The 55,586-nt window shown below is 65.9% G+C and carries 60 protein-coding genes, 1 tRNA gene and 3 rRNA genes (1 of these 64 running past the window's edge); 60 read left to right on the forward strand and 4 right to left on the reverse strand.

The features are described from left to right. The 38 genes from tuf to IM776_RS03745 form a co-directional block, all read left to right on the forward strand. A protein-coding gene (gene tuf / locus IM776_RS03560; protein ID WP_194421673.1) for an elongation factor Tu crosses the window boundary here: on the forward strand, positions 1 to 364 show its end. 827 nt of this gene lie to the left of the window's left edge; only the last 364 of its 1,191 coding nucleotides appear in the window; its start codon lies off the left edge, out of view; it ends in the stop codon at positions 362 to 364. An 85-nt stretch (positions 365 to 449) separates the two neighbouring features. Continuing rightward, positions 450 to 719, forward strand: coding sequence for a hypothetical protein (locus tag IM776_RS03565; protein ID WP_323741050.1), 270 nt, complete (start codon positions 450 to 452; stop codon positions 717 to 719). A 389-nt stretch (positions 720 to 1,108) separates the two neighbouring features. Then, positions 1,109 to 1,417: a 30S ribosomal protein S10 gene (gene rpsJ, locus IM776_RS03570; RefSeq protein WP_017201594.1), complete on the forward strand. Its 309-nt coding sequence runs from the start codon at positions 1,109 to 1,111 to the stop codon at positions 1,415 to 1,417. An 8-nt stretch (positions 1,418 to 1,425) separates the two neighbouring features. Next, on the forward strand, positions 1,426 to 2,085 hold the full coding sequence (gene rplC, locus IM776_RS03575; RefSeq protein WP_144792563.1) for a 50S ribosomal protein L3: 660 nt from the start codon (positions 1,426 to 1,428) through the stop codon (positions 2,083 to 2,085). Between the two features lie 3 nt (positions 2,086 to 2,088). Then, a complete protein-coding gene (rplD, locus tag IM776_RS03580; protein WP_194421674.1) occupies positions 2,089 to 2,751 on the forward strand; it encodes a 50S ribosomal protein L4 in 663 nt (220 codons plus the stop codon). Beyond that, entirely contained in the window at positions 2,748 to 3,071 is a 324-nt protein-coding gene (gene rplW / locus IM776_RS03585; protein ID WP_194421675.1) for a 50S ribosomal protein L23, read from the forward strand. Before rplD ends, rplW begins: the two co-directional genes overlap by 4 nt. 21 nt (positions 3,072 to 3,092) lie before the next feature. Further along, a complete protein-coding gene (gene rplB / locus IM776_RS03590) occupies positions 3,093 to 3,932 on the forward strand; it encodes a 50S ribosomal protein L2 (RefSeq protein ID WP_194421676.1) in 840 nt (279 codons plus the stop codon). A 12-nt stretch (positions 3,933 to 3,944) separates the two neighbouring features. After that, positions 3,945 to 4,226 carry a 30S ribosomal protein S19 gene (gene rpsS / locus IM776_RS03595; protein ID WP_120229702.1) on the forward strand — a complete coding sequence of 94 codons (282 nt, stop codon included), beginning with the start codon at positions 3,945 to 3,947 and terminating at the stop codon, positions 4,224 to 4,226. A gap of 25 nt (positions 4,227 to 4,251) precedes the next feature. Beyond that, positions 4,252 to 4,650, forward strand: a complete 399-nt coding sequence (gene rplV / locus IM776_RS03600) for a 50S ribosomal protein L22 (protein ID WP_194421677.1) — start codon at positions 4,252 to 4,254, stop codon at positions 4,648 to 4,650. Beyond that, positions 4,650 to 5,399, forward strand: coding sequence for a 30S ribosomal protein S3 (rpsC, locus tag IM776_RS03605; protein WP_194421678.1), 750 nt, complete (start codon positions 4,650 to 4,652; stop codon positions 5,397 to 5,399). The genes rplV and rpsC overlap by 1 nt, the downstream gene beginning before the upstream one ends. After that, positions 5,399 to 5,818 carry a 50S ribosomal protein L16 gene (gene rplP / locus IM776_RS03610; RefSeq protein WP_144792547.1) on the forward strand — a complete coding sequence of 140 codons (420 nt, stop codon included), beginning with the start codon at positions 5,399 to 5,401 and terminating at the stop codon, positions 5,816 to 5,818. Before rpsC ends, rplP begins: the two co-directional genes overlap by 1 nt. Next, positions 5,818 to 6,135 (forward strand): 50S ribosomal protein L29, encoded by a 318-nt coding sequence (gene rpmC, locus IM776_RS03615; RefSeq protein ID WP_194421679.1) that lies wholly within the window; start codon positions 5,818 to 5,820, stop codon positions 6,133 to 6,135. Before rplP ends, rpmC begins: the two co-directional genes overlap by 1 nt. Next, on the forward strand, positions 6,135 to 6,443 hold the full coding sequence (gene rpsQ / locus IM776_RS03620) for a 30S ribosomal protein S17 (RefSeq protein ID WP_036324786.1): 309 nt from the start codon (positions 6,135 to 6,137) through the stop codon (positions 6,441 to 6,443). Before rpmC ends, rpsQ begins: the two co-directional genes overlap by 1 nt. Positions 6,444 to 6,470: 27 nt before the next feature. Then, a complete protein-coding gene (rplN, locus tag IM776_RS03625) occupies positions 6,471 to 6,839 on the forward strand; it encodes a 50S ribosomal protein L14 (protein WP_147037970.1) in 369 nt (122 codons plus the stop codon). A gap of 2 nt (positions 6,840 to 6,841) precedes the next feature. Beyond that, positions 6,842 to 7,201: a 50S ribosomal protein L24 gene (rplX, locus tag IM776_RS03630; protein ID WP_147037969.1), complete on the forward strand. Its 360-nt coding sequence runs from the start codon at positions 6,842 to 6,844 to the stop codon at positions 7,199 to 7,201. Continuing rightward, a complete protein-coding gene (rplE, locus tag IM776_RS03635; RefSeq protein WP_194421680.1) occupies positions 7,201 to 7,791 on the forward strand; it encodes a 50S ribosomal protein L5 in 591 nt (196 codons plus the stop codon). Before rplX ends, rplE begins: the two co-directional genes overlap by 1 nt. 123 nt (positions 7,792 to 7,914) lie before the next feature. After that, positions 7,915 to 8,313, forward strand: coding sequence for a 30S ribosomal protein S8 (gene rpsH / locus IM776_RS03640; protein WP_147037967.1), 399 nt, complete (start codon positions 7,915 to 7,917; stop codon positions 8,311 to 8,313). A gap of 5 nt (positions 8,314 to 8,318) precedes the next feature. Next, positions 8,319 to 8,855, forward strand: a complete 537-nt coding sequence (gene rplF / locus IM776_RS03645) for a 50S ribosomal protein L6 (protein WP_194421681.1) — start codon at positions 8,319 to 8,321, stop codon at positions 8,853 to 8,855. Between the two features lie 2 nt (positions 8,856 to 8,857). Continuing rightward, the gene (gene rplR, locus IM776_RS03650) at positions 8,858 to 9,217 is read left to right on the forward strand and encodes a 50S ribosomal protein L18 (RefSeq protein WP_147037965.1); all 360 of its coding nucleotides are present in this window, start codon (positions 8,858 to 8,860) and stop codon (positions 9,215 to 9,217) included. After that, positions 9,214 to 9,930 (forward strand): 30S ribosomal protein S5, encoded by a 717-nt coding sequence (rpsE, locus tag IM776_RS03655; RefSeq protein ID WP_194421682.1) that lies wholly within the window; start codon positions 9,214 to 9,216, stop codon positions 9,928 to 9,930. Before rplR ends, rpsE begins: the two co-directional genes overlap by 4 nt. Beyond that, positions 9,930 to 10,115: a 50S ribosomal protein L30 gene (rpmD, locus tag IM776_RS03660; protein WP_017201575.1), complete on the forward strand. Its 186-nt coding sequence runs from the start codon at positions 9,930 to 9,932 to the stop codon at positions 10,113 to 10,115. Before rpsE ends, rpmD begins: the two co-directional genes overlap by 1 nt. After that, entirely contained in the window at positions 10,115 to 10,765 is a 651-nt protein-coding gene (rplO, locus tag IM776_RS03665; protein ID WP_194421683.1) for a 50S ribosomal protein L15, read from the forward strand. Before rpmD ends, rplO begins: the two co-directional genes overlap by 1 nt. A gap of 102 nt (positions 10,766 to 10,867) precedes the next feature. Next, entirely contained in the window at positions 10,868 to 12,190 is a 1,323-nt protein-coding gene (gene secY / locus IM776_RS03670) for a preprotein translocase subunit SecY (RefSeq protein ID WP_194421684.1), read from the forward strand. After that, positions 12,187 to 12,783 carry an adenylate kinase gene (locus tag IM776_RS03675; protein WP_194421685.1) on the forward strand — a complete coding sequence of 199 codons (597 nt, stop codon included), beginning with the start codon at positions 12,187 to 12,189 and terminating at the stop codon, positions 12,781 to 12,783. Before secY ends, IM776_RS03675 begins: the two co-directional genes overlap by 4 nt. A gap of 3 nt (positions 12,784 to 12,786) precedes the next feature. After that, entirely contained in the window at positions 12,787 to 13,629 is an 843-nt protein-coding gene (gene map, locus IM776_RS03680; protein ID WP_194421686.1) for a type I methionyl aminopeptidase, read from the forward strand. A 182-nt stretch (positions 13,630 to 13,811) separates the two neighbouring features. Continuing rightward, complete coding sequence (locus IM776_RS03685) at positions 13,812 to 14,801, forward strand: hypothetical protein (RefSeq protein WP_194421687.1); 990 nt, start codon at positions 13,812 to 13,814, stop codon at positions 14,799 to 14,801. Positions 14,802 to 14,981: 180 nt separating this feature from the next. Then, a complete protein-coding gene (locus IM776_RS03690) occupies positions 14,982 to 15,644 on the forward strand; it encodes a DsbA family protein (RefSeq protein ID WP_194421688.1) in 663 nt (220 codons plus the stop codon). A 195-nt stretch (positions 15,645 to 15,839) separates the two neighbouring features. Next, positions 15,840 to 16,061, forward strand: coding sequence for a translation initiation factor IF-1 (infA, locus tag IM776_RS03695; RefSeq protein ID WP_028496510.1), 222 nt, complete (start codon positions 15,840 to 15,842; stop codon positions 16,059 to 16,061). Between the two features lie 65 nt (positions 16,062 to 16,126). Further along, on the forward strand, positions 16,127 to 16,243 hold the full coding sequence (rpmJ, locus tag IM776_RS03700; protein ID WP_005050492.1) for a 50S ribosomal protein L36: 117 nt from the start codon (positions 16,127 to 16,129) through the stop codon (positions 16,241 to 16,243). Positions 16,244 to 16,423: 180 nt separating this feature from the next. Beyond that, a complete protein-coding gene (rpsM, locus tag IM776_RS03705; protein WP_194421689.1) occupies positions 16,424 to 16,798 on the forward strand; it encodes a 30S ribosomal protein S13 in 375 nt (124 codons plus the stop codon). A 30-nt stretch (positions 16,799 to 16,828) separates the two neighbouring features. Then, positions 16,829 to 17,227 (forward strand): 30S ribosomal protein S11, encoded by a 399-nt coding sequence (gene rpsK, locus IM776_RS03710; protein ID WP_033106075.1) that lies wholly within the window; start codon positions 16,829 to 16,831, stop codon positions 17,225 to 17,227. Between the two features lie 124 nt (positions 17,228 to 17,351). Next, complete coding sequence (locus IM776_RS03715) at positions 17,352 to 18,341, forward strand: DNA-directed RNA polymerase subunit alpha (protein WP_194421690.1); 990 nt, start codon at positions 17,352 to 17,354, stop codon at positions 18,339 to 18,341. 34 nt (positions 18,342 to 18,375) lie between these two features. After that, complete coding sequence (gene rplQ, locus IM776_RS03720) at positions 18,376 to 18,933, forward strand: 50S ribosomal protein L17 (RefSeq protein ID WP_194421691.1); 558 nt, start codon at positions 18,376 to 18,378, stop codon at positions 18,931 to 18,933. 94 nt (positions 18,934 to 19,027) lie between these two features. Next, entirely contained in the window at positions 19,028 to 19,825 is a 798-nt protein-coding gene (locus IM776_RS03725) for a sulfite exporter TauE/SafE family protein (RefSeq protein WP_228479904.1), read from the forward strand. An 88-nt stretch (positions 19,826 to 19,913) separates the two neighbouring features. Beyond that, complete coding sequence (locus tag IM776_RS03730; RefSeq protein ID WP_194421693.1) at positions 19,914 to 20,372, forward strand: FAS1-like dehydratase domain-containing protein; 459 nt, start codon at positions 19,914 to 19,916, stop codon at positions 20,370 to 20,372. Further along, complete coding sequence (locus IM776_RS03735) at positions 20,369 to 20,770, forward strand: MaoC/PaaZ C-terminal domain-containing protein (RefSeq protein ID WP_194421694.1); 402 nt, start codon at positions 20,369 to 20,371, stop codon at positions 20,768 to 20,770. Before IM776_RS03730 ends, IM776_RS03735 begins: the two co-directional genes overlap by 4 nt. Beyond that, entirely contained in the window at positions 20,767 to 21,903 is a 1,137-nt protein-coding gene (locus tag IM776_RS03740) for a UDP-N-acetylmuramate dehydrogenase (protein ID WP_194421695.1), read from the forward strand. Before IM776_RS03735 ends, IM776_RS03740 begins: the two co-directional genes overlap by 4 nt. Before the next feature lie 18 nt (positions 21,904 to 21,921). Beyond that, positions 21,922 to 22,320, forward strand: coding sequence for a VOC family protein (locus tag IM776_RS03745; RefSeq protein WP_194421696.1), 399 nt, complete (start codon positions 21,922 to 21,924; stop codon positions 22,318 to 22,320). Positions 22,321 to 22,429: 109 nt separating this feature from the next. On the opposite strand, the gene IM776_RS03750 is transcribed toward IM776_RS03745, so the two are convergent. Continuing rightward, positions 22,430 to 23,629: a pyridoxal phosphate-dependent aminotransferase gene (locus tag IM776_RS03750; RefSeq protein WP_194421697.1), complete on the reverse strand. Its 1,200-nt coding sequence runs from the start codon at positions 23,627 to 23,629 to the stop codon at positions 22,430 to 22,432. A 180-nt stretch (positions 23,630 to 23,809) separates the two neighbouring features. Here IM776_RS03750 and IM776_RS03755 point away from each other — a divergent pair, with 180 nt between their 5' ends. Then, a complete protein-coding gene (locus IM776_RS03755) occupies positions 23,810 to 25,522 on the forward strand; it encodes an acyl-CoA dehydrogenase family protein (protein ID WP_194421698.1) in 1,713 nt (570 codons plus the stop codon). Positions 25,523 to 25,682: 160 nt separating this feature from the next. Here the strand turns inward: IM776_RS03755 and aceB are convergent, their stop codons facing one another. After that, positions 25,683 to 27,338 carry a malate synthase A gene (gene aceB / locus IM776_RS03760; RefSeq protein ID WP_194421699.1) on the reverse strand — a complete coding sequence of 552 codons (1,656 nt, stop codon included), beginning with the start codon at positions 27,336 to 27,338 and terminating at the stop codon, positions 25,683 to 25,685. A 174-nt stretch (positions 27,339 to 27,512) separates the two neighbouring features. Between aceB and IM776_RS03765 the strand changes: the two genes are divergently transcribed. Continuing rightward, complete coding sequence (locus tag IM776_RS03765) at positions 27,513 to 28,964, forward strand: helix-turn-helix domain-containing protein (RefSeq protein WP_194421700.1); 1,452 nt, start codon at positions 27,513 to 27,515, stop codon at positions 28,962 to 28,964. 3 nt (positions 28,965 to 28,967) lie between these two features. Here the strand turns inward: IM776_RS03765 and IM776_RS03770 are convergent, their stop codons facing one another. After that, on the reverse strand, positions 28,968 to 30,491 hold the full coding sequence (locus tag IM776_RS03770; protein WP_194421701.1) for a PucR family transcriptional regulator: 1,524 nt from the start codon (positions 30,489 to 30,491) through the stop codon (positions 28,968 to 28,970). Between the two features lie 100 nt (positions 30,492 to 30,591). Here IM776_RS03770 and gabT point away from each other — a divergent pair, with 100 nt between their 5' ends. From gabT to nusG, 14 genes are all read left to right on the forward strand, one after another. Next, positions 30,592 to 31,953, forward strand: coding sequence for a 4-aminobutyrate--2-oxoglutarate transaminase (gabT, locus tag IM776_RS03775; protein ID WP_194421702.1), 1,362 nt, complete (start codon positions 30,592 to 30,594; stop codon positions 31,951 to 31,953). Between the two features lie 70 nt (positions 31,954 to 32,023). Beyond that, a complete protein-coding gene (locus IM776_RS03780; RefSeq protein WP_194421703.1) occupies positions 32,024 to 33,406 on the forward strand; it encodes a flavin monoamine oxidase family protein in 1,383 nt (460 codons plus the stop codon). Then, positions 33,403 to 34,299 (forward strand): universal stress protein, encoded by an 897-nt coding sequence (locus IM776_RS03785; protein ID WP_194421704.1) that lies wholly within the window; start codon positions 33,403 to 33,405, stop codon positions 34,297 to 34,299. The genes IM776_RS03780 and IM776_RS03785 overlap by 4 nt, the downstream gene beginning before the upstream one ends. Continuing rightward, positions 34,296 to 35,846 carry an APC family permease gene (locus IM776_RS03790; RefSeq protein WP_194421705.1) on the forward strand — a complete coding sequence of 517 codons (1,551 nt, stop codon included), beginning with the start codon at positions 34,296 to 34,298 and terminating at the stop codon, positions 35,844 to 35,846. Before IM776_RS03785 ends, IM776_RS03790 begins: the two co-directional genes overlap by 4 nt. A 32-nt stretch (positions 35,847 to 35,878) precedes the next feature. Beyond that, positions 35,879 to 37,354, forward strand: a complete 1,476-nt coding sequence (locus IM776_RS03795; protein WP_194421706.1) for an NAD-dependent succinate-semialdehyde dehydrogenase — start codon at positions 35,879 to 35,881, stop codon at positions 37,352 to 37,354. Between the two features lie 10 nt (positions 37,355 to 37,364). Next, complete coding sequence (locus IM776_RS03800) at positions 37,365 to 38,726, forward strand: NAD-dependent succinate-semialdehyde dehydrogenase (protein ID WP_194421707.1); 1,362 nt, start codon at positions 37,365 to 37,367, stop codon at positions 38,724 to 38,726. 148 nt (positions 38,727 to 38,874) lie between these two features. Then, a complete protein-coding gene (locus IM776_RS03805) occupies positions 38,875 to 39,582 on the forward strand; it encodes a FadR/GntR family transcriptional regulator (RefSeq protein ID WP_194421708.1) in 708 nt (235 codons plus the stop codon). 106 nt (positions 39,583 to 39,688) lie between these two features. Continuing rightward, the gene (locus IM776_RS03810) at positions 39,689 to 41,092 is read left to right on the forward strand and encodes a four-carbon acid sugar kinase family protein (RefSeq protein ID WP_194421709.1); all 1,404 of its coding nucleotides are present in this window, start codon (positions 39,689 to 39,691) and stop codon (positions 41,090 to 41,092) included. A gap of 17 nt (positions 41,093 to 41,109) precedes the next feature. Beyond that, complete coding sequence (locus IM776_RS03815) at positions 41,110 to 42,000, forward strand: NAD(P)-dependent oxidoreductase (RefSeq protein WP_194421710.1); 891 nt, start codon at positions 41,110 to 41,112, stop codon at positions 41,998 to 42,000. A gap of 57 nt (positions 42,001 to 42,057) precedes the next feature. Beyond that, positions 42,058 to 43,479 (forward strand): GntP family transporter, encoded by a 1,422-nt coding sequence (locus IM776_RS03820; RefSeq protein ID WP_194421711.1) that lies wholly within the window; start codon positions 42,058 to 42,060, stop codon positions 43,477 to 43,479. An 87-nt stretch (positions 43,480 to 43,566) separates the two neighbouring features. After that, positions 43,567 to 45,291 (forward strand): ubiquinone-dependent pyruvate dehydrogenase, encoded by a 1,725-nt coding sequence (poxB, locus tag IM776_RS03825; RefSeq protein ID WP_194421712.1) that lies wholly within the window; start codon positions 43,567 to 43,569, stop codon positions 45,289 to 45,291. 149 nt (positions 45,292 to 45,440) lie between these two features. Next, a tRNA-Trp gene (locus tag IM776_RS03830) sits at positions 45,441 to 45,513 on the forward strand. 40 nt (positions 45,514 to 45,553) lie between these two features. Then, positions 45,554 to 45,817: a preprotein translocase subunit SecE gene (gene secE / locus IM776_RS03835; protein WP_194421713.1), complete on the forward strand. Its 264-nt coding sequence runs from the start codon at positions 45,554 to 45,556 to the stop codon at positions 45,815 to 45,817. 44 nt (positions 45,818 to 45,861) lie between these two features. Continuing rightward, the gene (gene nusG, locus IM776_RS03840; RefSeq protein ID WP_194421714.1) at positions 45,862 to 46,914 is read left to right on the forward strand and encodes a transcription termination/antitermination protein NusG; all 1,053 of its coding nucleotides are present in this window, start codon (positions 45,862 to 45,864) and stop codon (positions 46,912 to 46,914) included. Between the two features lie 54 nt (positions 46,915 to 46,968). On the opposite strand, the gene IM776_RS03845 is transcribed toward nusG, so the two are convergent. After that, a complete protein-coding gene (locus IM776_RS03845) occupies positions 46,969 to 47,367 on the reverse strand; it encodes a VOC family protein (RefSeq protein WP_194421715.1) in 399 nt (132 codons plus the stop codon). 95 nt (positions 47,368 to 47,462) lie between these two features. On the opposite strand from IM776_RS03845, the gene IM776_RS03850 reads away from it, so the two are divergent. The 6 genes from IM776_RS03850 to rrf all read left to right on the forward strand — a co-directional run bounded on the left by IM776_RS03850 (position 47,463) and on the right by rrf (position 55,568). Continuing rightward, the gene (locus IM776_RS03850) at positions 47,463 to 48,443 is read left to right on the forward strand and encodes a helix-turn-helix transcriptional regulator (RefSeq protein WP_194421716.1); all 981 of its coding nucleotides are present in this window, start codon (positions 47,463 to 47,465) and stop codon (positions 48,441 to 48,443) included. 142 nt (positions 48,444 to 48,585) lie between these two features. Next, positions 48,586 to 49,017: a 50S ribosomal protein L11 gene (gene rplK, locus IM776_RS03855; RefSeq protein WP_144792427.1), complete on the forward strand. Its 432-nt coding sequence runs from the start codon at positions 48,586 to 48,588 to the stop codon at positions 49,015 to 49,017. A gap of 11 nt (positions 49,018 to 49,028) precedes the next feature. Beyond that, entirely contained in the window at positions 49,029 to 49,715 is a 687-nt protein-coding gene (gene rplA / locus IM776_RS03860; protein WP_194421717.1) for a 50S ribosomal protein L1, read from the forward strand. 599 nt (positions 49,716 to 50,314) lie between these two features. Continuing rightward, a 16S ribosomal RNA gene (locus IM776_RS03865) occupies positions 50,315 to 51,833 on the forward strand. A gap of 392 nt (positions 51,834 to 52,225) precedes the next feature. Then, positions 52,226 to 55,332 (forward strand): 23S ribosomal RNA (locus tag IM776_RS03870). A gap of 119 nt (positions 55,333 to 55,451) precedes the next feature. Beyond that, positions 55,452 to 55,568: ribosomal RNA gene (gene rrf / locus IM776_RS03875) — 5S ribosomal RNA — on the forward strand. Together the 16S, 23S and 5S rRNA genes form the textbook arrangement of a ribosomal RNA operon. The last annotated feature ends 18 nt before the right edge of the window (positions 55,569 to 55,586 follow it).

Here is a 55,586-nt window from a genome sequence, read left to right on the forward strand (position 1 = left end):
CTGTGGTCTGCTGCTTCGCGGTCTCAAGCGTGAGGACGTCGAGCGCGGCCAGGTCGTCGTGAAGCCGGGTTCGGTTACCCCGCACACGAACTTCGAGGGCACCGCGTACATCCTGTCCAAGGACGAGGGTGGCCGCCACAACCCGTTCTACACGAACTACCGCCCGCAGTTCTACTTCCGCACCACCGACGTCACCGGCGTCATCTCGCTGCCCGAGGGCACCGAGATGGTCATGCCCGGCGACACCACCGACATGACGGTCGAGCTGATCCAGCCGATCGCCATGGAGGAGGGCCTCGGCTTCGCCATCCGTGAGGGTGGACGCACCGTCGGCGCCGGTACGGTCACGAAGATCATCAAGTAAGTTCGCTTACTCCTCAGCGGGGTCGGGCCTTCGGGTCCGGCCCCGCTGTCGTCGTCCGTGGACTCTTCCATCCCGTGGCATCCGCATGCACAATGAGAGGGCTGCGGGGATTCCCGCCGGCATCGGCTTCGAAGGGATTCTCATGGGTATGGACGACATGGTGAACAAGGGCAAGGACCTGTACGAGCAGAACAAGGACAAGCTCGCCGAGGCCGTCAAGAGCGAACAGGCCGAGGACGTCAGCGACAAGGTGCTCGACGGCGTCGCGGACTTCGCGAAGAAGATCGCCCCCGGAGCGTCCGAGAAGATCGACGAGATCCGCGAGGCGGCCGACAAGTCGATCGGCAACGAGTAACGATTCAGCTTCCAGGCGGTGCACCTCCGGGTGCGCCGCCTTGGTTGTGTTCGCGCGGGATCGAGGCGCGACACGCCCGGGTTTGCGTAAGTGAAATCCGGCATGGCAGAATAGACAGGTTCCACATTCCGGCGGTGCGCTGAGCGTCCACCGGATCACTGCCAGGGCAGTGCATAGACGGCATCCATTCTCCCGAAGAAGCGGATGCAGGGTTCTAGGCCGCGGGCAGCAGAACATCACCACCTCCACCAGGAGGTTCTGCCGTGCGCTGAGAGGCGTGCGGGCTGACAGATGAAGAGTGCCTGGCGTGAACAGCGCCGACGTGCGTCCAATGCCCCTGGGTCACCCGATCCAGGACGGTAAGACGCCTTAAAGAGAGTGAGCAGACAATGGCGGGACAGAAGATCCGCATTCGCCTGAAGTCGTATGACCACGAGGTCATCGACACGTCGGCGCGCAAGATCGTCGACACCGTGACCCGTGCGGGCGCGACTGTCGTCGGACCCGTGCCGCTTCCGACCGAGAAGAACGTCGTGTGCGTCATCCGGTCGCCCCACAAGTACAAGGACAGCCGCGAGCACTTCGAGATGCGCACCCACAAGCGTCTGATCGACATCGTCGACCCGACGCCGAAGGCCGTCGACTCGCTGATGCGTCTCGACCTCCCGGCCGACGTCAACATCGAGATCAAGCTCTGAGGATCGAAATGGCTGACATCAACGCAAAGATTTCCAAGGGAATGCTGGGCACCAAGCTCGGCATGACCCAGGTGTGGAACGCGGACGGCAAGCTCGTCCCCGTCACCGTCATCGAGCTGGCACCCAACGTGGTCACTCAGGTCCGCACGCCCGAGAAGGACGGCTACAACGCCGTTCAGATCGCGGCCGGCCAGATCGACCCCCGCAAGGTGAACAAGCCCCTCACCGCCCACTTCGAGGCAGCCGGCGTCACGCCGCGCCGTCACGTCACCGAGATCCGCACCGCGGATGCTGCTGACTACTCACTCGGTCAGGAGATCACGGTGGACGGCCTCTTCGAGGCGGGGCAGCTGGTCGACGTCGTCGGCACCAGCAAGGGCAAGGGCACCGCGGGTGTCATGAAGCGCCACAACTTCAAGGGCGTTTCGGCATCGCACGGTGCACACCGCAACCACCGCAAGCCCGGTTCGATCGGCGCATCGTCGACCCCGAGCCGCGTCTTCAAGGGCATGCGCATGGCCGGCCGTATGGGTGGCGAGCGCGTGACCGTCCTCAACCTGACGGTGCACGGCATCGACGCCGAGAAGGGTCTGCTGCTCGTCAAGGGCGCCGTCCCCGGTGCTCGTGGCCGCGTCGTCTACGTCCGCAACGCAGTGAAGGGGGCCTAGTCCATGGCTGACTCGACTCTCGCGCTCGACGTCCTCAAGGCCGACGGCAAGAAGGCAGGCTCCATCGAGCTGCCCGCCGCGCTCTTCGACGTCAAGACGAACATTCCGCTCATCCACCAGGTCGTCGTCGCGCAGCGCGCGGCGGCACGCCAGGGCACGCACTCGACCAAGCGTCGTGGCGAGGTCTCCGGTGCCGGCCGCAAGCCTTTCAAGCAGAAGGGCACGGGTAACGCCCGTCAGGGCTCGATCCGCGCGCCGCACATGACCGGCGGTGGCATCGTCCACGGCCCGAAGCCGCGTGACTACTCGCAGCGCACCCCCAAGAAGATGATCGCCGCCGCCCTCCTGGGTTCGCTGAGCGACCGCTTCCGCGGTGACCGTCTGCACGCCATCGAGTCCTTCGGCATCGACGGAGCGCCCTCGACGAAGGCCGCCGCGAAGTTCCTCGCGACCGTCGCCACGTCGAAGAACGTTCTGGTCGTGACCGAGCGCAACGACGAGCTGACCACCAAGAGCATTCGTAACCTCTCGAACCTCCACGTGATCAGCTTCGACCAGCTCAACGCCTACGACGTGCTCGTCTCCGACGACATCGTCTTCACCAAGGCCGCTCTCGAGGGCTTCATCGCCTCCAAGACCGGCGCAACCGAGGAGGTCTCGGCATGACCGAGCAGAACGGCGCCCTCCAGACGGCGTTCAACAAGGACCCCCGCGACGTCATCCTGAAGCCGGTCGTCTCTGAGAAGAGCTACTCGCTGATCGACGAAGGCAAGTACACCTTCCTCGTCGACCCGCGCGCTTCGAAGACCGAGATCAAGCTCGCCATCGAGAAGATCTTCGATGTCAAGGTCGCGTCGGTCAACACGATCAACCGCGTCGGCAAGGCCCGTCGCACCCGCTTCGGCACGGGAAAGCGCAAGGACACCAAGCGCGCCATCGTGACCCTGAAGTCGGGCACCATCGACATCTTCACGGCAATCGGCTGATCCGGGGGATAAAGGACAATCATGGCTATTCGCAAGTACAAGCCCACGACCCCGGGTCGCCGTGGCTCGTCGGTGGCTGACTTCGCCGAGATCACTCGATCGACGCCGGAGAAGTCGCTGCTGCGCCCGCTCTCGAAGACCGGTGGTCGCAACAACCAGGGCCGCATCACGACCCGTCACATCGGTGGTGGCCACAAGCGCCAGTACCGCGTCATCGACTTCCGTCGCAATGACAAGGACGGCGTCAACGCCAAGGTCGCTCACATCGAGTACGACCCCAACCGCACCGCGCGCATCGCGCTGCTGCACTACTTCGACGGCGAGAAGCGCTACATCCTCGCCCCGAACAAGCTGAAGCAGGGCGACGTCATCGAGAACGGTGCGTCGGCTGACATCAAGCCCGGCAACAACCTGCCGCTGAAGAACATCCCCACCGGTACGGTGATCCACGCGATCGAGCTCCGTCCCGGCGGCGGTGCCAAGCTGGCTCGCTCTGCCGGAGCATCCGTTCGTCTCGTCGCCAAGGACGGCCCCTACGCGCAGCTCCGTCTGCCCTCGGGTGAGATCCGCAACGTCGACGCACGCTGCCGCGCCACGATCGGCGAGGTCGGCAACGCCGAGCAGTCGAACATCAACTGGGGCAAGGCCGGCCGCAACCGCTGGAAGGGCATCCGCCCGACCGTCCGCGGTGTCGCGATGAACCCGGTCGACCACCCGCACGGTGGTGGTGAGGGCAAGACGTCCGGTGGTCGTCACCCCGTCACCCCCTGGGGCCAGGCTGAGGGTCGTACCCGTCACGCCAACAAGGAAAGCGACAAGTACATCGTGCGTCGTCGCACCGCCGGCAAGAAGCGCAAGTAGGAGTAGAAGAAGATGCCACGGAGTCTCAAGAAGGGCCCCTTCGTCGACGAGCACCTGCTTCGCAAGGTCGTCGTGCAGAACGAAGCCGGTACCAAGAACGTCATCAAGACCTGGTCCCGTCGGTCCATGATCATCCCGGCCATGCTGGGTCACACGATCGCGGTCCACGACGGTCGCAAGCACATCCCTGTGTTTGTCACCGAGACCATGGTCGGTCACAAGCTGGGCGAGTTCGCGCCCACCCGCACCTTCCGCGGCCACGAGAAGGACGACAAGAAGGGCCGTCGCCGCTGACGCGGGGACGATAGAGGAGAGAGAAATGGTGGAGTCCATCGCACGCGTGCGACACATCCGCGTGACCCCTCAGAAGGCTCGTCGTGTCGTCGCGCTCATCAAGGGCAAGCAGGCCCAGGAAGCTCTGGCGATCCTCAAGTTCGCCCCGCAGAGCGCCAGTGAGCCGATCTACAAGCTTGTCGCGTCGGCCATCGCCAACGCGCAGGTGAAGGCGGATCGCGACGGCGAGTACCTCGACGAGCAGGACCTGTACGTGGCCAACGCGTACGTCGACGAGGGCACGACGCTCAAGCGTTTCCGCCCCCGCGCTCAGGGTCGCGCTTTCCAGATCAAGAAGCGCACGAGCCACATCACGGTCGTGCTCTCGACGCCGGAGGTCGCTGCCGCGGCCGAGGGCGACAGCAAGAAGAAGGCGAGCAAGTAATGGGCCAGAAAGTAAACCCGTACGGCTTCCGCCTCGGAATCACCACGGACCACGTGTCCCGTTGGTTCTCGGACTCGACGAAGCCGGGCCAGCGTTACGCCGACTACGTGGCCGAGGACGTCAAGATCCGCAACCTGCTGAAGACGCAGCTCGACCGCGCCGGTGTATCGAACATCGAGATCGAGCGCACCCGTGACCGCGTCCGCGTCGACATCCACACCGCCCGTCCGGGCATCGTGATCGGTCGTCGTGGTGCCGAGGCCGAGCGCATCCGCGGCGACCTCGAGAAGCTCACCGGCAAGCAGATCCAGCTGAACATCCTCGAGGTCAAGAACCCCGAGGCCGACGCTCAGCTCGTCGCGCAGGGCATCGCCGAGCAGCTCTCTGCTCGTGTGGCGTTCCGCCGTGCGATGCGCAAGGGTCTGCAGGGCGCACAGCGCGCCGGCGCCAAGGGCATCCGCATTCAGGTCTCCGGCCGCCTCGGCGGCGCGGAGATGAGCCGCTCGGAGTTCTACCGCGAGGGTCGTGTGCCGCTGCACACGCTGCGCGCGAACATCGACTACGGCTTCTACGAGGCGAAGACCACCTTCGGCCGCATCGGCGTGAAGGTCTGGATCTACAAGGGCGACCTCACCAACAAGGAGCTCGCTCGCGAGCAGGCCAACCAGAAGCCTTCGCGCGACCGTGGCGGCGACCGCCGTCGTGGCCCGCGCAACGAGGCACCTGTTGCAGAAGGAGCGTCGGCATAATGCTCATCCCCCGTAAGGTCAAGTTCCGCAAGCAGCACCACCCGGGTCGCTCGGGTCAGGCTACCGGCGGCACGAAGGTCTCCTTCGGCGAGTACGGCATCCAGGCCCTCACCCCCGCTTACGTGACCAACCGTCAGATCGAGGCAGCTCGTATCGCGATGACGCGTCACATCAAGCGCGGCGGAAAGGTGTGGATCAACATCTACCCCGACCGTCCGCTCACGAAGAAGCCTGCCGAGACCCGCATGGGTTCCGGTAAGGGTTCCCCCGAGTGGTGGGTCGCAAACGTCAAGCCGGGTCGCGTCCTCTTCGAGGTCGCAGGTGTCAGCGAGGAACTCGCTCGCGAAGCACTGACCCGAGCCATTCACAAGCTGCCTCTCAAGGCACGCATCATCAAGCGCGAGGAGGGCGACGCGTAATGGCGATCGGCACCAAGGAGCTCGCTCCGGCAGAGCTCGACACGTTCGAAGACCAGCGCCTCGTTGAGGAGCTGCGCAAGGCCAAGGAGGAGCTGTTCAACCTCCGTTTCCAGTCGGCCACCGGCCAGCTGGAGAGCCACGGCCGCATCCGCGCCGTCAAGCGCGACATCGCTCGCCTCTACACGGTGATCCGCGAGCGCGAGCTGGGCATCCGTGCGACGCCGGCTCCGGTCGAGGCGCCGGCGAAGAAGGCGACCAAGTCGAAGGCGAAGAAGACCGAGGACTCCTCGTCTGACGCCGAAGGGAAGGCTGAGTAATGGCCACCAAGAAGGAAGCGGAAGCTCCCGTCTCGCACGACGTGCGTGACGAGAACGCTCGCGGTTACCGCAAGACGCAGCGTGGTTACGTCGTCAGCGACAAGATGGACAAGACCATCGTCGTCGAGGTCGAGGACCGCGTGAAGCACCCCCTGTACGGCAAGGTCATCCGCCGCACGGAGAAGCGCAAGGTGCACGACGAGACGAACTCGGCGGGCATCGGCGACCTCGTCGTCATCAGTGAGACTCGCCCGCTGAGCGCCACCAAGCGCTGGCGTCTGGTCGAGATCGTCGAGAAGGCCAAGTAAGCCTCCGGCTTACTTCAAGGAGTAATAGTGATTCAGCAGGAATCCCGCCTCAAGGTCGCCGACAACACCGGCGCGAAGGAGCTGCTCACGATCCGCGTTCTCGGTGGTTCCCGCCGTCGTTACGCAGGTCTGGGTGACACCATCGTCGCCACCGTCAAGGACGCGATCCCCGGCGGCAACGTGAAGAAGGGCGATGTCGTCAAGGCGGTCATCGTCCGCACGAAGAAGTCCGTCCGTCGTCCGGACGGCTCGTACATCAAGTTCGACGAGAACGCCGCCGTCATCCTGAAGAACGACGGGGAGCCCCGCGGCACCCGCATCTTCGGACCGGTCGGTCGTGAGCTTCGTGACAAGAAGTTCATGAAGATCGTCTCGCTCGCCCCGGAGGTTATCTGATCATGGCGAACATCAAGAAGGGTGACCTGGTTCAGGTCATCTCGGGCGCCAAGCCCGAGCGTGGCGGCGACCGCGGCAAGCAGGGCAAGGTCCTCGAGGTCCTTTCCGAGCAGAACCGCGTCATCGTCGAGGGCGTGAACTACATCACCAAGCACACCCGCGTCGGCCAGACGCAGCGTGGCACCAAGACGGGCGGCATCGAGACTCTCGAGGCTCCCATCCACATCTCGAACGTCGCACTCGTCGACCCCGAGACCAAGAAGCCGACCCGCGTCGGCCGCCGGGTCGAGGAGCAGACCAAGGACGGCGTCAAGCGCACCGTCCGCGTGCGTTACGCGAAGAAGTCAGGTAAGGACCTCTGATGAGCACCGACACTGCCGCGCCGGCTGGCAAGATCCAGCCGCGCCTGAAGCAGAAGTACAAGGCCGAGATCCAGCAGAAGCTGCGGGACGAGTTCGGCTACGAGAACGTGATGCAGATCCCCGGCCTCGTCAAGGTCGTCGTCAACACCGGTGTCGGTGAGGCGGCTCGCGACAGCAAGGTGATCGATGGCGCGGTCGACGACCTCACCAAGATCACCGGCCAGAAGCCGATCGTCACCAAGGCCCGCAAGTCCATCGCGCAGTTCAAGCTGCGCGAGGGTCAGGCCATCGGTGCGCACGTCACCCTCCGCGGTGACCGCGCGTGGGAGTTCGTCGACCGTCTGGTCTCGCTCGCCCTGCCCCGCATCCGCGACTTCCGCGGCCTGTCGGCCAAGCAGTTCGACGGCCACGGCAACTACACCTTCGGTCTCCAGGAGCAGAGCGTGTTCCACGAGATCGATCAGGACAAGATCGACCGCGTTCGCGGCTTCGACATCACCGTCGTCACCTCGGCGAAGACGGACGACGAGGGCCGGGCTCTGCTCCGCCACCTCGGCTTCCCGTTCCAGTCGGAGGACGCCAAGGCGTGACACCCAGGACCCCTGCCCGTCGGGCGGGGGTCCCGTGTGCGCTTACAATTGAAGATTGCGACTCATCGAAGGTCGTCTGTCGTGTAACGGCAGCCGAAACCTCATGAACAAAGGAAAACAACCATGACAATGACAGACCCGGTCGCAGACTTGCTGACCCGTCTGCGCAACGCGAACTCGGCACACCACGAATCCGTGTCCCTGCCGTCGAGCAAGCTCAAGACCCACATCGCCGAGATCCTCCAGCAGGAGGGCTACATCTCAGGCTTCGAGGTCACCGACGCACGCGTCGGCCAGAACCTCACCCTCACGCTGAAGTACGGCCCCAACCGGGAGCGTTCGATCGCGGGTATCAAGCGCGTGTCGAAGCCCGGCCTTCGCGTGTACGCGAAGTCCACGGAGCTCCCCAAGGTCCTCGGTGGCCTCGGCGTGGCCATCCTGTCCACTTCCTCCGGTCTTCTCACGGATCGTCAGGCTGAGCAGAAGGGCGTGGGCGGAGAAGTTCTCGCCTACGTGTGGTAATCGAAATGTCGCGTATTGGACGACTTCCCATCGAGATCCCCGCGGGTGTGACCGTTTCGGTCGACGGCCGCGAGGTCGCGGTGAAGGGCCCCAAGGGTGAGCTCACCCTGAACGTGGCCAAGCCCATCGAGGTCGCGGTCGAGGACAACCAGGTGGTTGTCTCCCGTCCCGACGAAGAGCGCGAGTCGCGGTCGCTTCACGGCCTGACCCGCACGCTCATCAACAACAACATCATCGGCGTCACCCAGGGGTACACCAAGGGCCTCGAGGTCGTCGGAACCGGTTACCGCGTGCAGCAGAAGGGCGGCTCGGTCGAGTTCGCCCTCGGCTTCTCGCACCCGGTCCTGATCGACCCGCCCGCGGGCATCACCCTGACGGTCGAGGGCACCAACAAGCTCACCGTGAGTGGCATCGACAAGCAGGCTGTCGGTGAGGCAGCTGCCAACATCCGCAAGATCCGCAAGCCCGAGCCGTACAAGGGCAAGGGCGTGCGCTACGCCGGCGAGAACGTGCGTCGCAAGGCCGGAAAGAGTGGTAAGTAACCATGGCTCTCAAGTCAAAGTCTGACGCCCGCGCGCGTCGTCACAGCCGCCTTCGCAAGAAGATCGTCGGCACCGAGGTGCGTCCGCGTCTCGTCGTCAACCGTTCGGCCCGCCACGTCTTCGTCCAGCTGGTCGATGACAGCAAGGGCCGTACCGTCGCCTCGGCGTCCACGCTCGAGACCGAGCTGCGTTCGTTCGACGGTGACAAGACCGCCAAGGCCCGCAAGGTCGGCGAGCTCGTCGCCGAGCGTGCGAAGGCCGCCGGTGTCACCGAGGTCGTATTCGACCGCGGTGGCAACCGCTACGCCGGTCGCGTCGCGGCCATCGCCGATGGCGCCCGCGAAGGGGGGCTGGCACTGTGAGTGACAACAAGGAGAACGAAGTGACCGAAACGGCTGCTGCCGCGCAGGAGACGGCCGCTGTCGTCTCCGAGACGGCTGCCGGCACGACTCAGGCAGAGCCCGCACGCGAAGGCCGCCGCGGCGGTCGTGACCGCAACCAGGGTGGCCGTGACCGCAACTCGCGCGATCGTGGTGACAACCAGTTCCTGGAGCGCGTCGTCACCATCAACCGCGTCTCGAAGGTCGTGAAGGGTGGACGCCGGTTCAGCTTCACCGCTCTCGTGGTCGTCGGTGACGGCAACGGTCTGGTCGGCGTCGGATACGGCAAGGCCCGTGAGGTGCCCCTGGCCATCTCGAAGGGCGTCGAAGAGGCCAAGCGGAACTTCTTCCGCGTGCCCCGCGTCGGCACCACGATCCCGCACCCGGTGCAGGGCGAGGCCGCTGCCGGTGTCGTGCTGCTGCGTCCGGCTGCCGCCGGTACCGGTGTCATCGCCGGTGGTCCGGTCCGCGCCGTGCTCGAGTGCGCCGGTGTCCACGATGTGCTGTCGAAGTCGCTCGGCTCGTCGAACACGATCAACATCGTGCACGCGACGGTTGCCGCGCTGCAGAGCCTCGAGGAGCCTCGCGCCGTCGCGGCCCGTCGTGGCCTCGACTACGACGCCGTCGTCCCGGGCATCATCATCCGCAATGAGGCCAAGGCCGCTGCGGCGGCTGCTGCAAAGGTAGGTGCCTGATGGCCGCCCGTCTGAAGGTGACCCAGATCAAGTCCAAGGTGAGCGAGAAGCAGAACCAGCGTGACACGCTGCGCAGCCTCGGTCTGAAGCGCATCGGTGACACCACCGTTCGCCCCGACGACGCGCAGACGCGCGGCTACGTCAAGACCGTCGCACACCTCGTCAAGGTTGAGGAGATCGACTAATGGCTGAGAAGAACGACGCCGTCGAGGAAAAGGCCGCCAAGGCCCCCGCCAAGAAGGCTGCCGCTCCCAAGGCTGCGGCTGAGAAGAAGCCCGCTGCGAAGAAGGCGCCTGCCAAGGCCGCTGCCGACGCGAAGGCACCCAAGGCTGAGGCTGCTGCCAAGAAGCCTGCTGCGAAGAAGGCCGCTCCGAAGGCGGATGCTCCGGCGTCCCGCCCCGGGGTCCTCAAGGTCCACCACCTGCGTCCCGTCCCGGGTGCCAACACCGCGAAGACCCGTGTCGGTCGCGGTGAGGGCTCGAAGGGCAAGACCGCCGGTCGCGGCACCAAGGGCACCAAGGCCCGCAACACCGTTCGGGTCGGCTTCGAGGGTGGGCAGATGCCTCTGCACATGCGCACTCCGAAGCTGCGCGGGTTCAAGAACCCGTTCCGCGTCGAGTACCAGGTCGTGAACCTGGAGAAGCTCGCGGAGCTGTACCCGAAGGGCGGCGATGTCACCGTCAGCGATCTGGTCGCCAAGGGCGCCGTTCGCAAGAACGAGAAGGTCAAGGTTCTCGGAAACGGCGACATCGACGTGAAGCTCACCGTCTCGGTCGACAAGGTCTCGGGTTCTGCCGAGCAGAAGATCGTGGCCGCGGGCGGTTCCGTCAAGTAACCACGTCAGAGAGGGGTCGGAGATTCTCCGGCCCCTCTCTGCGTTACGCTGGTCTTTCGGCCGCCCGCTGCGGACCGGCTACCCTTTTCTGGAGGAACGCCCTTGTTTAGCGCTATCGCGCGGATCTTCCGCACCCCCGACCTGCGTCGGAAGATCGGTTTCACGCTGGCGATCATCGCCATCTACCGGCTCGGCTCCCACGTTCCGGCTCCGTTCGTGCACTTCCCGAACGTCGAGGAGTGTCTGCGTCTGAATGCAGGCACCGAAGGACTGCTGAGTCTGGTCAACCTGTTCTCGGGCGGCGCGCTGCTGCAGCTGTCGATCTTCGCCCTGGGTGTCATGCCCTACATCACGGCGACGATCATCACCCAGCTGCTGCGCGTGGTCATCCCGCACTTCGAGGCGCTGCACAAGGAAGGCCAGGCCGGCCAGGCCAGGCTGACCCAGTACACCCGCTACCTCACGATCGCGCTTGCACTGCTGCAGTCGACGACCCTCGTGACGGTGGCGCGCAGCGGTCAGCTGTTCGGCACCACCGACATCGCCGCCTGCCAGCAGCTGCTGACGAACGACGTGTGGTGGGCGCAGCTGCTCATCATCATCGCGATGACCGCCGGCACCGGGCTCATCATGTGGTTCGCCGAGCTCGTCACCGAGCGGGGTATCGGCAACGGCATGTCGCTGCTCATCTTCACCTCGATCGCCGCGACCTTCCCCTCGGCCATGTGGACGATCTTCGAGACCAACGGGTTCGAGGTCTTCCTGCTGGTGCTCGCGATCGGCGTCGTCGTCACAGGGCTCGTCGTGTTCGTCGAACAGTCGCAGCGGCGCATCCCCGTGCAGTACGCCAAGCGCATGGTCGGCCGGCGCACCTACGGCGGCACGAACACGTACATCCCGATCAAGGTGAACATGGCGGGCGTGATCCCGATCATCTTCGCGTCGTCGCTGCTGTACATCCCGATGCTCATCGCGCAGTTCAACACCCCCCAGGACGGCTCTGAGCCGGCCGCGTGGGTCGTGTGGGTCTCGCAGTACTTCACCACGGGCGACCACCCGCTCTACATGGCGGCGTACTTCCTGCTGATCATCGGCTTCACCTACTTCTACGTCGCGATCACGTTCAACCCTGTCGAGGTCGCCGACAACATGAAGAAGTACGGCGGGTTCATCCCCGGTATCCGCGCGGGGCGTCCGACGGCCGAGTACCTCGACTTCGTGCTCACCCGCATCACGTTCCCCGGATCGATCTACCTGGGTCTGATCGCGCTGATCCCGCTGATCGCACTTGCGACCGTCAACGCCAACCAGAACTTCCCGTTCGGCGGCGCGTCGATCCTCATCATCGTCGGCGTGGGTCTCGAGACGGTCAAGCAGATCGACGCACAGCTCCAGCAGCGCCACTACGAAGGGCTTCTCCGTTGACAGCATCCGCACGACTTCTCATCGTCGGCCCGCAGGGCTCGGGCAAGGGCACGCAGGGCGTGCGCATCGCCGAGGCCTTCGGCATCCCGGTCGTCTCGACCGGTGACATCTTCCGCGCCAACATCAAGGGCGGAACCGAGCTCGGGCAGCAAGTGACGGCGATCCTCGATCGCGGAGATCTCGTCCCGGACGAGCTGACGGGCGAGATCGTGCGCGACCGGCTGTCGCAGGACGACGCCGCGAATGGCTTCCTGCTGGACGGCTACCCCCGCAACGCCGCGCAGGTCGGGCACCTCGAAGAGTTCCTCACCGCACGCGGTGAGGCGCTGGATGCCGTCATCCAGCTGGATGTCCCTCGGGATGAGAGCATCGCGCGACTGAAGCTGCGCGCGGACGAGCAGGGCCGTTCGGACGACACCGAAGAGGCCATCGCGCACCGCCTCGACATCTACGAGAACGAGACCGCACCGATCCTCGCCGTCTACGGCGAGCGCGGCATCGTCGACCGGATCGACGGTGTCGGCTCGCTCGACGAGATCACCGAGCGCATCATGTCGGCGCTGCGCGCGCGTGGCCTGACGCTCGCGGCCTGACACGTGTTCCGCCGCTCGATCTACAAGACTCCCGCGCAGCTGCGGGCGATGATCGAACCAGGGCTCATCACCGCGGCGTCGCTGGATGCCGCGGGCACGGCGATCCGGGCGGGTGCCACGACCACAGAGGTGGATGCCGCGGCGTCCGCGGTGATCGCGTCGCGCGGGGCCGAGTCGAACTTCAAGCTCGTGCGGGGATACCACCACGCCACCTGCATCTCGGTGAACGAGCAGGTCGTGCACGGCATCCCGGGGTCTCGCGTGCTGGAACCGGGCGACATCGTCTCGGTCGACAGCGGCGCGCAGTTCCAGGGCTGGAACGGCGACAGCGCGCGGACGTTCATCGTGCCGGATCCGTCCCGGCCTGAGCTGATCGCTGCTCGTTCGGAGTTGTCGGCAGCGACCGAGGGTTCGATGTGGGCGGGGATCGCGGCGATGGCATCCGCTCGTCACCTCGGCGACATCGGTGCGGCCATCCAGGAGTACCTCGAGGCGAACCCACCGGCGGCCGGTGGGGACTGGGGCATTCTGCGTGAGTACGTCGGGCACGGCATCGGACGCAAGATGCACGAAGCACCCAGCGTCTTCAACTACCGCACGCCTGACCCCGGCGCCGAGGTGAAACCGGGCCTCGTGCTCGCGATCGAGCCGATGGTCACCGCCGGTTCCGAGCAGACGCTGGTCGAGGAAGACGACTGGACTGTCTCGACCGTCGACGGCAGCGACGGCTCCCACTGGGAGCACAGCGTCGCCCGGCATGCCGATGGCATCTGGGTCTTCACCGCGCCCGACGGCGGCGCTGCCGGTCTCGCCCCCTTCGGCATCACCCCCGTCCGCCCCGCCTAGCGCCCGCCCCACCTGCCCCGCCCGCCCCACGAGACGGGGTTTCCAGCACGAGACTGCGGGTGCAGGCGGCCGTCTCATGCCGCAAACCTCGTTTCGTGTGCTGGGCACTTGTTCTCCACAGATCGAGGGGATACGCGCGTGAGTAGCGTCTGGAACGCGGTCCGCATCGGCACTATGAGCGGATGCCGTTGCTCCTCTCTGATCGCGCACAACTCGTCTCGCCACTGCCGTTGCACACCGTCGCCGAGGCGCGAATGCTCGGAATCCGCCTGCGCACGCCGGCATGGACGCGAGTGCGCAAGGGTGTGTACGTCGATGCGGCGGCCTATGCAGCGCTTTCGGATTGGTCGCGATACGCCGTCCGCGTGCATGCGTACCTGCGGATGCATCCGGACGCCGTGCTCTGCATGGAGTCCGCTGCAGTCATCCATGGCATCCCGGGATTCGACGAATCCAAGGACATCCACCTGTACGGCCCAGATCTCACCAAGACCTGGCGCCACGCGGACGCACTCACCCACACAAGCGGTGATCTGCGCGAGATCGTGCTCATCGACGGCATCCATGTCACGAGCCTGCGCGACACGATCGTGGATCTTGCGCGGGTCGCGCAACCGGCCCATGCACTGGCGATGACGGATGCTGCGATCTCGCTCGTCCAGGGCGGCGCGGTCGCGCTGGACGAACTGCTCGATCGCGGGCTCGCACAGCAGAATCAGCGGGGCAGGGCGCGGATGCGGTGGGTGTGGGAGAACGCCGACGAGCGCGCGGAGTCGCCGGCCGAGAGCGTCAGTCGCGCCGTGATGCTCTGGAGTGGGTTCGAGCGTCCCGAGCTGCAGCGTGTGTTCAGATACGAGGGGCATGAGGACCGAACGGACTTCTACTTCGCATCCTGTGGCGCAGTGGGGGAGTCCGACGGCTGGGGGAAGTACGAACTCGACAGCCCCGAAGAGGCCCGCGAACGGCTGAAGGCCGAGAAGCGTCGCGAGGATCGGCTGCGCAGGAACCGGCATCCGTTCGCGCGATGGGAGCTGCGCGACGCCTGGAGGGTGACGCCCATGTGCGAAGCGCTCTGCGCCGCGGGTGTCCGCGTGGTCGAGCCGCCCCAGCCCGCGATGCTCGCCACTCTCCGCATCAACCCGCGCGCCAAGCCGTGGCGCCGACGCTCCTGACACGAGACGGGGTTTGCTGCACGAGACCGGGGTTCCTGCCACCCGTTTCGTGCTGCAAACTCCGTCTCGCGGAAACGAGAGACGGGGGCTCACAAGCGGGGCATAGGATGGCGCGGGAAGATTGGGGTACCCCCTTGCCCGGACCCGCTCACAGCGCGGGCCCTGAGAGAACGGAAGAGCATGGCCGCTGCTGCCAAGAGCAACACCAACTGGTTCGCCATCGGAATCTCGATCGCCGTCGTCGTGGTCCTCGTGGCCCTCGGCGGTCTGGTCGTCTTCCTCAACAACCAGGCGAGCGCGCCGGGTACGGCTCCGCAGAGCGCGATCGTGAACGAGGAGACGGGCGCCATCAGCTTCGGCGAGGGTGACACCGAGATCGACACGTTCGTCGACTTCATGTGCCCCATCTGCGGTGACTTCGAAGACACCTACGGCACGGCACTGCAGGATGCCGCAGCGGCAGACGAGATCACGCTGAACATCCACCCCGTCTCGATCCTCGACCGCCTCTCCCAGAACACCGAGTTCTCCACTCGTGCCGGCAGCGCGGTCTACTGCGTCGCCGCCGAGGCCCCCGACTCCACGCTCGACTTCTTCAACGCGCTGTTCGAGAACCAGCCGGCCGAGAACTCAGCAGGCCTGAGCGACGACGAGCTCATCGCCCTCGCCGAGCAGGCCGGCGCCGGCGACGCGGCGGGCTGCATCACCGACGGCACCTACAAGCGTTTCGTCGCCTCGCAGACCGACGAACATGAGATCCAGGGCACTCCGACCGTCGAGATCGACGGAGAGCGCATCGAGAACTCCGAGATCGGCGCCCGCTTCGCCGAGATCCTCGGCTGATCCCACACACTGCAGCGGCGGGCCGTTCCTTCGGGAGCGGCCCGCTATCGTACGCACCGAGTTGCCGCAGCGCCCACGAGCAGATAAGATAGACCGTTGGTGCCTTGCGCCCGGTTTCGGCGTGTCCGTCCAGTGCGGCATCACAATCATCCATCCACCGCAGATCGACCGGTCTGCAGAAGCGTCAGCGAGGCTATGGCTAAGAAAGACGGTGTCATCGAGATCGAGGGCGTCATTTCCGAGGCGTTGCCCAACGCGATGTTCCGCGTTGAGCTCACCAACGGACACAAGGTGCTCGCCACGATCTCCGGAAAGATGCGGCAGAACTACATCCGCATCATCCCCGAGGACCGCGTGGTCGTGGAGCTCAGCCCCTACGACCTCACCCGCGGTCGCATCGTCTACCGCTACCGCTGATCGGTCGAGAAGTAACACCCCAGGCGCTCCCGCCTGCCCGGTGAAGACAGCGAACAGGAAACACAATGAAGGTCAACCCCAGCGTCAAGCCCATCTGCGATCACTGCAAGGTGATCCGCCGTCACGGCCGCGTCATGGTGATCTGCAAGAGCAACCCGCGCCACAAGCAGCGCCAGGGTTGATCGACCAGATCGACAGACAACTCAATATCGCCCGGTCAAAGCGTTTCGTCTCGCTTCGCTCGCTCAACGGCCGGAATTGAACAGGCAGGATCAAGAACCCGCGGAAGCGGGGGACACCTCGGGACAGAGGCCCGGGTCCACATTCTGCTCCACACCTCTACTCATCCCAGGAGATACCGCATGGCACGTCTTGCCGGCGTTGACATCCCGCGCGACAAGCGCGTGGTGATCGCCCTTACCTACATCTACGGCGTCGGCCGTACCCGCTCGGTCGAGATCCTCAAGGCCACCGAGATCGACGAGTCGATCCGCGTCAAGGACCTCACCGACGACCAGCTCATCGCACTCCGCGATCACATCGAAGGCACCTACAAGGTGGAGGGTGACCTGCGCCGCGAGGTCGCCGCAGACATCCGCCGCAAGGTCGAGATCGGCTCCTACGAGGGCATCCGCCACCGTCGTGGCCTCCCGGTCCGCGGTCAGCGCACCAAGACCAACGCCCGTACCCGCAAGGGCCCGAAGCGCACCGTCGCCGGCAAGAAGAAGGCCCGCTAAGCAGCGGCCAGGGAATAGGAGAAAACTTTCATGGCTGCACCTAAGGCCGCCGCGCGCAAGCCGCGCCGCAAGGAGAAGAAGAACATCGCGCTGGGCCAGGCCCACATCAAGTCGACGTTCAACAACACGATCGTCTCGATCACCGACCCGTCCGGCGCTGTCATCAGCTGGGCCTCGTCCGGTGGCGTGGGCTTCAAGGGCTCGCGCAAGTCGACCCCGTACGCCGCTGGTATGGCTGCCGAGTCGGCCGCCCGCCAGGCTCAGGAGCACGGCGTCAAGAAGGTCGACGTCTTCGTGAAGGGTCCGGGCTCCGGCCGCGAGACCGCGATCCGCTCGCTCACGGCCGCCGGCCTCGAGGTGGGTTCGATCCAGGACGTCACGCCGCAGGCGCACAACGGCTGCCGCCCGCCGAAGCGCCGCCGCGTCTGATCCGGTGTTGCGAGGGATGCGTCACGCATCCCTCGCTCCGCCCGTTCAGGGCATTGACTTCCACAACTCAAGACCTCACCCACCACATGTCATATAGCGGGCATGTGATCGAAAGGAACACAGAGTGCTCATTGCACAGCGTCCCACACTGACCGAGGAAAAGATCGCCGAGAACCGGAGCCGGTTCATCGTCGAGCCGCTCGAGCCCGGTTTCGGATACACCATCGGCAACGCGCTCCGTCGCAGCCTGCTCTCGTCGATCCCCGGCGCTGCTGTCACCAGCATCCGCATCGACGGTGTCCTGCACGAGTTCAGCACGATCCCGGGCGTGAAGGAGGATGTCACCGAGATCATCCTCAACATCAAGCAGCTGGTCGTGTCGTCCGAGCGCGACGAGCCCATCACGGCGTACCTGCGCAAGACCGGTGCCGGCGAAGTGACCGCGGCTGACATCTCGGCTCCGGCCGGCGTCGAGGTGCACAACTCCGACCTCGTCATCGCGACTCTCAACGACACCGCGAAGTTCGAGCTCGAGCTCACCATCGAGCGTGGCCGTGGCTACGTGTCGGCGACCCAGAACCGCAACGAGTACGCCGAGGCCGGGCAGATCCCCGTCGACTCGATCTACTCGCCGGTCCTCAAGGTCAGCTACCGCGTCGAGGCGACTCGTGCCGGTGAGCGCACCGACTTCGACAAGCTCATCCTGGACGTCGAGACGAAGAACTCGATCCTCCCGCGTGACGCCGTCGCATCGGCCGCGAAGACCCTGACCGAGCTGTTCGGCCTCGCTCGCGAGCTGAACGTCGAGGCCGAGGGCATCGAGATCGGCCCGGCGCCTGTCGAGCCCGTTCTCTCTAGCGAGCTGTCGATGCCGATCGAGGACCTCGACCTGTCGGTCCGCTCCTACAACTGCCTCAAGCGCGAGGGCATCAACACGGTGTCCGAGCTCGTGGCGCTGTCGGAGACGCAGCTCATGAACATCCGCAACTTCGGCCAGAAGTCGGTCGACGAGGTGCGCGACAAGCTCATCTCGCTCGGTCTGTCGCTCAAGGATTCGGTGCCCGGTTTCGACGGCGCCCACTTCTACGGCGCAGGCGAAGACGAGTCCTTCTGACCTTCCCGAATATCTGACCAGGAGTTAGACGAATATGCCTAAGCCCACCAAGGGTCCCCGCCTCGGAGGCGGCCCCGCCCACGAGCGCCTGTTGCTTGCCAACCTCGCATCGGCCCTCTTCACCCACAAGTCGATCAAGACGACCGAGACCAAGGCCAAGCGCCTGCGTCCGCTCGCTGAGCGTCTGATCACCTTCGCCAAGCGCGGCGACCTGCACGCGCGTCGCCGGGTGCTGTCGATCCTCGGCAACAAGGAAGTCGTGCACATCCTGTTCGCTGAGATCGCACCGCTCGTCGCCGAGCGCGAGGGTGGCTACACCCGCATCACGAAGGTCGGCAACCGCAAGGGCGACAACGCCCCGATGGCCGTGATCGAGCTCGTCCTCGAGCCCGTCACCCCGAAGGCCAAGAAGGCTGCCCCGAAGGCTGAGAAGGCTGCTCCGAAGGCTGAGAAGGTCGAAGAGAAGCCGGCCGAGGAGGCTCCCGCCGAGGATGCCGCTGACGCGGGCGCCGAGTCGCAGGAGGAAGGCGCAGCCGCTGAGGCTGCCGCCGAGGACGCCGTCGAGGCGCCTGCCGACGAGAAGTCCGAGTAAGACTGCGCTTCGCAGAAGACCCGTCCATCCCGTGGGGATGGGCGGGTCTTCTCGCATGTCCAGGACGGATGCCGCGGGCGGTAGGCTTGCGCGAGTGAGTGAACTTCAGGACGCGAGGGTCCGTGGCCCGCGCGCTTACCTGACTTTCATCTTCATCGGCCTGATCGCCGGGCTCCTGTCGGGACTCTTCGGCGTCGGCGGCGGAACAGTCATCGTCCCGCTGCTCGTGCTCATGCTGCACTTCGACCAGCGTCTTGCCGCCGGCACCTCGCTGGCCGCCATCGTGCCGACCGCGAGCATCGGCGTGATCTCTTACGCGGTGCACGGCTCGGTCGCCTGGATCCCCGCGATCATCCTCGCCGCCGGCGCCGTCATCGGCGCGCAGATCGGCACACGTCTGCTGCCGCGCATCTCGCAGAGCGCTCTGCGCTGGGGCTTCGTCGGCTTCCTCGTTATCGTCATCATCAGCCTCTTTCTCGTCATCCCGTCGCGAGATGCGGTGTTCGAACTCGGCTGGATCAACGGCGCAGCGCTCGCCCTCGTCGGCGTGGGCACCGGCGTGCTCGCCGGGCTCATCGGCGTCGGCGGAGGCGTCATCGTCGTGCCCGTGCTGATGCTCGCGTTCGGCACCAGCGACCTCGAGGCCAAGGGCACGTCGCTGCTGATGATGATCCCCACGGCGCTGTCCGGCACGATCGGCAACCTCCGCCACCGCAACGTCGACCTGCTCGCCGCGCTCATCATCGGCGTCTCCGCCTGCACGATGACGGCGCTGGGCGCATGGCTCGCCACGCTCATCGACCCGTTCGCCGGCAACATGCTCTTTGCCGCATATCTCGCCTTCATCGCCGTGCAGATGACGATCAAGGCGCTTCGCATGCGCGGGCGCTGAGCCCCGACGCCGGCAACCGGCGCGGGCATCGGCCTTTCCCAGGGCTACGGGCGCCGAGCGTTCAGGGAGCGGTCGGTAGACTCATCTGGTGCCTGTGAATTCCGAATTGGTCGGCCGCGAGTTCCCGCCGACACCGCCGTACCTCGTCGGCCGCGAGAAGGTGCGCGAGTTCGCGCGTGCCGTATTCGCCGACGCTCCGCTGCACACCGATGTCGAGGCCGCTCGCGCTCTCGGACACGCAGACGTCGTCGCACCGCCCACGTTCGCCATGGTCATCCAGGACCTCACACTCCAGCAGCTGCTGTCGGAACCCGACTCCGGGATCGTGCTGGCCCGCACCATCCACGCCGAGCAGAAGTTCACGTACTCGAAGCCGATCGTCGCGGGCGACGAGCTCACAGGGCGGCTGAAGGTCACTGGCATCCGGATGATGGCAGGCAACGCGATGATCACGAGCGAAGCCGAGATCACGGATGCCGAAGGCTCCCACGTCGTCACAGCCACCAGCGTGCTGCTGGTCGGCTCCGAAGAGAAGAGCGCCGCATGAGCTACAACGTCGGAGACGTGATCGCCGAGCGCGCCGTCCACCTCACCCGCGAATCGCTCGTCCGCTACGCCGGCGCTTCGGGGGACTTCAACCCCATTCACTACCGCGACGACGTCGCGGCATCCGTCGGGCTGCCGGGCGTCCTCGCCCACGGGATGCTGACCATGGGCCTCGCCTCTTCGGTCGTCGTCTCCGCGCTCGACGCGGGAGCGACGATCACCGAGTACGGCGTGCGATTCACGCGCCCGGTCGTCGTCGATCCCGAGAGCGGCGCCGACGTCTCGGTGCTCGCGAAGGTGGGCGCCGTCGACGAGACCTCCGCGCGCATCGATCTCACGGTGAAGCACGCCGACACGACGGTCCTCGTCAAGGCGCAGCTGCGCGTCTCGCTCCGATGACGGCGATCACCCCGATCCCGCTCGCGGAACTCACGACCCTGCGCACCGGCGCCGCGCCGGAGCGGATGCTGGATGCCACGACCGCGGACGAGCTCGTCGAGACCCTCCGCGAGGTGTGGTCGCGCAACGACGAGTGGTTCGTGCTCGGCGGCGGCTCGAACCTGTTCGTCGGCGACGAGCCGTTCGACGGCACCGTGATCCGCATCCTCACCACGGGCATCGACCGACTGCCGTCCCCGCACGCCGGTCGCACACGCCTCCGGGTGCAGGCCGGGCACAACTGGGACGAACTCGTCGCGTACACCGTCGAGCAGGGGCTCGCGGGCATCGAGGCGATGAGCGGCATCCCCGGCACGGTCGGCGCGGCACCCGTCCAGAACGTCGGCGCGTACGGGCAGGAGATCCAGGAGACCCTCGTCGAGGTCGAACTGATCGACGAGTCCACCGGCGAGGTCCAGACGGTCCCGGCATCCGAACTGGGGCTCGGGTTCCGCACCTCGGTCCTCAAACACCACTACGGCGGCGCGCCGATCCGGCGAGCCGTCATCCTCACCGTGACGCTCGATCTCGCCGAGGCCGGCGAAGCCGGCCGCGCGATCGGCGGCGACCAGCTGCGCCGTGCCCTCGGGATCACGGGCGACGGGATGGTGCCGCTGAGCCACGTGCGCGAACAGATCCTCACCACCCGCGCAGCGAAGGGGATGCTGCTCGATCCCGAGGATCCCGACACGAACAGCGCCGGCTCGTTCTTCCAGAACCTGATCGTGCCCGAGACCGTCGCCGCGCAGCTGCCGCCGGAGTGCCCGCGGTGGCCCGTGCAGCCCGACCTCGATGCGGCCACGGTGATCCCGCTCGAGTCGTTCGACGGTTACATCGCGCCCACCCCGAGTGTGAGGCCCGAGGTCAAGGTCAGCGCCGCCTGGCTCATCGAGAACGCCGGGATCTCCAAGGGGTTCCGGCTGCCCCGCTCGCGCGCCGGGATCTCGACGAAGCACGCGCTCGCCCTCACCAATCGCGGCAGAGCGACAGCGGGAGAGCTGGCGGAGCTCGCCCGTTACATCCAGGCGCGCGTGCACTCCGAGTTCGGCCTGCTGCTGCAGCCAGAGCCCGTGCTCGTCGGCGTCGAGCTGTAGTCCGGCTACACTCGCGGGATGAGCGGACTCGTCCCGTACCTGTTCTTCCCCGGCAATGCCGCAGAGGCGCTCGCCTTCTACCGCGATGTGTTCGGAGGTGAGCTGCAGCTGCTCACCTACGAGCAGTTCGGCCGCACTGACGGGCCCGGTGATGCGATCGCGCACGGCCAGCTGAGCGGGGCCGTCGATCTGTTCGCCTCGGATGCCGCGGGCGACCAGGATGCCGTGCACATCGTCGGCGCGACGTTCTCACTGCTCGGCACCGCCGAGTCCGGAACCCTGCAGCAGTGGTTCGCCGCGCTGGCGGAGGGCGGCGCCATCACCGACCCGCTCCAGAAGCGCCAATGGGGCGATTTCGACGGCCAGGTCACCGATCGTTACGGCATCCGCTGGCTGATCGGCTACCAGGAGGCCTGACCGCTGGTGAGAATTGCCTTGCGGCGCGAGAATGCGCGTGGCACGGCAATTCTCAAGCGGCAGAGCAATTCTCACGGCCCAGGGTGCGGGCGGCGCGAAGGGACCGCCGCTACGCGAACAGGCGCTGCAGGCGCTGCACGCCCTCGAGCAGCTGGTCGTCGCCGAGGGCGTACGACAGGCGCAGGTACCCCGAAGGTCCGAAGGCCTCACCGGGGACGACCGCGACCTCGGCCTCGTCGAGGATGAGGTCGGCGAGCTCGAGCGATGTGGTCGGGGTCTTACCCGCCCACGTTCGGCCGAGCAGGCCCTGCACGTCCGGGTAGACGTAGAAGGCGCCCAGCGGGTTCGGAACCCGGACACCGTCGATCTTCGACAGCTCCGACACGATGAGCCGGCGCCGGCGGTCGAACGCCTCGCGGAACTGCTCGGCTTCGGTCTGGGGCCCGGACAGTGCCGCGACCGCCGCGCGCTGCGCGACGTTGTTCACGTTGCTCGTCAGGTGCGACTGCAGGTTGCCGGCGACCTTGATTGCGTCGGCCGGTCCGACCATCCAGCCCACTCGCCAGCCGGTCATGGCGTAGGTCTTGGCGACGCCGTTGACGAGGATCGTCTGGCCCGCGGCATCCGGCACCGCCTCGACGATCGAGGTCGCCTTCACTCCCTCGTAGGTGAGGTTCTGGTAGATCTCGTCGGAGATGACCCAGATGCCGTGCTCGACGGCCCACTCGCCGATCGCCTTGGTCTCTTCGGCGGTGTACACCGAGCCGGTCGGGTTCGAGGGTGAGACGAACACGAGCACCGTGGTGCGCTCGGTTCGGGCAGCCTCGAGCTGCTCGACGGTGACCTTGTAGTTCTGGTCGGCGCCGGCGAACACCTCGACCGGCGTGCCGTCGGCGAGTCGGATCGCCTCGGGGTAGGTGGTCCAGTACGGAGCCGGCAGCAGCACCTCGTCGCCGGGGTTCACCACGGCCTGGAACGCCTGGTAGACCGACTGCTTGCCGCCGTTGGTGACGATCACCTGCGTGGGCGCGACCTCCAGCCCGGAGTCCCGAAGCGTCTTCGCGGCGATCGCCTCGCGCAGTGCGGGCAGACCGGGAGCGGGGGTGTAGCGGTAGTTCGCCGGATCGGCGAGGGCCTCGGCGGCGGCATCCACGATGAACTGCGGCGTCGCGAAATCCGGCTCGCCGGCGGCGTACGAGATGACGGGCTTGCCCTCGGCCTTCAGCGCCTTGGCCTTGGCATCGACCTTGAGGGTCGCCGACTCGGCGATGGCGGACAGTTTGCGGGAGAGTGGTGCGCGTTCGGTCACACCTCAGATGGTACTCGGGTGTCTCGGGCGGTTGGCGGAATCACGCACCGTACGACGCGGGCAGGGCGCAGTGGTCGACGAAGTGACGCATCGATGCTCGAGATCAGTCAGTTCTTGGTGTGAGACTCAGTGCCAGGTATGCTGAATCGCAGTCTCGAATTGTCTACTCAGGAGTGAACGATGAGCGCTTACATCCCGCCCGTCTCCGACTACGCGTTCCTCTACCGGGAGGTCTTCGGCCGCGACATCGTCGCCGCGGCATCCGGCGGCGCGATCACTGCTGACGACGCCGTCGAGATCATCGCCGGCGCCGGCGAGTTCGCTGCCGAAGTGCTCGCACCGCTCGACCGCCCGGGCGACCAGATCGGTGCGCGCCTCGAGAACGGCGAGGTGCATCTGCCGGCGGGCTTCGCCGAGGCCTATCAGGCGCTCGTCGAGGCCGGCTGGGTCAGCGCGACGGCGCCCGAGTCGGCCGGGGGCGACGGACTGCCTGAGTCGGTGGGAGCCGGGCTCGGTGAGATCTGGAACGCCTCGAACATGGCCTTCTCGCTGTGCTGGATGCTGGGCGCAGGAGCCATCCACGCGCTCGATGCGGCGGCATCTGACGAACTGCGCGAGACCTACCTGACGAAACTGGTCAGCGGCGAGTGGACGGGCACGATGAACCTCACCGAGCCCGAGGCCGGCACGGATCTCGGCGCGATCCGGACGACGGCGACGCCGCGTGAAGACGGCACGTATTCGATCAGCGGCCAGAAGATCTTCATCACCTGGGGCGACCACGACGCAGCACCGAACATCGTGCACCTCGTGCTCGCCCGCACGCCGGGAGCCCCTGAGGGCGCCAAGGGGCTCTCGCTGTTCGTCGCGCCACGCGTGCTCGTCGGGCCCGACGGTTCGCTGGGTGAGCGCAATCGCATTGAGACCGTAGCGATCGAGCACAAGCTCGGCATCCACGCCAGTCCCACCTGCGTGCTGTCGTACGAGGGCGCCACCGGGTACCTCGTCGGCGAGCTGCACGGAGGCCTCGCCGGCATGTTCGTGATGATGAACTCGGCCCGCGTGGGTATGGGCCATCAGGCGACGGGTGTCTCCGACCGCGCGTACCAGGGTGCTGCCGCCTACGCCGCGGGGCGTCTGCAGGGGCCGGTGCAGGGGCGCGCTGCCGGCGCGCCGATCGCCGAGCACCCTGACGTGCGCCGCATCCTGCGCTCCATGTCGAGCCAGGTCTTCGCGATGCGGGCGCTCGCGGTCTACGTGGGTGACCTGTTCGACCGGGCGGAGAGCGACGAGGACGTGCTCCGGATGGCAGAGCTCTTCGTGCCGATCCTCAAGGGATGGGCGAGCGAGGAGGCGCTGCACGTCACCAGCGACGGCATCCAGGTCTATGGCGGTATGGGCTTCGTCGAGGAGACCGGTGCCGCCCAGCACTACCGCGACGCGCGCATCATCCCGATCTATGAGGGGACGACTGCGATCCAGTCGAACGATCTCATCGGTCGCAAGGTGCTGCGTGATCAGGGTGCGACCGTCGCCGAGTTGTTCGCGCAGATCGACGAGACTGTGCGGGCGCTGACGGCGGACGGGGGAGACCTCTCAGCTCGTCTCGCCGACCGCCTCGGCCGGGGGCTGGACGCCGCACGCCGCGCCACCGACGCCGTGCTCGCGTTCGGGCCGGGTCGCGATGCCTCTGCCGTGAGCGTGCCGTACCTGATGCTGCTCGGCACCCTCGCCGGCGGATGGATGCACGCCCTCGCCGTCGTGGCGATCACCGCGCACTCCTCGCCGGACGAAGCGGATGCCGCCCGTCTCACTGATGCGGACTTCTACGCCGCCCACCACCTCGTACGTGTGCACGCGCTCGCCGAGACGGTCGCCGCCGGCGAGATCTGATTTCGTCTCGCTCCGCTCGCTCAATCCGTTTCGTCTCCGTCGCTTCGCTCCCTCGCTCAACGCCCCGCAGGGATACCCACGGGGCGTTGAGCGAGCGGAGCGAGACGAAACGGGTTGAGTGAGCCGTAGGCGAGTCGAAGCCAACCTTTGGCGATCGCGGTCAGTCCTCCTCCACCAGGAACTTCGAGTAGGCCGACAGCGTGAGGAACGCGGGGAACTCGGTACCCAGCGAGACCTCGCGGAAGATCTCCGCCGCGTCGTCGAAGCGGTCGCCGGCCGAGCGCGTCGCCTCCTCCAGCACCTCGGTGATCAGCCCCTCGATGTACTCGGGGGTGATGCGGGTGCCGTCGTCGGTCGAGCGGTCCTGATGGATCCACTGCCACACCTGCGAGCGCGAGATCTCCGCGGTCGCGGCATCCTCCATGAGGTTGTCGATCGCGACGGCGCCGAGACCCCGCAGCCATGCCTCGATGTAGCGGATGGCGACCGACACGTTGCCGCGAACGCCCGCCGCCGTGATCGGGCGGCCGATGCGCAGATCGAGCAGGTCGGATGCCTGCACGTGCACGTCGTCGCGCTGACGATCGATCTGGTTCGGGCGGTCACCCAGCACGGCGTCGAACTCCGCACGGGCGGTGGGGATCAGATCGGGGTGCGCCACCCAGGTGCCGTCGAAGCCATCGCCGGCCTCGCGCTTCTTGTCGGCTGAGACCTTCTCGATCGCGCTCTGCGTCACCTCGGGGTCGCGACGGTTCGGGATGAAGGCGCTCATGCCGCCGATCGCGAAGGCGCCCCGCCTGTGGCAGGTCTGAACGAGCAGCTCGGTGTAGGCGCGCATGAACGGCACCGTCATCGTGATCTCGCTGCGATCGGGGAGCACGAAGCGCGCCCCGCGTCCGCGGTAGTTCTTGATGATGGAGAAGATGTAGTCCCAGCGTCCGGCGTTCAGACCCGCGCAGTGATCGCGCAGCTCGTACAGGATCTCGTCCATCTCGAACGCGGCGGGCAGCGTCTCGATCAGCACCGTCGCGCGGATCGTGCCGTGCTCGATTCCGATGTAATCCTCGGCGAACGTGAACACGTCGTCCCACAGCTTGGCCTCTTCGCTGGACTCCAGCTTGGCGATGTAGAAGTAGGGCCCGCGGCCGTTCGCGATCAGCGCCTCGGCGTTGTGGAAGAAGTACAGGCCGAAGTCGACGAGCGATCCGGATGCCGCCATGCTGCGGCCCGTGCGATCGATGAACGTCAGGTGCTTCTCGACGAGGTGCCAGCCGCGGGGGCGCATCACGATCGTCGGCGTCCGCTCGGCGGTGACCTCGTAGGTCTTGCCCTCGGGGGAGGTGAAGCTGAGTTCGCCGCGGATGGCGTCGCGCAGCGAGATCTGGCCGCCGATAACGTTCTGCCAGGTGGGGCTGGTGGCGTCCTCCTGATCGGCGAGCCATACCTTGGCACCGGAGTTCAGTGCGTTGATGGTCATCTTGGGGTCGGTGGGGCCGGTGATCTCGACGCGGCGGTCCTCGAGCCCAGGGCCGGCTCCGGCGACGCGCCAGTCGGCGTCCTCGCGGATGTGCCGGGTGTCGTCGCGGAACTGCGGGTCCTGGCCGCTGCCGATCTCGAACCGGCGGCGCAGGCGGTCGGCCATCCGGTCGTGGCGACGGTTCGCGAAGCGGTGGTGGAGTTCGGTCAGGAAGGCGATCGCGTCCGGCGTGAGGATCTCGTCGAACCGGTCACGCGTCGGGCCGGTGACGGTGAGCGTCGGGCCCTGCTGAATCGTCTGCGTGGGAGCGGTGGTCGGGGGAGCGGTGGGAGTGGTCATGATCGGAATCCTTTGCGTCGAGACGGATGCTGTTGTCTTGAGGGCCGGATGCTTCTGTGGAAGCGGGGGCCGTGGAGAGGCTTGACACCACTCTGAGTGAAGTTCGACCCTCCGGCCGCACGAATCCGAGGAGAAGAATTTCTGAACTTCTGCTTTTGTGACAGAATCAGCGCCATGAGCACCGCTGAAGCTGCAGAAGACACCGATGCCCTCACGATCGGCCGCCGCATCCGCCAGCTGCGCACGGCGCGCGGGATGACTCTCGACGACCTCGCATCGGCCGTCGATCGCGCGCCCAGCCAGATGTCGATGATCGAGACCGGCAAGCGTGAGCCGAAGCTCACTCAGCTGCAGGTGATCGCGCGGGCACTCGGCGTCGGCATCGACGCGCTGCTGGAGGGCGAGCCGCTCGATGAGCGCAGCACCGTCGAGATCGCACTCGAACGCGCGATGAAGGGGCAGACGTTCCAGGCGCTCGGCATCGAGCCTTTCCGCATCGCGAAGGCCGTTCCGACCGAAGCGCTGCAGGCGCTGCTCGCGCTGCACGCCGAGATCGACCGGCTCAGGGACGAGCGTGCCGCGACCCCGGAGGAGGCCAGGCGCGCGAACGTCGAACTGCGCCACCTCATGCGCAGCCAGGACAACCACTTCGAGGACCTCGAGAAGCGCGCCGCCGAGATCCTGAGCGCGGTGGGCCACCCCGGTGGACCGCTGACGCAGCGCACGGCATCCGAGATCGCCGCCTACCTGGGCTTCACGCTGCACTACGCGCCCGACCTGCCGCAGACGACGCGCAGCGTCGCCGATCTCGCGAACGGGAGACTGTATCTGTCGAGCAGCATCCCCGCGAAGGGCGATGCCCGTACCGCCGTGCTGCAGGCGCTCTCCAGCCGCATCCTCGGCCACGCAGAACCGCGCAGCTATGCCGAGTTCCTGCGTCAGCGTGTGGAGACCAACTACCTGACAGGCGCGCTGCTGATCCCCGAGGCGCACGTCGTGCCGTCGTTGAAGGCCGCCAAGGAGCGTCGGGCGATTTCGATCGAGGATCTGCGCGACGCGTACTCGGTGTCGTATGAGACGGCGGCGCACCGGTTCACGAATCTCGCCACGCGGCACCTCGACATTCCGGTGCACTTCCTGAAGGTGCACGAGTCCGGCACGATCACCAAAGCGTACGAGAACGACGACGTGAACTTCCCGACGGATCGGCTGGGGGCCATCGAGGGCCAGATGTGCTGCCGCCGCTGGACGAGCCGGGTCGTGTTCGACGAGGACGACCGCTTCAACCCGTACTACCAGTACACCGACACCGGCAACGGCACCTACTGGTGCACGGCCAGGGTGGAGGCGTCCAGCGAGGGGCTGCACTCGGTGAGCGTCGGTGTGCGGTTCGACGACACGAAGTGGTTCGTCGGCCGAGACACCGCGCACCGCGGCGTCTCGAAGCACTCGGTCGAGGTGTGCTGCCGCAGGGCTCCGGCAGACCTCGAGCAGCGCTGGCGCGAGCAGTCCTGGCCGAACGTGAAGACCCCGCGCACGCTGCTCGCGACGTTGCCGACCGGATCGTTCCCCGGCGTCGACACGACGGACGTGTACGAGTTCCTCGAGGCGCACGCGCCGCGGTGATAGCTACGCGCCCGCCCCATCGCGAGCCGGCGCCGCCTGCAGCAGCGCCCACAGTTCAGCTCGGGCGGGAAAGGTCGACAGGTCCATGCCGAGCAGGCTCGAGGCCTGTGCGACGCGCGTGCGCAGGGTGTGGCGATGGATGCCGAGTTCTAGTGCCGCCGCCTCCAGCCGCGCGTCGTGCTGCAGCCAGGCGCGCAGCGATGCCTCGAGTTCGCGTCCGTCGGCGCGCAGCGGTGCCAGACGCGACTCCGCCACAAGTCGGGCGTCGTCGGTGACGAGTGAGCTGAGGATGCTGTCGGCCACTGTGTCCGAATAGCGCACGGCTCCCGCACCCTCCGCGGCCGGACCTCGATGCCGCAGAGCCTCGACCGCCTGCGCATGCCCGCGCGAGAACGCGTCGTAGCGGGCGGGCTCCGAGACGCCGACACGGATGCCGAACCGCTCGGCGAGGTCGTCGAAGAGCCCGGCGTCCTCGGCCGAGACGACCATCGAGATCCCGGCCTCGGAGGTGCCGCCGAACATCGCCGTGCTGTCCTCGGTGCGCCGGCGCTCCCACCAGTCCGCGATCGCGTCTTCCGGAGCATCCGGGTCTGCGACGCCGATCACCACGGGAGCGGAGGGAACCGATCCGAGTACTCGACGAGCCAGGGTCGGGTCGTCGAGCAGCAGCGAAGCGAGCACCTGCGACCGGAGGCGCCGCCGACTGCGGGCCAGCTGCTCGTTCTGCTCGAGGGCCAGGCCGGCCATGGCGATCACGGAGGTGACCACCGCCCGAGCTTCGGCGTCGAGCGAGGCCGTTCCGATGGCGATGACACCGCGGAGGTGCCCTGAGCGCCCGAGCGTGAACAGCGTGAACGACTCGGTGCCGAGAGTCAGCGACTGCCCGGCCTGCCCGCCGCGCGTGATGAGCTCGGCAGCCCGCGCGCCGAGCGCCTCGAGGTCGTCCGCGCCGAGGTCCCCCTGCGGATGCTCGTGCACCAGCAGACCGGTCGCATCGAACATCCCCACCCACCGCTCGAGTCGCTTGGCGAGCTCGGAGAGTGTCGAGTCGAGCCCGCGGGGGCGCAGCGCTGCGATCGCAAGGGCGCGCTGGGCATCCAGCGCCCAGGTGCGGCGGGCGTAGGTCTGCGCGGCGATCGCCTCGGCATGAGCGCGGGCCACGGCGATGAACGGGGTGTCGTATGGCACCTCGTAGAGCGGGATCCCCGCCCGCGCGCACGCGGCGACCAGGGCGTTCGGGACGACCGGACGCTTCACACCGGTGCCGAACCCCAGACCGACGATCCCGCGTCCGGCGAGGCGCGCGATGTAGGCGTCGGCATCGTCGTCGCCGAGCTGGCTGCCCGTCGTGAGCAGCGTGAGATCGTCCGCGAGGAACGGGGTGGGGTCCGCGAGATCCGACGAGTGCACCCATCGAAGCGGCCGGTCCAGGGCCCCGTCGGCCAGAGCGTTCTCATCGCCGACGAGTCGGAGGCCGAGGTCGCGACGACCCAGCAGCGCGCGCAGAGTGGGCTGGTCCACGGGCATCCTCTCAATCCGGAGTAATTGTACGAAACGGCGAATCCTCTCCAGGGATTGTACTGAGCGGCGAATGCATCGGTTCACCAGGCGGTCTACGCTCGCGAACATGGCACTTCTCGACACCGACGCACCAGCGCTTCCTCTTGGCGGCCCCGGCCTTCCTCAGGAGCGTCGCCTGATCACCGACCTGCCCGGCCCGCGCTCAGCCGAGATTCTCGCACGCAAGGCGGATGCCGTCCCCGCCGGCGTCGGACACACCGTGCCGGTGGCGGCCGTGGCTGCGGGCGGCGGGATAGTCGTCGACGCCGACGGCAACTCGCTCATCGACCTGGGCTCCGGCATCGCCGTGACGACCGTCGGCAACGCTCATCCGAAGATCGCCGCAGCAGTCGCCGCCCAGGCCGCGCAGTTCACGCACACCTGCTTCATGATCTCGCCGTATGAGTCATACATCGCGGTGGCGGAGGCACTGAACCGCCTCACCCCGGGCGACTTCGCCAAGAAGAGCGCCCTGTTCAACTCCGGCGCCGAGGCGGTCGAGAACGCGATCAAGATCGCTCGCAAGCACACCGGTCGCCAGGCCGTGGTCGCCTTCGACCATGGGTACCACGGCCGCACCAACCTCACCATGGCGCTGACTGCCAAGTCGATGCCGTACAAGAGTGGCTTCGGCCCATTCGCCCCTGAGGTCTACCGCGCGCCGATGTCGTACCCGTTCCGGGACGGGCTCGCCGGCTCCGAGGCTGCGGCGCGTGCGATCCTGCAGATCGAGAAGCAGATCGGCGCTGACAACCTCGCCGCGATCATCATCGAGCCCATCCAGGGCGAGGGCGGCTTCGTCGTGCCCGCCGACGGCTTCCTCCCGGCGCTGTCCGAGTGGTGCACGGCGAACGGCGTCGTGTTCATCGCCGACGAGGTGCAGACCGGCTTCGCCCGGACCGGTCACATGTTCGCCAGCGAGATCTTCGGCGTCGAGCCCGACCTCATCACCACGGCCAAGGGAATTGCCGGCGGCCTCCCTCTCGCGGCGGTCACCGGCCGCGCCGAGGTCATGGATGCCTCGCACGCCGGGGGCCTCGGCGGCACCTACGGCGGCAACCCGATCGCCTGCGCGGCGGCGCTCGCCGCGATCGACGTCTTCGAGAACGACGGCGTGATCGAGCGCGCGCAGCAGATCGGCCGTCTGCTCAGCGATCGCCTGCGTGCGATGCAGGCCGCGGATCCCCGCATCGGCGACGTGCGCGGTCACGGCGCGATGATCGCTGCCGAGTTCGTCGACCCGCAGACGAACGCCCCGGATGCGGCCCTCACCGCGGCTGTCGCGAAAGCGGCCATCGCTCAGGGCGTGATCGTGCTGACCTGCGGCACCTACGGCAACGTCATCCGCTTCCTGCCGCCGCTGTCCATCGGCGACGAGCTGCTGAACGAGGGCATCGACATCATCGCAGCGGCGCTCGCCGCGAGCTGAGAACGTCCGGTCGCGGCCGGCTCGGGGGATGCCGGATCCGCGACCGGCGACGACGACGAAGGAGTTGGAGATGACGGAGATCACACGCGAGGTGCTGATCGTCGGCGCGGGGGCCGCGGGGCTGACCGCCGCGAACGACCTGCGCAAGGCAGGGCTGTCCGTTGCCGTTCTCGAGGCGCGCGACCGCGTCGGTGGACGGCTGTGGACCGACGTCATCGACGGCGCCTTGCTCGAGATCGGCGGACAGTGGGTGTCGCCGGATCAGGATGCACTGAAGGAGGCCATCGAGGAACTCGGGCTCGAGACCTTCGACCGGTACCGCGACGGCGAGAGCGTGTACATCGGGCCCGACGGTACGGCGCACCGCTTCACGGGTGAGATGTTCCCGGTGGCGGCGGAGACCGAGCAGATCATCGCCGACGTCACCGAACGACTCGATGCCATGGTCGCCGAGATCGACCCCGACCGTCCCTGGGCGCACCCGAATGCGGCGGAGTGGGATGAGATCTCGTGGGAGGCATGGCTGCGCACCCAGACCGACGACGACGAGGCGGTGCGCAACCTCGCCTTCGCCACGGGATCTGCGATGCTGACCAAGCCCGCTCACGCCTTCTCACTGCTGCAGTCACTGCTGATGGCCGCTTCTGCCGGATCGTACTCGAACCTCGTCGACGCCGATTTCATCCTCGACAAACGAGTGGTCGGGGGCCTGCAGCAGGTGCCGCTGCGGCTCGCCGAGCGACTCGGAGACGATGTCTTCCTCGGCCAGCCCGTGCGCACCCTGGAGTGGGGAGCCGACGGGGTCACGGCCACTACGGACGAGATGACCGTGACGGCGCGGTTCGCGATCCTCGCGCACGCCCCCGTCCTCTACAGTCGGATCTCGTTCGTCCCGCCGATGCCGCGCCGTCAGCATCAGCTTCACCAACACCTCTCGATGGGGTTCGTCATCAAGGTGCATGCCGTCTACGACCGTCCGTTCTGGCGCGAACAGGGTCTCAGCGGCACCGCTTTCAGTCCGTATGAGCTCTCGCACGAGGCCTACGACAACACCAACCACGGTGACGAGCGCGGCACGCTGGTCGGCTTCGTCAGCGATCGCAACGCCGATGACCTGTTCACGCTGACGGCCGAGGAGCGCAAGCAGCGCATCCTCGAATCGCTGTCGCATTACTACGGGCCCGAGGCGATGAACCCCGTGGTCTACTACGAGAGCGACTGGGGCAGTGAGGAATGGACGCGCGGCGCCTACGCGGCCAGCTTCGACCTGGGTGGTCTGCACCGCTACGGCGCCGACCTCCGGACGCCCGTCGGCCCGATCCACTTCGCATGCAGCGACCTCGCCGGTGCCGGCTACCAGCACGTCGACGGCGCGATCCGCATGGGGCACCTCGTGGCCGACGACATCGTCGAAGCGAGCCGCTCCGGCGCGGCAGCGGGAGGCGTGCGATGAGCGGCGCGATCGTCGTCGGATACACCGCGACGGATGCCGGGTTGGATGCCGCGGCGCTCGGCGCCCGCCTCGCCCGCAGCCTCGACGCGCGTCTGCACCTGGTGATCGTCCTCCCCGCCGAGGGCACCCGCAGCGCAGTCGTCCCTCCGGAGCGGGCGTACGAGGACCTCATCCGCGGTCAGGCCAAGAAGTGGCTCGCAGACGCGATGACCCGACTCCCGCAGGACCTCACCCGCAGCGGTCACGTGCGCCTGGCTGAATCGTTCGCCGAGGGGCTGATCGCCGCCGGTGAGGAGTTCGGCGCCCGCCTGATCGTCGTCGGCGCAGCCGCCGGCGCCATTCTGGGACGCCACCGACTGGGAGGCGTGGCGTCCGCTCTGCTGCACTCGTCGCCGATCCCTGTCGCGCTCGCGCCATCGGGGATGGCTGACCAGGGCGACGAGGTAGTGCCCCGCATCACCGCAGCCCTCGGCACGAGGGCGGGAGCCGACGTGCTGCTCGACGAGGCGGTGGCGCTCGCTGCGGACAGCACGAGTCCGCTCCGGCTCGTCTCGCTCGTTCCGTTCGACGTTCCGCCAGGCCTGGACACCGGTGCGATCCGCGTGGTCGCCGGCGGCCACGCGGACGACGTGCTCGCCGCCGCGCGTGAGGGGCTGCCCCCAGAGATCACGGCGACCGTGGAACAGGCTCCCGGCGATTCCGTCGAGGATGCCGTCTCACACCTGTCCTGGCTGCCCGGTGAGGTCATCCTCGTCGGCTCGAGTCGGCTCGCCCAGCCGCGTCGGCTCTTCCTCGGTTCGACGGCGGCGAAGATGCTGCACGTCCTGCCCGTACCCATGATCGTCGTGCCACGCACCCGCAGCGGTGCCAAGGTCGAAGGAGACCTCGCATGAGCATCACGCCTCCGCCGTTCACCGAAGAACCGGCACCCGTCACCGGCGGACTCTCGCAGAAGGGCCTGAGCGCCGGGACGGTCGGCCTCATCGGCGCCGTGGTCATCGGCATCTCGTGCATCGCCCCGGCCTACACACTCACCGCGGCCCTGGGTCCGACCGTGTCGGAAGTGGGCTTCCAGGTGCCGGCGATCATCCTCGTAGGCTTCATCCCTATGCTCCTGGTCGCCTTCGGCTACCGCGAACTGAACCGCACGATGCCCGACTCCGGCACCTCGTTCACCTGGGCGGCGCGGGCGTTCGGGCCGTGGGTGGGCTGGATGGCGGGTTGGGGGTTGATCGCGGCGACCATCCTCGTGCTCTCGAACCTCGCCGGCATCGCCGTCGAATTCCTGTTCCTGCTCATCGATCAGATCGCGGGCAACCCCGGCACGATCGCGGAGCTCGCGTTCAACCCGTTCATCAACGTCGCCGTGTGCCTGCTGTTCATGCTGGGCGCGACGATGATCTCCTACCGCGACATGCAGACCACGCAGAGGCTGCAGTACTTCCTGGTTGGATTCCAGGTGCTGGTGCTGCTGATCTTCTCGATCACCGCGTTCGTCCAGGTCGCCCAGGGCAACGCCTTCGATGCGAGCGCGATCGACCTCAGCTGGTTCAACCCGTTCGCCGTGGGCTCCGTCGGCGCGGTCGTCGCCGGCCTCTCGCTGTCGATCTTCATCTTCTGGGGGTGGGACGTCACGCTCACGATGAACGAGGAGACCAAGGATCCCGAGAAGACCCCAGGGCGCGCGGCGACCCTCACTGTTCTCACGATCGTGGTCCTGTACCTGCTGCTGTCGATCTCGCTGCTCTCGTTCGCCGGCATCGGCACGGGGGAGCTGGGCCTCGGCAACGAAGACATCCAGAGCAACGTGTTCTTCTACCTCTCCGGTCCGGTCCTCGGCCCGCTGGCGTTCCTGGTGTCGCTGGCGGTGCTCACCAGTTCAGCCTCGTCGCTCCAGTCGACGTTCGTCTCGCCGGCTCGTACACTACTGGCGATGGGGCACTACGGCGCCCTGCCGGAGAGCTTCGCCAAGGTGAGCCCGCGCTTCTTCACCCCGGGCTACGCGACGATCGTCGCATCCATCGTGGCCTCGGCCTTCTACGCGGTGATGCGATTCGTGAGCGAGGACGTGCTCTGGGACACCATCACCGCGCTCGGCATGATGATCTGCTTCTACTACGGCATCACGGCGTTCGCGTGCGTCTGGTACTTCCGCAAACAGTGGTTCGACTCGGCGCGCATGTTCCTGTTCACCATGCTGTTCCCGCTCGTCGGCGGCATCATCCTCGCCGCCCTGTTCGTGATGACGCTGGTCGACAGCATGAACCCGGACTACGGCAGCGGATCGAACATCGGCGGCGTCGGCCTCGTTTTCATCCTCGGCGTCACGGTGATCGTCCTCGGCATCCTCATCATGATCTGGCAGGCGATCAAGCGCCCCGCGTTCTTCCGCGGGGAGACACTGGCTATGGATGCTCCAGCCAGCCTGCGTCGCCGATAGAGACAATTCATACCCCACGGAAAGAGAGATCGATGACCACCGCACTCGCAGCGAACGAGACCGCCCTGCTCGACAACGTCCCGAAGGGGCTGTTCATCGGAGGCGAATGGACCGATGCCGAGGGCGGGCGGACCTTCGAGGTGCGCGACCCGGCGACGAACGCCGTGATCGCCTCGATCGCCGACGCGACGCCGGCCGACGGCATCCGCGCCCTCGATGCGGCTGTGGCCGCGCAGGACGAATGGGCGGCCACCCCGGCGCGCACCCGCAGCGACATCTTGCGCCGCGCGTTCGACCTCGTGCAGGAGCACAAGGAGGACCTCGCGCTGCTCATGACCCTCGAGATGGGCAAGCCGCTCGCCGAGTCGCGCGGCGAGGTCGTCTACGGCGGCGAGTTCCTGCGCTGGTTCAGCGAGGAAGCCGTGCGCATCTCGGGCCGGTACGGGCAGAACCCGGAGGGCACGGGTCGGATGATCGTGTCGCAGCGCCCGGTGGGGCCGTCGTTCTTCATCACACCGTGGAACTTCCCGTTCGCGATGGCCACCCGCAAGATCGCACCGGCGCTTGCGGCCGGCTGCACCGTCGTCATCAAACCCCCGGCTTTGACGCCGCTCACGACGATCTTCTTCACGAAGCTCCTCGAGCAGGCGGGACTGCCGGCCGGCGTCGTCAACGTGGTGCAGACCTCGTCCTCGTCGAAGGTGTCGGCGCCGATCATCGCCGATCCCCGGCTGCGCAAGCTCTCGTTCACGGGATCGACCGAGGTCGGCCGCAAGCTCATCGCCCAGGCCGCTGAGGGCGTGCTGCGCGTGTCGATGGAACTCGGCGGCAACGCACCCTTCGTCGTGTTCGACGACGCCGACCTCGACAAGGCGGTGGACGGGGCGATGCTCGCGAAGTTCCGCAACATCGGCCAGGCCTGCACGGCCGCGAACCGTTTCATCGTGCACTCCTCGATCGCCGGCGATTTCGCCGACCGCGTTACCGAGCGCGTGAAGGCGATGAAGATCGGTCGCGGCACCGAGGACGAGGTCGCGATCGGACCGCTCATCGACGCGGATGCCGTCGCGAAGGCCCGCGACCTCGTTCAGGATGCCGTCGACCGCGGTGCCGGCATCCGCACAGGTGGCAGCGCCATCGAGGGGGATGGCAGCTTCTTCGAGCCGACCGTCATCACCGACGTCGCGAAGGGCAGCGACATCCTCCGCGAGGAGATCTTCGGCCCGGTGCTCGCCATCGCCACCTTCGAGACCGAGGAGGACGCCGTCCGTCTCGCCAACGACACCAAGTACGGTCTGGTCTCGTACGTGTTCACTGAGGACCTCGCCCGCGGGCACCGGATGATCGACGCGCTCGAGACCGGCATGATGGGGCTGAACGTGGGCGTGGTCTCGAACGCCGCAGCACCGTTCGGCGGTGTCAAGCAGTCCGGCGTCGGCCGCGAGGGCGGCTTCGAGGGCATCCACGAGTACCTGTCGACCAAGTACACCCTGATCCCGAACGACTGAGAGGACGATGATGACCGATTACGCCGTCACCAATCCCGCCACCGGGGAGACGACCGCCACCTACGACACGTTCACCGACGCCCAGATCGACGAGGCGATCGGACGAGCGGATGCCGCGGCATCCGTCTGGGCGAAGACGTCGCCCGCCGACCGCGCCGCCGTGATCCGCCGGATCGCCGAACTGCACCGCGAGCGACGCGACGATCTCGCCGCTGTGATGGTGAGGGAGATGGGCAAGCCGATCGCGGCGGCGATCGGCGAGGTCGATTTCGCCGCCGACATCGTCGAGTACTACGCGGACAACATCGCACAGATCACCGGCGATGCGCCGTTGACGATCGTCGGCGACGGCACAGCGGTGATCCGCCGCACGCCGCTCGGAGTGCTGCTGGGGATCATGCCGTGGAACTTCCCGGCCTATCAGGTCGCGCGCTTCGCGGCTCCCAACCTCGCCATCGGCAATACGATCATCCTCAAGCACGCTCCGCAGTGTCCGGAATCGTCCGCGATGCTCGAGACCATCTATCAGGATGCCGGTCTCCCCGACGGCGGCTACGTGAACGTCTACGCGACCAACGAACAGGCGGCCGACATCATCGCGGATCCGCGCGTGCACGGTGTCTCGGTGACCGGCTCAGAGCGCGCGGGCGCCGCGGTGGCCGAGGTAGCAGGCCGCAATCTGAAGAAGGTCGCGCTGGAGCTGGGCGGGTCCGACCCGTTCCTCGTGCTGTCGGCCGATGACCTCGACTCCGTCGTGCAGGCCGCCGTCGACGCGCGGCTCGACAACAACGGGCAGTCGTGCAACGGCGCCAAGCGCTTCATCATCACCGATCGCCTCTACGAGGAGTTCACGGAGAAGTTCGTCGCCGCGCTCGCCGCGGTGCAGGCACAGGACCCCGCGCAGGAGGAGACCGTGCTCGGCCCCCTCTCATCGCTCGCCGCAGCCGAGCGGCTGCAGGAGCAGATCGACCGGGCTGTCGCGCAGGGGGCGACCCTTCTCACCGGCGGCACCCGTGACGGCGCCTTCTTCGCACCGACCGTGCTGGCGGACGTCACCGCCGACATGGATCTGTATCGCGAGGAGCTGTTCGGGCCGGCGGCGGTCGTGTACCGCGCAGCCGATGAAGAGGATGCGGTCGCCATCGCGAACGGCACGCCGTTCGGGCTCGGGTCTTACGTGTTCACCACGGACGCCGAGCAGGCCGAACGAGTCGCCGATCGGATCGAGGCGGGCATGGTCTACGTCAACCTCGTGCTCGCCGACAGCCCGGAGCTCCCGTTCGGCGGCGTCAAGCGGAGCGGCACCTCGCGTGAACTGGGGCTTCTGGCCGCCGACGAGTTCGTCAACAAGAAGCTCATCCGCACGGCCTGAGTCGCCGGGTGGTGCTCCCTTGTGCTGGGTGGCCGGTGCTGCGCTCCGCCCTGCGGGGCGTTGAGCGAGCGCAGCGAGACGAAACGGGTTGAGCGAGCGGAGCGAGTCGAAGCCTCGGCGGCTGCGACGTTTCGCTAGCGTTGGAGGGATGAAGCCCGAGCGAGTGACCCGCACGCAGTCCGTCGTGGACGGACTGCTCGATGCGATCATCGCCGGCCGCCTCCAGGCGGGGGAGACCCTGCCGGCCGAAGCCGATCTCGCAGCTCTCCTCGGAGTGTCGCGCCTCACGCTCCGGGAGGGCGTGCGGCTGCTGCAGGCGCAGGGCGTCATCGTCGCGGTCCCCGGCAGCCGGCACCGGGTCGCCCCCGTCGACGAGTGGACCGGCCTCGAAGCCGTCGTGCGCTATTCCCGCAGCGGAGGAGCTCGCCGCCGCTCGTCCCTCGACCTGCTCGACATGCGCGTGATGTTCGAGACCGGCGCCGCGGAGCTCGCGGCTCCCCGCTGCACCGACGAGCACATCGCGCGGCTCGAGGAGCTGCTCGAGCAGATGCGCACGGCACACGCCCACGGGGACGTGCCCGGGTTCGTGGATGCCGACCTCGCCTTCCACGACGTCATCTTCGCCGCCGCCGATAACCGGATCCTCGTCGCATCGGTCCGGCCGCTCACCACGATGCTGCAGGACTCCCGGAGCGAGACCAGCGCCGTACTCGAGATCCGTGAGCACGCTCTCGTCGAGCACGCCGCCGTTCTCGACGCGATGCGCTCGCGATCGCCCCAGACTGCACGCGAGGCGATGGCCAGCCACATGCGCCAGACGCGGGATGATCTGCTGCACTACGTGCTGGGCGAGTAGCGACCTCGCCTCGTTTGCCCGAAGGCCGATTTAGGCGTAACCTCGTTATCTGATATCGGATAACCTGCACCGAATCACCAAGATCCCTCTGAACGAAGGAGTTCCCGTGCACGTCGACGCGCTTCTCGCCGGCATCCCGGTCCCCGTCGAGATCGACGCCGCTGAGGTTCGCGCATCGCTCGATCCGCGCGGGGTGCTCGTCGTTCTGGACGACGATCCGACCGGCACGCAGTCCGTCTCGAACCTTCCGGTCCTCACCCGCTGGGAGAAGGAGGACCTCGCCGGTGCCTTCGCGACCGGGGCCGCAGCCGTCTACGTGCTCACCAACACGCGCTCGCTCGACGAGAAGACCGCGGCCGAGCGCAACCGCGAGGTCGTCGCGGTCGCGCTCGCCGCGGCATCCGAGGCGGGCCGTCGCGTGACCTTCGTGTCGCGCGGGGACTCCACGCTGCGCGGCCACTTCCCGCTCGAGACCGACGTGCTGTCGACCGAGATCGTCGCCCATGGCGGCCGCGCACCCGAGCTGACCCTCCTCGTCCCGGCATTCCCGGATGCCGGCCGCGTCACGGTCGACTCGGTGCACTACTGGGTGACGGACGGCGAGGCGACCCCTGTCGGGGATACGCCGTTCGCGAAGGACGCCACCTTCGGCTTCGCATCATCGAACCTCCGCGACTGGGTCGCCGAGAAGACGAACGGGCGCATCGTGGCCGAAGAGGTCGCCGCACTCACCGTCCAGATCATCCGCTCCGGCGTCGATGCCGTCGCCGACTTCCTCGCCGGGCTCTCGACGGGCACCGTGGTCGCGGTCGATGTCGTCGACGAGAGCGACATGCGCGTCGTCGCCCTCGCGCTCCACAGCCTTCACGAACGCCAGGTGCTGCTGCGCGTCGGCCCGCCGTACGTACGTGCCCACATCGGACAGGACATCGCCGAGCCGGTGTCCGCCGCCGACATCCCGTTCGCCTACGACCGCGGCGGCCTGGTCGTCGTCGGCAGCCACGTGCCGCTGACCACCGCCCAGCTCGAGGAGCTGCGTCGGCAGCGCCCCGACACCGTCACGATCGAACTCGACGTCCGCCAGCTCATCGACGAGCGCCGCGAGGTGCACCTCGACGCCCAGGCGCACGCAGTCGCCGCCGAGCTCGCCTCCGGATCGGTGATCGTGCACACCACGCGCGAGCTCGTCACGGGTGCGGACGGCGAGGAGAGCCTCGAGATCGCGCGCAAGGTCTCCAGCGGCGTCGTCGACCTCGTCCGCCGGGTGCTCGCGATCGCGCCGCCCCGTTTCGTGATCGCCAAGGGCGGCATCACCTCCAGCGACGTCGCCAGCGAGGCTCTCGAGATCCGCCGTGCCACCGTGCTCGGACCCATGCTGCCCGGCATCGTGTCGCTGTGGCAGCCGCAGACCGGCCCTGCCGTCGGCATCCCGTACATCGTCTTCGCCGGCAACGTCGGCGACACCGACTCGCTGGCCCGCGTCGTCGCGACCCTCGCCGACGCCGACTGAGATTTGAAAGGAACACAATGACCTCCACCGTCGCCGTCATCGGACTGGGAGCAATGGGCCTCCCGATGGCCACCCGCCTCGCCGAGCGCTTCGAGGTGCGCGGCTTCGACATCGCCGCTGAGCGCATCGCATTGGCCGCCGAGAAGGGTGTGCAGCCGGCGGAATCCGCCGCGGATGCCGTCACCGACGCGCAAGCGGTCCTCGTCGCGGTGCGCACCGGCGGCCAGCTCAACGACCTCCTCTTCGGCGAGACCGGCCTCGCCTCGCACCTCGCCGACGGCGCGGTCGTGATCCTCACCAGCACGGTGGGCACCGACGGCATCGGTGACATCGCCGCACGCCTCGCCGAGCACGGCGCGCAGCTGGTGGATGCTCCGCTCTCCGGCGGCCCCGTTCGTGCCGGCCAGGGCGACCTGCTGATCGTCGTGGGCGCCGCTCCCTCGGCGCTCGAGGTCGCGCGCCCCGTGCTCGACCAGCTCGCCTCGACTCTGTCGATCGTCGGGGACAATCCCGGCGACGGTCAGGCCCTGAAGACCGTCAACCAGCTGCTGTGCGGTGTGCACATCGCGGCCGCCGCCGAGGCTCTGGCCCTCGCCGACGCTCTGGGCCTCGACCGGGAGAACACCCTCGAGGCGCTCACCGCCGGTGCGGCGAACTCCTTCATGCTCGGCAACCGCGGTCCTCGCTCGCTGCAGGCCTACGACGAGGACGGGGCCGAGGTCCTCAGCCGCCTCGACATCTTCGTCAAGGACATGGGCATCGTCGGCAACGCCGCCCGCGCCGCGCACCTGTCGACCCCGGTCGCGAACGCCGCCGAGCAGCTGTTCCTGCTCGGCGAGGCCCAGGGCCTCGGCGATCACGACGACTCCGCCGTGATCCGCGTCATCGCTCCCGAACGTCTTTCCTGAACCCGACCGCAACCAGGGCGCACCCGCGTCCTCGAACCTGAAAGAAGAGATCCAGAGATGCTTCCTCTTCCCGCGCTGATCGCGATCGGAGTCGCCGGCCTCGCGCTGCTGCTCCTGCTGATCATCCGATTCAAGATGCAGGCGTTCTACGCCCTCATCCTCGTATCGATCCTCGTCGGTCTTGCTGCCGGCCTGCCGATGACGACGATCCCCGCCAGCGGGGATACGCCGGAACAGCTCGGCATCATCCAGGCGATCATCGCCGGTGTCGGCGGCACCCTCGGATCCGTCGCCGTGCTGGTGGCGCTCGGCTCGATGCTCGGCAAGATCATCGAGCTCTCGGGCGGAGCGGAGTCGCTCGCCGGGAAGTTCACCAAGTGGCTGGGACCCAAGCGGGTCGGCATCGCCCTCGTCATCGCTGCAGCGATCCTCGCGATCCCGGTGTTCTTCGACGCCGGCTTCATCATCCTCGTGCCGATCATCTTCGCGTTCTCGAAGATCGCCGGACTCAATCCGATCAAGTTCGGTCTGCCCGTCGCCGGCATCATGCTCGCCGTGCACGTGGCCGTGCCGCCGCACCCCGGCATCGTCGGGGGCGCCACCATCCTCGGCGCCGACATGGGCTGGGTGCTGATCTTCTCGCTTATCATCTCGATCCCGCTCGCCGCGCTGTCGTTCTGGGTCGGCAAGATCATCAACCGTCGCGAGTACGCGATGATCGAGGCCACCAAGGAGATGTTCGACAGCTTCGGCACCGAGAAGGCGTCGATCAATGCCGGGCTCCGTGAGGGCGAGAAGGCACCGAGCGCCTTCACCGTGCTCGCGCTGATCCTGCTGCCGTTGGTTCTCATCATGCTCGGCACCACCGTCGCGCCGGCCTTCGAGTCCGGAACGTTCTGGAACGGATTCCTCTCGATGATCGGGCAGCCGATCTTCGCCCTCATGGTCGCGATCGCCGCGGCGATGTTCTTCCTCGGCGTCCGTCGCGGCTGGTCACCCGCCAAGCTCGGCGAGGTCATGGAGTCGGCGCTGCCGTCGGCCGCCGTCATCATCCTCGTCACCGGTGCCGGTGGCGCGTTCGGGAAGATCCTCACCGAGACCGGCATCGGCGGTGCCGTCGCCGAGCTCATGGCGGGCAGCGGCATGCCCATCCTGCTCGCGGCCTTCCTCATCTCGCTCATCATGCGCGCAGCGCAGGGGTCGGCGACGGTCGCCATCACCACGACGGCGGGCCTGCTGCTGCCGACCGTGGCCGTGCTCGGCCTCGACACGATCCACATCGCGCTCGTCGCGGTCGCGATCGGCTACGGCGCGCTCGGCCTCAGCCACGTGAACGACTCCGGGTTCTGGGTCGTCACGCGCTACCTCGGGTTGTCGGTCAAGGACGGGCTGCGTACCTGGACGCCGCTGACGACCGTGCTCGGCGTCGCCGGGTTCCTTCTCACCTGGCTCACGTATGCCGTCATCCCGATGAGCTGACAGCACCTGACAGAGGCCCCTGGCGCTCGCGAAAGCGGATGCCGGGGGCCTCTCGCTCTGCACATGCGTCCGGACTAGGGTCGGGACATGGTCACCGTCGCAGAGAACATCGTCCACACCCTCCGCGCCAACGACATCGACCGGGTCTACGGCATCCCCGGGGACTCGCTCAACGGCTTCACCGACGCGCTGCGCAAAGACGGCACGTTCCGCTGGCTGCACGTGCGTCACGAGGAGTCGGCCGCATTCGCCGCCGCCGCGGATGCCGCGATCACCGGCGACCTCGCCGTCGTCGCCGGCTCCTGCGGGCCAGGCAACCTGCACCTGATCAACGGGCTCTTCGACGCGCAGCGCTCCCGCGTGCCCGTGCTCGCGATCGCCGCGCACATCCCCACGTCCGAGATCGGCACCGGCTACTTCCAGGAGACGCACCCTCAGGAGCTGTTCCGGGAGTGCAGCGTGTACGTCGAGTACGTCGCCGACCCCGTTCAGATGCCGCGACTGCTGGAGATCGCGATGCGCACCGCCATCGAGGAGCGTGGTGTCGCGGTGCTCGTGATCCCCGGCGAAGTGGCCCTCGCCGAGATCAAGGACGACCGGGCGGCGGTCATCGAGCGCGCCCGTCCCGTCGTGGTGCCGAGTCCGTCGGAGCTGGAGAGGGCCGCGCAGCTGCTGAACGCTTCGACGAAGGTCACGATCCTCGCCGGGGCCGGCGCCGAGGGGGCGCATGACGAGGTCGTGGCGCTCGCCGACAGGCTCGGAGCGCCGATCGTGCACGCCTTGCGCGGCAAGGAGTTCATCGAATACGACAACCCGTTCGACGTCGGGATGACCGGCCTGCTCGGATTCGCCTCGGGGTACCGTGCCATGGAGTCCGCCGACACCCTGCTCGTTCTCGGCTCCGACTTCCCCTACGAACAGTTCTATCCTGAGGACGCCACGACGATCCAGGTCGACATCCGTGGCTCGCAGCTCGGCAAGCGGCATCCCCTCGATCTCGGCCTCGTCGGCGACGTGCGCGCCACGGCGGATGCGCTGCTGCCGAGAATCGCCGAGAAGAGCAACCGCTCGCACCTCGACGACGCCGTCGCGCACTACCGCAAGACCCGCGCCAAACTCGACGAACTCGCCGTCCCCGCTAAGGGCAGGAAGCCGATCCATCCACAGTATCTCGCCAGGCTTCTCGATGAGCACGCGACCGATGACGCGATCTTCACGGCGGACGTCGGATCGCCGACAGTCTGGGCTGCGCGCTACCTCACGATGAACGGGCGGCGACGGCTGATCGGCTCGTTCACGCACGGGTCGATGGCCAACGCTCTGCTGCACGGCATCGGCGCGCAGACCGCGCGGCCGGATCGCCAGGTCGTCGCGCTCGCAGGGGACGGGGGACTGGCGATGATGCTCGGCGAGCTCATCACCCTCACCCAGAACAATCTGCCGGTCAAGACGATCGTGGTGAACAACTCATCGCTCAACTTCGTCGAGCTCGAGATGAAGGCGGCCGGCTTCGTCACGTACGCGACCGACCTCGAGAATCCGAACTTCGCGGCCGTCGCCGAGGCTCTCGGCATCTTCGCGCGGCGCGTCGAGCGCAGCGAGGATCTGCCGGATGCCGTCGCCGAGGTGCTCGCGCACGACGGCCCCGCGCTGCTGGACGTCGTCACCGAACGGCAGGAACTGTCGATGCCCCCGGCCATCAGCGCGGAGCAGGTCAAGGGCTTCGCGCTGTACGCCATCCGCACCGTGATGTCGGGGCGCGGCGACGAGCTGCTCGACCTCGCCAGAGCCAACTGGCGGCAGCTGTTCTGACGCGGCTCTTGCTCCCTGAGCCTGTCGAAGGGCCCGCATCGGTTCGCCCGCGCCCGTGGCATGCCGTACACTGGACAGGCAGTTGTCTGCATTCTTTCTCGTGCCTTCGGGTGAGATGGGAACGCAGACCCAGGGTCCTTCCGGGCTCTAGGGCGGTAGCTCAATTGGCAGAGCAGCGGTCTCCAAAACCGCAGGTTGCAGGTTCGATTCCTGTCCGCCCTGCGCGTCAGCGCCACGCTGGCACACGAAAGGTACATTCAGGATGGATCAGGACGAACCGCGCGGCGAGATCGTCGCGGCAGGCGGCGCCGCCGGTGTGAAGAAGCTCGGCTTCTTCGGGCGGATCGCACTGTTCTTCCGCCAGGTAATCGGAGAGCTGCGCAAGGTCGTCACCCCGACCCGCAAGGAGCTGTTCAAGTTCACCGCAGTCGTGCTGGTCTTCGTGGTGATCGTGATGGCCTTCGTGTACGGTCTGGACACCGCCTTCTCGTGGTTGACGGCGCAGGTCTTCGGAGTGCCGCAGTAAGCGACGCTCTAGCGGGTCCACCGCACTGAATGGAAAGAAACAACGTGTCTGAACGATATTCCGACGACGCCGACTGGGCGACCGCCGCGGAGCAGTCCAGCGAGGACGACGAGGCGCAGGAGGGCAACGTCCTCTCCGCCGAGGAGAAGGCGTCCTCCGCTGCCGAGCACGAGGCAGTCCACATCGAAGGCGACGACGGTGAGGCAGACGAGGAAGGCACGGAAGACATCGACATCGACGACCCGGAGGCCGACGCGATCGTGAACGACGCTCTCAACCTGGACGAGACGGCAGAGACCGAAGCTGCCGCAGAGGTCCTGAACGACTCGGCGGAAGAAGAGGCCGCAGACATCGAAGCCGCAGCGGCCGACGAGGTCACACCCTACGACGGCCCCGACGTGAACGGCGAGGAGGACGCCACGGCATCCGATGACGCCACGTCCGAGGAGGCGGCATCCGAGGGCGACGCCGAGGAGGACCCGTACGAGGCCTTCCGCATGGACCTCCGGATGCTTCCCGGCAAGTGGTACGTCATCCACTCCTACGCCGGCTTCGAGCGCAAGGTGAAGGCCAACATCGAGCAGCGCAAGTCGACGCTCGAGGTCGAGGACGACATCTACCAGGTCGAGGTCCCGATGGAGGACGTCGTCGAGATCAAGAACGGCCAGCGCAAGATGGTCACCCGCGTGCGCATCCCGGGCTACGTGCTCGTGCGCATGGAGCTCAACGAGGACACCTGGTCGGTCGTCCGCCACACCCCGGGCGTGACCGGCTTCGTGGGCAACGCTCACAACCCCACGCCGCTGCGCTTCGAAGAGGCGTTCAACATGCTCAAGGCGCTCGTCGAGGTCAAGGACATCCCGACCGCGAAGAACGTGCAGTCCAAGGGCGGCGTCGCCGTCGCGAGGACCGTGCCGGCCGAGGTCGACTTCGAGATCGGCGAGACCATCACGATCAAGGAAGGCTCGTTCGCGGGCCTGCCCGGTTCGATCAGCGAGATCAAGCCCGAGAGCGGCAAGCTCACCGTGCTCGTCTCCCTGTTCGAGCGCGAGACCCCGGTCGAACTGTCGTTCGACCAGGTCACGAAGATGTCCTGAGATCACACGCTTTTCACGAAGACGGCCGTCCCTCTCGGGGCGGCCGTCTTCGCGTCAGGCGTCGTGCTGCGCTGCCCAGTGCGGACTCTGGATGAGTCCGATGAGATTGCGGAAGGGGTCGCTGACGGATGCCGACCACCAGCCGTCTCCGCGTTGGGTGATCGGATCGAACTCGGTCGCTCCGAGCGCGATCAGCCGGTCGAAGGCGGCCTGGATGTCGTCGACGTGCATGCTCACCAGTGCGCCGCCGGGCTGGTCGAGCGCGGGCCGGAAGCGGGCATCCATCAGCGCGAACTCGTCTTCGTCGTCGCCGAAGCGCCACTCGGCGTACTGAGCAGGGCCCTCCTCCGGGCGGATGAAGTACGGCTCCGCACCGAACAGCCGGCGGTACCAGTCGATCGCGGCCGGCATGTCGTCGGCGACGAGGTTGATGTTGGCGAGTCCTCGGAACATGGTCTTCTCCTTGATTGCGGGTGTTTCTTCTATGCTCGATGGTGAAGTGATCATCTTCTGATCACTTCACCGAGACTTCTCGAAGGAGTTCCGAAATGCGTGCCGATCGTCTCATCCAGGCACTTCTGCTGCTCCAGGGCCGGCCGCAGATCACCGCCGCGCAGCTCGCCTCCGAACTGGAGATCTCCGTGCCGACCGCTCGACGCGACCTCGAGGCGCTGTCGATGGCAGGCGTCCCGATCTACCCGACGCGCGGGCGCGGTGGCGGCTGGCGTCTGATCGGAGGTGCGCGCACCGACCTCACCGGGCTCACCGAGGGTGAGGTGACATCAGTTCTCATCGGTCTGGCGCAGGGTGGTGCCGGCGATCCAGAGCGCATCGCCGCCGTGCGCAAACTCATCCGTGCCATGCCTGCACCCTTCCGCGAGGGCGCTGAGCGGGTCGCGTCGGCGACGATGCAGGATGTGCCGTGGGGCCAGAAGAAGGATGCCGCGGTCGCAGCTCGGGTCGAGCAGCTGCAGCGCGCGATCGCACGGCAGCATCGGGTGCGGCTGGACTACGAGGGCTCGCGCGGAGAGGAAGCGGTCGACCTCGTACCGCTGGTCGTCGGCAGCCGGGGCGTGCATTGGTACCTGCTCGCAGCACCGCCGGGCGAAGGCGCTGACGCCGCGGATGAGGACCGGCTGCGCACGTACCGAGTCGATCGGATCCGCGATCTCGAGATACTCGCGGGTCGGGGCGCGCCTCCCGATGGCTTCGACGCGTCTGCGGTCTGGACAGCAATGGTCGCCCGTGTAGAGGACCTGCGCGGCACAGTGCGCGCCGTGGTGAGCGTGCAACCGTGGGCGATGCGTGCGCTGCGCGATCAGTTCGGCGCGCAGGCGCGCGTGATCGATGCCGGCGCTGACGATGGCCATCCGCTCGTCGAGGTGCATGCCCACCGCGTGGACGCCCTGGCCGAACAGCTGGCCGGGTGGTCGAGCGTCGCCGAGGTGATCGAACCCGTCGCGGTGCGAGCCGCGCTGCGGGCGCTGGGGGAGCGGATCGTCGCACAGTACGCGGCGGAGAACACGTGATCACCGCAGCCGCTGTGATCGGGTAGACTTACGTGGTTTGTGGGTGCGCTTCGGCGCGCGCGCAACAGCACCGCAGCCCGGAGATGCCGGGTTCGCGGGAGAACCGGATGCCACGGCATCCGATTCGATGAAAGGAAAGAGAATGGCACCCAAGAAGAAGGTGACCGGCCTGATCAAGCTCCAGATCAACGCCGGTGCCGCCAACCCGGCGCCGCCGATCGGCCCCGCGCTCGGTCAGCACGGCGTGAACATCATGGAGTTCTGCAAGGCGTACAACGCCGCGACCGAGTCGCAGCGCGGCAACGTCATCCCTGTGGAGATCACCGTCTACGAGGACCGCAGCTTCACGTTCGTCCTGAAGACGCCCCCGGCAGCGGAGCTCATCAAGAAGGCCGCCGGCGTGCAGAAGGCTTCGGCCACGCCGCACACCGTCAAGGTCGGCAAGATCACCAAGGACCAGGTCCGTCAGATCGCAGAGACCAAGCAGGCTGACCTGAACGCGAACGACATCGAGGCCGCCTCGAAGATCATCGCCGGAACCGCCCGCTCCATGGGCATCACGGTCGAGGGCTGAGGGGAATAATCATGGCAAAGTCCAAGGCTTACAAGGCTGCCGTCGAGAAGATCGAGGCAGACCGTTTCTACACCCCGACCGAGGCAGTCGCCCTCGCGAAGGAGACCGGCTCGGCGAAGTTCGACTCGACCGTCGAGGTCGCGCTGAAGCTCGCCGTCGACCCGCGCAAGGCAGACCAGATGGTGCGCGGCACCGTCATCCTCCCGCACGGCACCGGTAAGACCGCACGCGTCATCGTGTTCGCCACCGGCCCCGCGGCCGAGGCTGCGATCGCCGCAGGCGCGGATGAGGTCGGCGGCGCCGAGCTCATCGAGAAGGTCGCCGCAGGCTGGACCGACTTCGACTCGGCTGTCTCGACCCCTGAGCTCATGGGCCAGGTCGGTCGACTGGGCAAGGTGCTCGGCCCCCGTGGCCTGATGCCCAACCCGAAGACCGGCACCGTGACTCCGAACCCGGCCAAGGCCGTCGAGGAGATCAAGGGCGGAAAGATCGAGTTCCGCGTCGACAAGCACGCCAACGTGCACTTCGTCGTCGGCAAGGCCTCGTTCTCCGCAGAGCAGCTCGACGAGAACATCGGTGCAGCGCTCGAGGAGATCGTGCGTCTGAAGCCGTCGAGCGCCAAGGGCCGTTACATCCAGAAGGGCGCCGTGTCGACCACGTTCGGCCCCGGCATCCCGCTGGACGTCAACGCCATCTGACGCTGACATCTTCGAAGGGCTCCCACCGTCACGGTGGGAGCCCTTCGTCGTACCCGGGACCCAAGGAGAACAGGGGATGCCGGCGCGACACGCCAGGGCGACGCGCTCGATTTGCCCGGTCTCCGGATCCCGCGTAAGTTATTACTTGTTCGCCCCACAGGGAAGCGGAGAGGCTCAGAGCCTCACCCCCCTCAAGTGGAGAACCACCTCCCGAATCCTTCACTTGAAGGACCTGGGCGCTTGCGTCTAGACTGGGAGCTTCCACCTCTTCTGCGGTTCACTTCGACCGCGCAGCGGATCTCAGATCCGGTCGGCGCGTCGATTTGACAGGCCGGATGAGGCGGATAAGATTGAGAAGTTGCCCTTCGGGCCTGGTTGTGATGACTGGGTCGGGGGAGCGTCCGATCCTTGAGAACTCAACAGCGTGCACTTGTCAAATGCCAAATAACCTCGACTCCACTTCGGTGGGGTGAGATTCCTTTGGATCAAAGACCAATCCTTTTCGGAGGGTTGGCAACGGATAGTCAGCAATGAATATCTCTTTGGTCAGTTTCAAACTCGCTGTGATCACCTTATTCCGGTGGTTGTATGCATCTTTTTTTACGGAGAGTTTGATCCTGGCTCAGGATGAACGCTGGCGGCGTGCTTAACACATGCAAGTCGAACGATGATGCCCAGCTTGCTGGGTGGATTAGTGGCGAACGGGTGAGTAACACGTGAGCAACCTGCCCCTGACTCTGGGATAAGCGCTGGAAACGGCGTCTAATACTGGATACGAACAAGAATCGCATGGTTACTTGTTGGAAAGATTTTTTGGTTGGGGATGGGCTCGCGGCCTATCAGCTTGTTGGTGAGGTAATGGCTCACCAAGGCGTCGACGGGTAGCCGGCCTGAGAGGGTGACCGGCCACACTGGGACTGAGACACGGCCCAGACTCCTACGGGAGGCAGCAGTGGGGAATATTGCACAATGGGCGGAAGCCTGATGCAGCAACGCCGCGTGAGGGATGACGGCCTTCGGGTTGTAAACCTCTTTTAGCAGGGAAGAAGCGAGAGTGACGGTACCTGCAGAAAAAGCGCCGGCTAACTACGTGCCAGCAGCCGCGGTAATACGTAGGGCGCAAGCGTTATCCGGAATTATTGGGCGTAAAGAGCTCGTAGGCGGTTTGTCGCGTCTGCTGTGAAATCCCGAGGCTCAACCTCGGGCCTGCAGTGGGTACGGGCAGACTAGAGTGCGGTAGGGGAGATTGGAATCTGGTGTAGCGGTGGAATGCGCAGATATCAGGAGGAACACCGATGGCGAAGGCAGATCTCTGGGCCGTAACTGACGTGAGGAGCGAAAGGGTGGGGAGCAAACAGGCTTAGATACCCTGGTAGTCCACCCCGTAAACGTTGGGAACTAGTTGTGGGGTCCATTCCACGGATTCCGTGACGCAGCTAACGCATTAAGTTCCCCGCCTGGGGAGTACGGCCGCAAGGCTAAAACTCAAAGGAATTGACGGGGACCCGCACAAGCGGCGGAGCATGCGGATTAATTCGATGCAACGCGAAGAACCTTACCAAGGCTTGACATACACCAGAACACCCTGGAAACAGGGGACTCTTTGGACACTGGTGAACAGGTGGTGCATGGTTGTCGTCAGCTCGTGTCGTGAGATGTTGGGTTAAGTCCCGCAACGAGCGCAACCCTCGTTCTATGTTGCCAGCACGTAATGGTGGGAACTCATGGGATACTGCCGGGGTCAACTCGGAGGAAGGTGGGGATGACGTCAAATCATCATGCCCCTTATGTCTTGGGCTTCACGCATGCTACAATGGCCGGTACAATGGGCAGCGATACCGTGAGGTGGAGCGAATCCCAAAAAGCCGGTCCCAGTTCGGATTGAGGTCTGCAACTCGACCTCATGAAGTCGGAGTCGCTAGTAATCGCAGATCAGCAACGCTGCGGTGAATACGTTCCCGGGTCTTGTACACACCGCCCGTCAAGTCATGAAAGTCGGTAACACCTGAAGCGGGGCCTACCCCTTGTGGGAGGGAGCTGTCGAAGGTGGGATCGGTAATTAGGACTAAGTCGTAACAAGGTAGCCGTACCGGAAGGTGCGGCTGGATCACCTCCTTTCTAAGGAGCATCTGACGCCCCTCGGGGTGTCCAGAACCCAGTTCGAAGGCACATGTTCTTCGCTGGGAGCTCATGGGTGGAACATTAGACAAGGCATCACGGATGCATGGTTTTCGTTAGTACGCTGCTTCGGCGGTTGGAACGGGAGGTCATGGGGATGTGGTGCATGCACGCTGTTGGGTCCTGAGGGACCGGAACCGATCGTTTGGTCGGGACTGTACCTCTGGGCCCCTTTCTGGTTCACGGTTGTGAATCGGTGGGGGTACCGCCCGTACTTTGAGAACTACACAGTGGACGCGAGCATCTTCAACATGACCCTTTGGGGTTGTGTTGTATTGATGATCTTAAAGATCATTAGTCAATTTCAATTTTGACGATTCGAACTCATGTTGTTTCAAGTCTTTAAGAGCAAACGGTGGATGCCTTGGCATCTGGAGCCGAAGAAGGACGTAGCAATCTGCGATAAGCCTCGGGGAACTGATAAGCAAGTTTTGATCCGAGGGTGTCCGAATGGGAAACCCCGCTGGGCGGCGTGCCGACCTAGTGACTCCCGCCTGAATATATAGGGCGGGTAGAGGGAACGTGGGGAAGTGAAACATCTCAGTACCCACAGGAAGAGAAAGCAACCGCGATTCCGTTAGTAGTGGCGAGCGAAACCGGATCAGGCTAAACCGAGTGTGTGTGATATCCGGCAGGAGTTGCATGTTCGGGGTTGTGGGACTTTTCAGTCATCTCTGCCGAGGTGGCGACGTGACAGAAGCGTATAGGCGAACGGTCTTGAAAGGCCGGTCATAGAGGGTGCCAACCCCGTAGCCGAAATGCGTGTTCTGGCGTGAAGAGTATCCCAAGTAGCACGGGGCCCGAGAAATCCCGTGTGAATCTGTCAGGACCACCTGATAAGCCTAAATACTCCCAGATGACCGATAGCGGACAAGTACCGTGAGGGAAAGGTGAAAAGTACCCCGGGGGGAGTGAAATAGTACCTGAAACCGTTTGCTTACAAACCGTTGGAGCCTCCTTAGTAGGGGTGACAGCGTGCCTTTTGAAGAATGAGCCTGCGAGTTAGTGATATGTGGCGAGGTTAACCCGTGTGGGGTAGCCGTAGCGAAAGCGAGTCTGAATAGGGCGATTCAGTCGCATGTCCTAGACCCGAAGCGAAGTGATCTATCCATGGCCAGGTTGAAGCGCGTGTAAGAGCGCGTGGAGGACCGAACCCACTTAGGTTGAAAACTGAGGGGATGAGCTGTGGATAGGGGTGAAAGGCCAATCAAACTTCGTGATAGCTGGTTCTCTCCGAAATGCATTTAGGTGCAGCGTTGCGTGTTTCTTGCCGGAGGTAGAGCTACTGGATGGCCGATGGGCCCTACAAGGTTACTGACGTCAGCCAAACTCCGAATGCGGTAAGTGAGAGCGCAGCAGTGAGACTGTGGGGGATAAGCTTCATAGTCGAGAGGGAAACAACCCAGACCACCATCTAAGGTCCCTAAGCGCGTGCTAAGTGGAAAAGGATGTGGAGTTGCTGTGACAACCAGGAGGTTGGCTTAGAAGCAGCCACCTTGAAAGAGTGCGTAATAGCTCACTGGTCAAGTGATTCCGCGCCGACAATGTAACGGGGCTCAAGCACGCCACCGAAGTTGTGGCATTGACATTATTGGTAGGCCTTCGTGGTCCAGCCGTGTTGATGGGTAGGAGAGCGTCGTGTGGCCAGCGAAGCGGCGGTGTGAACCAGCCGTGGAGGCTACACGAGTGAGAATGCAGGCATGAGTAGCGAAAGACGTGTGAGAAACATGTCCTCCGAAAGACCAAGGGTTCCAGGGTCAAGCTAATCTTCCCTGGGTAAGTCGGGACCTAAGGCGAGGCCGACAGGCGTAGTCGATGGACAACGGGTTGATATTCCCGTACCGGCGAAGAACCGCCCAAACCAATCCAGTGGTGCTAAGTATCTGAATCCCACGTGACCGGATCCTTCGGGTGATGGCGTGTGGGCCTAGCGTACGACCCCATGCTGGTGCGGTTAGCGTATTAACAGGTGTGACGCAGGAAGGTAGTCCAAGCCAGGCGATGGTTGTCCTGGTGCAAGTGCGTAGGCCGAGTCGTAGGCAAATCCGCGACTCATACAGGCTGAGACACGATGCGGATAAAAAGTGGATGATCCTATGCTGCCAAGAAAAGCATCGACGCGAGGTTCTAGCCGCCCGTACCCCAAACCGACTCAGGTGGTCAGGTAGAGAATACCAAGGAGATCGAGAGAATCGTGGTTAAGGAACTCGGCAAAATGCCCCCGTAACTTCGGGAGAAGGGGGGCCACCCGCTTATTAGGATTTACTCCGAAAGGGTGTGGTGGCCGCAGAGACTAGTGGGTAGCGACTGTTTATTAAAAACACAGGTCCGTGCCAAGTCGCAAGACGATGTATACGGACTGACGCCTGCCCGGTGCTGGAAGGTTAAGAGGACCGGTTAGCCGCAAGGCGAAGCTGAGAATTTAAGCCCCAGTAAACGGCGGTGGTAACTATAACCATCCTAAGGTAGCGAAATTCCTTGTCGGGTAAGTTCCGACCTGCACGAATGGCGTAACGACTTCCCAACTGTCTCAACCGCGAACTCGGCGAAATTGCATTACGAGTAAAGATGCTCGTTACGCGCAGCAGGACGGAAAGACCCCGTGACCTTTACTACAGCTTGGTATTGGTGTTCGGTGTGGCTTGTGTAGGATAGGTGGGAGACTGTGAAGCCATGACGCCAGTTATGGTGGAGTCATTGTTGAAATACCACTCTGGTCACTCTGGATATCTAACTTCGAACCGTGATCCGGTTCAGGGACAGTGCCTGGTGGGTAGTTTAACTGGGGCGGTTGCCTCCCAAAAAGTAACGGAGGCGCCCAAAGGTTCCCTCAACCTGGTTGGCAATCAGGTGGCGAGTGTAAGTGCACAAGGGAGCTTGACTGTGAGACTGACAGGTCGAGCAGGGACGAAAGTCGGGACTAGTGATCCGGCAGTGGCTTGTGGAAGCGCTGTCGCTCAACGGATAAAAGGTACCTCGGGGATAACAGGCTGATCTTGCCCAAGAGTCCATATCGACGGCATGGTTTGGCACCTCGATGTCGGCTCGTCGCATCCTGGGGCTGGAGTAGGTCCCAAGGGTTGGGCTGTTCGCCCATTAAAGCGGTACGCGAGCTGGGTTTAGAACGTCGTGAGACAGTTCGGTCCCTATCCGCTGCGCGCGTAGGAAGTTTGAGAGGATCTGACCCTAGTACGAGAGGACCGGGTTGGACGAACCTCTGGTGTGTCAGTCGTTGTTCCGCCAGGAGCACCGCTGATTAGCTACGTTCGGGATGGATAACCGCTGAAAGCATCTAAGCGGGAAGCCGGCCTCAAGATGAGACTTCCATGCCCCTTGTGGGTGAGAGGCTCCCAGCCAGACTACTGGGTTGATAGGCCAGATGTGGAAGCACGGCAACGTGTGCAGCTGACTGGTACTAATAAGCCGATGACTTGATAACACCTAACATCAGTTCGAATTTTCTGATGCTCCGCGTCCACTGAGTGGTTCTCGATGTACGGTCGAGAACCCTAACAACACATCACGTGTTCTTAGGTTTGATTGAAACATCAATAGTGTTTCGGCGGCCATAGCGTGAGGGAAACGCCCGGTCACATTCCGAACCCGGAAGCTAAGCCTCACAGCGCCGATGGTACTGCAGGGGGGACCCTGTGGGAGAGTAGGACACCGCCGGACTCCTTTTAAACAAAATGG

Origin of the sequence: Microbacterium abyssi (assembly GCF_015277895.1) — a bacterium.
GTDB classification, from domain to species: domain Bacteria; phylum Actinomycetota; class Actinomycetes; order Actinomycetales; family Microbacteriaceae; genus Microbacterium; species Microbacterium abyssi.

Coding starts and splice junctions, on each gene's coding strand:
- rplF (WP_194421681.1), top strand. CDS start 8,319: ATGTCGCGTATTGGACGACTTCCCATCGAGATCCCCGCGGGTGTGACC.
- IM776_RS03850 (WP_194421716.1), top strand. CDS start 47,463: ATGCGTGCCGATCGTCTCATCCAGGCACTTCTGCTGCTCCAGGGCCGG.
- rplQ (WP_194421691.1), top strand. CDS start 18,376: ATGCCTAAGCCCACCAAGGGTCCCCGCCTCGGAGGCGGCCCCGCCCAC.
- rpsS (WP_120229702.1), top strand. CDS start 3,945: ATGCCACGGAGTCTCAAGAAGGGCCCCTTCGTCGACGAGCACCTGCTT.
- rpsC (WP_194421678.1), top strand. CDS start 4,650: ATGGGCCAGAAAGTAAACCCGTACGGCTTCCGCCTCGGAATCACCACG.
- gabT (WP_194421702.1), top strand. CDS start 30,592: ATGGCACTTCTCGACACCGACGCACCAGCGCTTCCTCTTGGCGGCCCC.
- rplO (WP_194421683.1), top strand. CDS start 10,115: ATGGCTGAGAAGAACGACGCCGTCGAGGAAAAGGCCGCCAAGGCCCCC.
- rpsH (WP_147037967.1), top strand. CDS start 7,915: ATGACAATGACAGACCCGGTCGCAGACTTGCTGACCCGTCTGCGCAAC.
- aceB (WP_194421699.1), bottom strand. CDS start 27,338: ATGACCACTCCCACCGCTCCCCCGACCACCGCTCCCACGCAGACGATT.
- rplB (WP_194421676.1), top strand. CDS start 3,093: ATGGCTATTCGCAAGTACAAGCCCACGACCCCGGGTCGCCGTGGCTCG.
- IM776_RS03735 (WP_194421694.1), top strand. CDS start 20,369: ATGAGCTACAACGTCGGAGACGTGATCGCCGAGCGCGCCGTCCACCTC.
- IM776_RS03565 (WP_323741050.1), top strand. CDS start 450: ATGCACAATGAGAGGGCTGCGGGGATTCCCGCCGGCATCGGCTTCGAA.
- rpsQ (WP_036324786.1), top strand. CDS start 6,135: ATGGCCACCAAGAAGGAAGCGGAAGCTCCCGTCTCGCACGACGTGCGT.
- secE (WP_194421713.1), top strand. CDS start 45,554: ATGGATCAGGACGAACCGCGCGGCGAGATCGTCGCGGCAGGCGGCGCC.
- IM776_RS03740 (WP_194421695.1), top strand. CDS start 20,767: ATGACGGCGATCACCCCGATCCCGCTCGCGGAACTCACGACCCTGCGC.
- rpsJ (WP_017201594.1), top strand. CDS start 1,109: ATGGCGGGACAGAAGATCCGCATTCGCCTGAAGTCGTATGACCACGAG.
- rplP (WP_144792547.1), top strand. CDS start 5,399: ATGCTCATCCCCCGTAAGGTCAAGTTCCGCAAGCAGCACCACCCGGGT.
- infA (WP_028496510.1), top strand. CDS start 15,840: ATGGCTAAGAAAGACGGTGTCATCGAGATCGAGGGCGTCATTTCCGAG.
- rplA (WP_194421717.1), top strand. CDS start 49,029: ATGGCAAAGTCCAAGGCTTACAAGGCTGCCGTCGAGAAGATCGAGGCA.
- rplW (WP_194421675.1), top strand. CDS start 2,748: ATGACCGAGCAGAACGGCGCCCTCCAGACGGCGTTCAACAAGGACCCC.
- IM776_RS03815 (WP_194421710.1), top strand. CDS start 41,110: ATGACCTCCACCGTCGCCGTCATCGGACTGGGAGCAATGGGCCTCCCG.
- rplC (WP_144792563.1), top strand. CDS start 1,426: ATGGCTGACATCAACGCAAAGATTTCCAAGGGAATGCTGGGCACCAAG.
- IM776_RS03800 (WP_194421707.1), top strand. CDS start 37,365: ATGACCGATTACGCCGTCACCAATCCCGCCACCGGGGAGACGACCGCC.
- rpmC (WP_194421679.1), top strand. CDS start 5,818: ATGGCGATCGGCACCAAGGAGCTCGCTCCGGCAGAGCTCGACACGTTC.
- rpmD (WP_017201575.1), top strand. CDS start 9,930: ATGGCCGCCCGTCTGAAGGTGACCCAGATCAAGTCCAAGGTGAGCGAG.
- IM776_RS03765 (WP_194421700.1), top strand. CDS start 27,513: ATGAGCACCGCTGAAGCTGCAGAAGACACCGATGCCCTCACGATCGGC.
- rplX (WP_147037969.1), top strand. CDS start 6,842: ATGGCGAACATCAAGAAGGGTGACCTGGTTCAGGTCATCTCGGGCGCC.
- IM776_RS03685 (WP_194421687.1), top strand. CDS start 13,812: ATGCCGTTGCTCCTCTCTGATCGCGCACAACTCGTCTCGCCACTGCCG.
- IM776_RS03820 (WP_194421711.1), top strand. CDS start 42,058: ATGCTTCCTCTTCCCGCGCTGATCGCGATCGGAGTCGCCGGCCTCGCG.
- rplD (WP_194421674.1), top strand. CDS start 2,089: ATGGCTGACTCGACTCTCGCGCTCGACGTCCTCAAGGCCGACGGCAAG.
- IM776_RS03690 (WP_194421688.1), top strand. CDS start 14,982: ATGGCCGCTGCTGCCAAGAGCAACACCAACTGGTTCGCCATCGGAATC.
- rplK (WP_144792427.1), top strand. CDS start 48,586: ATGGCACCCAAGAAGAAGGTGACCGGCCTGATCAAGCTCCAGATCAAC.
- rplE (WP_194421680.1), top strand. CDS start 7,201: ATGAGCACCGACACTGCCGCGCCGGCTGGCAAGATCCAGCCGCGCCTG.
- IM776_RS03785 (WP_194421704.1), top strand. CDS start 33,403: ATGAGCGGCGCGATCGTCGTCGGATACACCGCGACGGATGCCGGGTTG.
- poxB (WP_194421712.1), top strand. CDS start 43,567: ATGGTCACCGTCGCAGAGAACATCGTCCACACCCTCCGCGCCAACGAC.
- rpsM (WP_194421689.1), top strand. CDS start 16,424: ATGGCACGTCTTGCCGGCGTTGACATCCCGCGCGACAAGCGCGTGGTG.
- rpsK (WP_033106075.1), top strand. CDS start 16,829: ATGGCTGCACCTAAGGCCGCCGCGCGCAAGCCGCGCCGCAAGGAGAAG.
- IM776_RS03805 (WP_194421708.1), top strand. CDS start 38,875: ATGAAGCCCGAGCGAGTGACCCGCACGCAGTCCGTCGTGGACGGACTG.
- IM776_RS03845 (WP_194421715.1), bottom strand. CDS start 47,367: ATGTTCCGAGGACTCGCCAACATCAACCTCGTCGCCGACGACATGCCG.
- IM776_RS03745 (WP_194421696.1), top strand. CDS start 21,922: ATGAGCGGACTCGTCCCGTACCTGTTCTTCCCCGGCAATGCCGCAGAG.
- rplR (WP_147037965.1), top strand. CDS start 8,858: ATGGCTCTCAAGTCAAAGTCTGACGCCCGCGCGCGTCGTCACAGCCGC.
- IM776_RS03770 (WP_194421701.1), bottom strand. CDS start 30,491: ATGCCCGTGGACCAGCCCACTCTGCGCGCGCTGCTGGGTCGTCGCGAC.
- IM776_RS03795 (WP_194421706.1), top strand. CDS start 35,879: ATGACCACCGCACTCGCAGCGAACGAGACCGCCCTGCTCGACAACGTC.
- IM776_RS03780 (WP_194421703.1), top strand. CDS start 32,024: ATGACGGAGATCACACGCGAGGTGCTGATCGTCGGCGCGGGGGCCGCG.
- IM776_RS03755 (WP_194421698.1), top strand. CDS start 23,810: ATGAGCGCTTACATCCCGCCCGTCTCCGACTACGCGTTCCTCTACCGG.
- IM776_RS03790 (WP_194421705.1), top strand. CDS start 34,296: ATGAGCATCACGCCTCCGCCGTTCACCGAAGAACCGGCACCCGTCACC.
- rplV (WP_194421677.1), top strand. CDS start 4,252: ATGGTGGAGTCCATCGCACGCGTGCGACACATCCGCGTGACCCCTCAG.
- rpmJ (WP_005050492.1), top strand. CDS start 16,127: ATGAAGGTCAACCCCAGCGTCAAGCCCATCTGCGATCACTGCAAGGTG.